The 57,671-nt window shown below is 67.6% G+C and carries 49 protein-coding genes and 1 tRNA gene (2 of these 50 running past the window's edge); 15 read left to right on the forward strand and 35 right to left on the reverse strand.

Going from position 1 to position 57,671, the window contains the following annotated elements; genetic code table 11:
- The 3 genes in view from V9K99_RS18290 to V9K99_RS18300 are tightly spaced (each overlapping or abutting the next) and all read left to right on the forward strand, a layout consistent with a single transcriptional unit that may run on beyond the window.
- A protein-coding gene (locus V9K99_RS18290) for a serine hydrolase (protein ID WP_336999581.1) crosses the window boundary here: on the forward strand, window positions 1–697 show its 3' portion. It extends 107 nt beyond the left edge of the window; the window shows 697 of its 804 coding nt (coding positions 108–804); the start codon falls outside the window, past its left edge; it ends in the stop codon at window positions 695–697.
- Window positions 694–1,755, forward strand: coding sequence for a mandelate racemase/muconate lactonizing enzyme family protein (locus tag V9K99_RS18295; protein ID WP_336999579.1), 1,062 nt, complete (start codon window positions 694–696; stop codon window positions 1,753–1,755). Before V9K99_RS18290 ends, V9K99_RS18295 begins: the two co-directional genes overlap by 4 nt.
- Window positions 1,752–2,612, forward strand: coding sequence for a C40 family peptidase (locus V9K99_RS18300; protein ID WP_336999577.1), 861 nt, complete (start codon window positions 1,752–1,754; stop codon window positions 2,610–2,612). Before V9K99_RS18295 ends, V9K99_RS18300 begins: the two co-directional genes overlap by 4 nt.
- Before the next feature lie 61 nt (window positions 2,613–2,673).
- Here the strand turns inward: V9K99_RS18300 and V9K99_RS18305 are convergent, their stop codons facing one another.
- The 10 genes from V9K99_RS18305 to coaE form a co-directional block, all read right to left on the reverse strand.
- A complete protein-coding gene (locus V9K99_RS18305) occupies window positions 2,674–3,816 on the reverse strand; it encodes a TerC family protein (RefSeq protein ID WP_336999575.1) in 1,143 nt (380 codons plus the stop codon).
- A gap of 350 nt (window positions 3,817–4,166) precedes the next feature.
- Entirely contained in the window at window positions 4,167–4,514 is a 348-nt protein-coding gene (locus V9K99_RS18310) for an MmcQ/YjbR family DNA-binding protein (RefSeq protein ID WP_336999573.1), read from the reverse strand.
- 1 nt (window position 4,515) lies between these two features.
- On the reverse strand, window positions 4,516–5,331 hold the full coding sequence (locus V9K99_RS18315) for an amidohydrolase family protein (protein ID WP_336999572.1): 816 nt from the start codon (window positions 5,329–5,331) through the stop codon (window positions 4,516–4,518).
- Between the two features lie 12 nt (window positions 5,332–5,343).
- Window positions 5,344–5,712, reverse strand: a complete 369-nt coding sequence (locus tag V9K99_RS18320) for a VOC family protein (protein ID WP_336999570.1) — start codon at window positions 5,710–5,712, stop codon at window positions 5,344–5,346.
- Between the two features lie 127 nt (window positions 5,713–5,839).
- A complete protein-coding gene (uvrB, locus tag V9K99_RS18325) occupies window positions 5,840–7,945 on the reverse strand; it encodes an excinuclease ABC subunit UvrB (RefSeq protein ID WP_336999568.1) in 2,106 nt (701 codons plus the stop codon).
- A 103-nt stretch (window positions 7,946–8,048) separates the two neighbouring features.
- Window positions 8,049–8,861 carry a hypothetical protein gene (locus tag V9K99_RS18330; protein ID WP_336999566.1) on the reverse strand — a complete coding sequence of 271 codons (813 nt, stop codon included), beginning with the start codon at window positions 8,859–8,861 and terminating at the stop codon, window positions 8,049–8,051.
- Window positions 8,862–8,895: 34 nt separating this feature from the next.
- The gene (locus tag V9K99_RS18335; RefSeq protein ID WP_336999564.1) at window positions 8,896–9,780 is read right to left on the reverse strand and encodes a hypothetical protein; all 885 of its coding nucleotides are present in this window, start codon (window positions 9,778–9,780) and stop codon (window positions 8,896–8,898) included.
- Window positions 9,777–10,868 (reverse strand): hypothetical protein, encoded by a 1,092-nt coding sequence (locus tag V9K99_RS18340; RefSeq protein ID WP_336999562.1) that lies wholly within the window; start codon window positions 10,866–10,868, stop codon window positions 9,777–9,779. Before V9K99_RS18340 ends, V9K99_RS18335 begins: the two co-directional genes overlap by 4 nt.
- Window positions 10,865–12,001: a PrsW family glutamic-type intramembrane protease gene (locus V9K99_RS18345; RefSeq protein WP_336999560.1), complete on the reverse strand. Its 1,137-nt coding sequence runs from the start codon at window positions 11,999–12,001 to the stop codon at window positions 10,865–10,867. Before V9K99_RS18345 ends, V9K99_RS18340 begins: the two co-directional genes overlap by 4 nt.
- A 203-nt stretch (window positions 12,002–12,204) precedes the next feature.
- The gene (gene coaE, locus V9K99_RS18350) at window positions 12,205–12,822 is read right to left on the reverse strand and encodes a dephospho-CoA kinase (protein WP_336999559.1); all 618 of its coding nucleotides are present in this window, start codon (window positions 12,820–12,822) and stop codon (window positions 12,205–12,207) included.
- Window positions 12,823–12,908: 86 nt separating this feature from the next.
- Between coaE and V9K99_RS18355 the strand changes: the two genes are divergently transcribed.
- The gene (locus V9K99_RS18355) at window positions 12,909–13,553 is read left to right on the forward strand and encodes a hypothetical protein (protein ID WP_336999557.1); all 645 of its coding nucleotides are present in this window, start codon (window positions 12,909–12,911) and stop codon (window positions 13,551–13,553) included.
- Window positions 13,554–13,619: 66 nt separating this feature from the next.
- Here the strand turns inward: V9K99_RS18355 and rpsA are convergent, their stop codons facing one another.
- Together rpsA and V9K99_RS18365 are read right to left on the reverse strand one after the other, a co-directional pair.
- A complete protein-coding gene (rpsA, locus tag V9K99_RS18360; RefSeq protein WP_336999555.1) occupies window positions 13,620–15,098 on the reverse strand; it encodes a 30S ribosomal protein S1 in 1,479 nt (492 codons plus the stop codon).
- Between the two features lie 249 nt (window positions 15,099–15,347).
- On the reverse strand, window positions 15,348–16,238 hold the full coding sequence (locus V9K99_RS18365) for a phosphotransferase family protein (protein ID WP_336999554.1): 891 nt from the start codon (window positions 16,236–16,238) through the stop codon (window positions 15,348–15,350).
- Window positions 16,239–16,271: 33 nt separating this feature from the next.
- On the opposite strand from V9K99_RS18365, the gene V9K99_RS18370 reads away from it, so the two are divergent.
- Window positions 16,272–17,063, forward strand: a complete 792-nt coding sequence (locus V9K99_RS18370; RefSeq protein WP_336999552.1) for a class I SAM-dependent methyltransferase — start codon at window positions 16,272–16,274, stop codon at window positions 17,061–17,063.
- On the opposite strand, the gene V9K99_RS18375 is transcribed toward V9K99_RS18370, so the two are convergent.
- On the reverse strand, window positions 17,060–18,142 hold the full coding sequence (locus V9K99_RS18375; protein ID WP_337323403.1) for a DUF3068 domain-containing protein: 1,083 nt from the start codon (window positions 18,140–18,142) through the stop codon (window positions 17,060–17,062). The two genes, V9K99_RS18370 and V9K99_RS18375, sit on opposite strands and share 4 nt — an antisense overlap.
- A gap of 111 nt (window positions 18,143–18,253) precedes the next feature.
- Here V9K99_RS18375 and V9K99_RS18380 point away from each other — a divergent pair, with 111 nt between their 5' ends.
- Both V9K99_RS18380 and V9K99_RS18385 read left to right on the forward strand, forming a co-directional pair.
- Window positions 18,254–20,020 (forward strand): hypothetical protein, encoded by a 1,767-nt coding sequence (locus V9K99_RS18380; protein WP_336999548.1) that lies wholly within the window; start codon window positions 18,254–18,256, stop codon window positions 20,018–20,020.
- Window positions 20,017–21,240: an acyltransferase family protein gene (locus V9K99_RS18385; protein ID WP_336999546.1), complete on the forward strand. Its 1,224-nt coding sequence runs from the start codon at window positions 20,017–20,019 to the stop codon at window positions 21,238–21,240. The genes V9K99_RS18380 and V9K99_RS18385 overlap by 4 nt, the downstream gene beginning before the upstream one ends.
- Here the strand turns inward: V9K99_RS18385 and V9K99_RS18390 are convergent.
- Window positions 21,129–25,202 (reverse strand): alpha-(1->3)-arabinofuranosyltransferase, encoded by a 4,074-nt coding sequence (locus V9K99_RS18390; protein ID WP_336999544.1) that lies wholly within the window; start codon window positions 25,200–25,202, stop codon window positions 21,129–21,131. The genes V9K99_RS18385 and V9K99_RS18390 overlap by 112 nt on opposite strands.
- On the reverse strand, window positions 25,199–25,945 hold the full coding sequence (locus V9K99_RS18395; RefSeq protein ID WP_337000290.1) for a class I SAM-dependent methyltransferase: 747 nt from the start codon (window positions 25,943–25,945) through the stop codon (window positions 25,199–25,201). Before V9K99_RS18395 ends, V9K99_RS18390 begins: the two co-directional genes overlap by 4 nt.
- A gap of 116 nt (window positions 25,946–26,061) precedes the next feature.
- Here V9K99_RS18395 and V9K99_RS18400 point away from each other — a divergent pair, with 116 nt between their 5' ends.
- Window positions 26,062–27,213: a glycosyltransferase family 4 protein gene (locus V9K99_RS18400; RefSeq protein WP_336999542.1), complete on the forward strand. Its 1,152-nt coding sequence runs from the start codon at window positions 26,062–26,064 to the stop codon at window positions 27,211–27,213.
- Here the strand turns inward: V9K99_RS18400 and V9K99_RS18405 are convergent.
- Window positions 27,198–27,362: a DUF2613 family protein gene (locus tag V9K99_RS18405; protein ID WP_336999540.1), complete on the reverse strand. Its 165-nt coding sequence runs from the start codon at window positions 27,360–27,362 to the stop codon at window positions 27,198–27,200. The two genes, V9K99_RS18400 and V9K99_RS18405, sit on opposite strands and share 16 nt — an antisense overlap.
- Window positions 27,363–27,408: 46 nt before the next feature.
- Window positions 27,409–29,079, reverse strand: coding sequence for a hypothetical protein (locus V9K99_RS18410; RefSeq protein ID WP_336999538.1), 1,671 nt, complete (start codon window positions 29,077–29,079; stop codon window positions 27,409–27,411).
- 43 nt (window positions 29,080–29,122) lie between these two features.
- Between V9K99_RS18410 and V9K99_RS18415 the strand changes: the two genes are divergently transcribed.
- The gene (locus V9K99_RS18415) at window positions 29,123–30,403 is read left to right on the forward strand and encodes a polysaccharide biosynthesis protein (protein ID WP_336999536.1); all 1,281 of its coding nucleotides are present in this window, start codon (window positions 29,123–29,125) and stop codon (window positions 30,401–30,403) included.
- Here the strand turns inward: V9K99_RS18415 and V9K99_RS18420 are convergent.
- From V9K99_RS18420 to V9K99_RS18430, 3 genes are all read right to left on the reverse strand, one after another.
- Window positions 30,389–31,399 (reverse strand): ABC transporter permease, encoded by a 1,011-nt coding sequence (locus tag V9K99_RS18420; protein ID WP_336999534.1) that lies wholly within the window; start codon window positions 31,397–31,399, stop codon window positions 30,389–30,391. The two genes, V9K99_RS18415 and V9K99_RS18420, sit on opposite strands and share 15 nt — an antisense overlap.
- A 4-nt stretch (window positions 31,400–31,403) precedes the next feature.
- Window positions 31,404–32,342, reverse strand: coding sequence for a carbohydrate ABC transporter permease (locus tag V9K99_RS18425; protein WP_336999532.1), 939 nt, complete (start codon window positions 32,340–32,342; stop codon window positions 31,404–31,406).
- A 76-nt stretch (window positions 32,343–32,418) separates the two neighbouring features.
- Window positions 32,419–34,179 (reverse strand): hypothetical protein, encoded by a 1,761-nt coding sequence (locus V9K99_RS18430; protein ID WP_336999530.1) that lies wholly within the window; start codon window positions 34,177–34,179, stop codon window positions 32,419–32,421.
- A gap of 238 nt (window positions 34,180–34,417) precedes the next feature.
- Here V9K99_RS18430 and V9K99_RS18435 point away from each other — a divergent pair, with 238 nt between their 5' ends.
- Window positions 34,418–34,891 (forward strand): NUDIX hydrolase, encoded by a 474-nt coding sequence (locus V9K99_RS18435; protein ID WP_336999528.1) that lies wholly within the window; start codon window positions 34,418–34,420, stop codon window positions 34,889–34,891.
- Here the strand turns inward: V9K99_RS18435 and V9K99_RS18440 are convergent.
- Both V9K99_RS18440 and polA read right to left on the reverse strand, forming a co-directional pair.
- Window positions 34,888–35,733 (reverse strand): hypothetical protein, encoded by an 846-nt coding sequence (locus V9K99_RS18440; protein ID WP_336999526.1) that lies wholly within the window; start codon window positions 35,731–35,733, stop codon window positions 34,888–34,890. The two genes, V9K99_RS18435 and V9K99_RS18440, sit on opposite strands and share 4 nt — an antisense overlap.
- 1 nt (window position 35,734) lies before the next feature.
- A complete protein-coding gene (polA, locus tag V9K99_RS18445; RefSeq protein WP_337000289.1) occupies window positions 35,735–38,437 on the reverse strand; it encodes a DNA polymerase I in 2,703 nt (900 codons plus the stop codon).
- A gap of 131 nt (window positions 38,438–38,568) precedes the next feature.
- On the opposite strand from polA, the gene V9K99_RS18450 reads away from it, so the two are divergent.
- Window positions 38,569–38,976, forward strand: coding sequence for a hotdog fold thioesterase (locus V9K99_RS18450; RefSeq protein ID WP_442914696.1), 408 nt, complete (start codon window positions 38,569–38,571; stop codon window positions 38,974–38,976).
- Here the strand turns inward: V9K99_RS18450 and V9K99_RS18455 are convergent.
- Window positions 38,939–39,571 (reverse strand): GNAT family N-acetyltransferase, encoded by a 633-nt coding sequence (locus tag V9K99_RS18455; protein WP_336999522.1) that lies wholly within the window; start codon window positions 39,569–39,571, stop codon window positions 38,939–38,941. The genes V9K99_RS18450 and V9K99_RS18455 overlap by 38 nt on opposite strands.
- Before the next feature lie 149 nt (window positions 39,572–39,720).
- Here V9K99_RS18455 and V9K99_RS18460 point away from each other — a divergent pair, with 149 nt between their 5' ends.
- The gene (locus V9K99_RS18460) at window positions 39,721–40,437 is read left to right on the forward strand and encodes a DUF554 domain-containing protein (protein ID WP_336999520.1); all 717 of its coding nucleotides are present in this window, start codon (window positions 39,721–39,723) and stop codon (window positions 40,435–40,437) included.
- A 50-nt stretch (window positions 40,438–40,487) separates the two neighbouring features.
- Here V9K99_RS18460 and V9K99_RS18465 read toward each other — a convergent pair whose 3' ends face one another.
- The 7 genes from V9K99_RS18465 to V9K99_RS18495 all read right to left on the reverse strand — a co-directional run bounded on the left by V9K99_RS18465 (window position 40,488) and on the right by V9K99_RS18495 (window position 47,732).
- Entirely contained in the window at window positions 40,488–41,204 is a 717-nt protein-coding gene (locus V9K99_RS18465; RefSeq protein ID WP_336999518.1) for an ABC transporter ATP-binding protein, read from the reverse strand.
- Between the two features lie 115 nt (window positions 41,205–41,319).
- Window positions 41,320–42,264, reverse strand: a complete 945-nt coding sequence (locus V9K99_RS18470; RefSeq protein WP_336999516.1) for an ABC transporter ATP-binding protein — start codon at window positions 42,262–42,264, stop codon at window positions 41,320–41,322.
- The gene (locus V9K99_RS18475; protein WP_336999514.1) at window positions 42,261–43,973 is read right to left on the reverse strand and encodes a branched-chain amino acid ABC transporter permease; all 1,713 of its coding nucleotides are present in this window, start codon (window positions 43,971–43,973) and stop codon (window positions 42,261–42,263) included. Before V9K99_RS18475 ends, V9K99_RS18470 begins: the two co-directional genes overlap by 4 nt.
- On the reverse strand, window positions 43,970–45,280 hold the full coding sequence (locus tag V9K99_RS18480) for a branched-chain amino acid ABC transporter permease (protein WP_336999512.1): 1,311 nt from the start codon (window positions 45,278–45,280) through the stop codon (window positions 43,970–43,972). Before V9K99_RS18480 ends, V9K99_RS18475 begins: the two co-directional genes overlap by 4 nt.
- Window positions 45,281–45,364: 84 nt before the next feature.
- Complete coding sequence (locus V9K99_RS18485; RefSeq protein ID WP_337323402.1) at window positions 45,365–46,606, reverse strand: branched-chain amino acid ABC transporter substrate-binding protein; 1,242 nt, start codon at window positions 46,604–46,606, stop codon at window positions 45,365–45,367.
- A gap of 181 nt (window positions 46,607–46,787) precedes the next feature.
- Complete coding sequence (locus V9K99_RS18490; protein WP_132320707.1) at window positions 46,788–47,378, reverse strand: ANTAR domain-containing response regulator; 591 nt, start codon at window positions 47,376–47,378, stop codon at window positions 46,788–46,790.
- Window positions 47,379–47,393: 15 nt separating this feature from the next.
- The gene (locus tag V9K99_RS18495; protein WP_336999506.1) at window positions 47,394–47,732 is read right to left on the reverse strand and encodes a hypothetical protein; all 339 of its coding nucleotides are present in this window, start codon (window positions 47,730–47,732) and stop codon (window positions 47,394–47,396) included.
- Between the two features lie 532 nt (window positions 47,733–48,264).
- Between V9K99_RS18495 and V9K99_RS18500 the strand changes: the two genes are divergently transcribed.
- Window positions 48,265–48,337 (forward strand) — tRNA-Leu (locus V9K99_RS18500).
- Window positions 48,338–48,384: 47 nt separating this feature from the next.
- The gene (locus V9K99_RS18505; protein ID WP_337336400.1) at window positions 48,385–48,735 is read left to right on the forward strand and encodes a helix-turn-helix domain-containing protein; all 351 of its coding nucleotides are present in this window, start codon (window positions 48,385–48,387) and stop codon (window positions 48,733–48,735) included.
- On the opposite strand, the gene V9K99_RS18510 is transcribed toward V9K99_RS18505, so the two are convergent.
- The gene (locus tag V9K99_RS18510) at window positions 48,680–49,489 is read right to left on the reverse strand and encodes an SGNH/GDSL hydrolase family protein (protein WP_336999502.1); all 810 of its coding nucleotides are present in this window, start codon (window positions 49,487–49,489) and stop codon (window positions 48,680–48,682) included. The genes V9K99_RS18505 and V9K99_RS18510 overlap by 56 nt on opposite strands.
- A gap of 71 nt (window positions 49,490–49,560) precedes the next feature.
- Here V9K99_RS18510 and V9K99_RS18515 point away from each other — a divergent pair, with 71 nt between their 5' ends.
- A complete protein-coding gene (locus tag V9K99_RS18515) occupies window positions 49,561–49,917 on the forward strand; it encodes a VOC family protein (protein WP_336999500.1) in 357 nt (118 codons plus the stop codon).
- 55 nt (window positions 49,918–49,972) lie between these two features.
- Here V9K99_RS18515 and pyk read toward each other — a convergent pair whose 3' ends face one another.
- From pyk to gltB, 4 genes are all read right to left on the reverse strand, one after another.
- On the reverse strand, window positions 49,973–51,424 hold the full coding sequence (pyk, locus tag V9K99_RS18520; RefSeq protein ID WP_336999498.1) for a pyruvate kinase: 1,452 nt from the start codon (window positions 51,422–51,424) through the stop codon (window positions 49,973–49,975).
- Window positions 51,425–51,523: 99 nt separating this feature from the next.
- A complete protein-coding gene (locus V9K99_RS18525; protein ID WP_336999496.1) occupies window positions 51,524–53,074 on the reverse strand; it encodes a metallophosphoesterase family protein in 1,551 nt (516 codons plus the stop codon).
- 99 nt (window positions 53,075–53,173) lie between these two features.
- Window positions 53,174–54,640, reverse strand: a complete 1,467-nt coding sequence (locus tag V9K99_RS18530) for a glutamate synthase subunit beta (protein ID WP_336999494.1) — start codon at window positions 54,638–54,640, stop codon at window positions 53,174–53,176.
- Window positions 54,640–57,671, reverse strand: the 3' portion of a protein-coding gene (gene gltB / locus V9K99_RS18535; RefSeq protein WP_336999492.1) for a glutamate synthase large subunit. The gene runs 1,492 nt beyond the window's last position; the window shows 3,032 of its 4,524 coding nt (coding positions 1,493–4,524); its start codon lies beyond the right edge, outside the window; its stop codon occupies window positions 54,640–54,642. Before gltB ends, V9K99_RS18530 begins: the two co-directional genes overlap by 1 nt.

The raw sequence follows: 57,671 nt of genomic DNA on the forward strand, positions 1-57,671 counted from the left end.
GCATTACTCGGCCAGCACGATGAAGTTGCCGGTGGCGATGGCGATGATGCGCAAGGTCGAGGCGGGTGAGCTGGCGCTCGATCAGCCGGTGACGGTGCACAACGACTTCGAGTCCGCGGCCGGTGGGCGGTTCGGTGTGAACCAGGACGAGGACGACGCGCCGGGCACGTGGACTCATCTGGGGTCGCAGCGGTCGCTCGGGTGGTTGGCGACCGAGATGATCACCCGGTCGAGCAACCTCGCCACGAACCTGGTGCTGGAGCTGGTCGGCGTCGATGCGGCCGATGCCGAGCTCGGGCCCGGACCGAGCCGGGTCCGGCGCGGGATCGACGACGTCGCGGCGAAACGGGCCGGGATCAGCAACGAGATGAGCCCGGCCGGGCTGGCCGCCGTACTGGTTGCGGTGGGCAATCAGGAAGGTGCCTCCGGCGACTACCTGCGCGACCTGCTGGCCGGCAACCAGTGGAACGGCGAGATCCCCGCGCTGTTGCCGCCCGGCACCCGGGTCGAGCACAAGAACGGCTGGGACACCCGGATCCGGCACGACGGCGGCATCGTCCGCCCGGCAGACGCGGACCCGTTCGTCCTGGTCGTGTGTACGACGTCCGAACTGCCCGACGCCGACGCGCAGAAGCTGATCGCTTCGATCGCGCTGGAAGCCTGGAACCACCGCCACGACCTGGGGGCCGTTCGATGAAGATCGCCACGCACCTGGTGTCGGCGCCGCTGCACACGCCGTTCGTGACGGCCTTGCGTACGGCGACGCACGCGGACTCGCTCCTGGTCGAGATCAGCGACGGGGAGCTGAGCGGATGGGGTGAGGCTCCGCAGGTCTGGAAGGTCACCGGGGAATCGCTCGCCGGTGCACAGGCCTGCGTCGAGGGACCGATCGCGGCCGCGCTCGACGGGCTCGGCCCGGATGACCTGACCGAAGCGCTGCGACGGGTGCAGAACGCTGCCGTCGGCAACTTCGGCGCGAAGGGTGCCGTCGACGTCGCGTTGCACGATCTCGCCGCCCGGCGTCGCGGGCAGACGCTGCACGGATTCCTCGGTTCGACGATCGACACCGTAGCGACCGATGTGACGCTGTCGGCCGGTGACGCCGACGCGTTGACCGCGGCCGCGCGTGATCGGGTCGCCGACGGGTTCGACGTACTGAAGGTGAAGGTCGGCACCGGTGACGCAGCCGCTGATGTCTTGCGGGTACGGCGGATCCGCGAGGCGATCGGGCCTGGGCCGCGACTGCGCCTCGATGCGAACCAGGGCTGGACGCGGCGCGGCGCGGTCAACGCGATCCGTGCGCTGGAGGACTGCGACCTCGAGCTGGTCGAGCAGCCCGTGCCCGCAGCCGATCTCGAAGGGATGGCGTGGGTGACCGACCGGGTCAGTACGCCGATCCTCGCCGACGAGTCCGTGTACGGCGTACGGGATCTGGTGGCCGTGATTCGCCACGGTGCCGCGGACATGGTGAACGTGAAGCTGGCCAAATGCGGCGGGCTCGGGCCGGCCCGGACATTGCTGGAGTTGGCCCGGGAGCATGGGATCCGGTCGATCGTCGGCTCGATGATGGAGGGCCCGGTCGGGGTCGGCGCGGCGGCCGCGCTGGTGTCGGCGTACCCGACGTCGGCCGTCAACGACCTGGACGCGGCGTGGTGGCTGCGATCCGCCCCGGTGGCCGGAGGGATCGTCTATGAAGGCGCGCTGATCCGCCTGCCTTCGGCTCCTGGCCTCGGCGTGACAGGCTTGACCGCATGAAGCTAGTCGCCGCCAAAGTCCCGGTCAGTACAGTGTGGACCGCACCGGATGCACCCCGGGACATCGACGCCCCCGCGATCGCCGCCCAGCCTGACGTGGCCGCATGGGCCAAGTCGATGGACACCGAGACCCGCCTCGGCCTGCACGGCCGAACCCTGACCCAACTGCTGTTCGCCGAGCCCGTGCTGGTGCGGTCGGAGCGGGACGGGTGGTCGGAGATCGTCGCGCCATGGCAGCCGTCGTCGCAGGATGAGCTCGGGTACCCGGGCTGGGTGCCGTCGAGCCATCTGGGTGAGCTGCCCGGAGCCGCGTCCGATCCGGTCGCGGTCGCCGTACCTACTGCGCCGTTGTTTGCTGAGCCGGGCGCGGGTGCGTTCGCGGAGTTGTCGTTCGCCACGGTGCTCGCGTCGGTCGAGCATGCGGACGGGTACACGCGGGTGGCCACGCCGGATGGTGGGTCGGGTTGGCTGGCGGACGCCGTACTGCGGTCTGGCTCGGGTGCTGCTGAGGACCGGCTGCGGTTGGGGTCGCAGTTCCTGGGGCTCGAGTACCTGTGGGGTGGGACATCGGCGTACGGCCTCGACTGCTCGGGTCTAGTGCACACGGTGAGCCGGGTGCTTGGGGTGCGTACTCCGCGGGACGCGCACGACCAGGCCGACGGGCTCGAGAACATCGCGATCGACGACGTGCAGCCGGGTGACCTGTACTTCTTCGCGCGGCCCGGCAAGCCGGTCCACCACGTCGGCTTCGTCTCGGCCGAAGGCATGCTGCACGCCTCCGAAACCGGCAAACGCCTGGAGAACGAACCGGTCTCCCCCGAACGCCGCGCCATCCTGGTCGCCGCCGCCCGCCTGTAGGCCCCTCAACATGCAAGTCGCCCCGGACCGTGCAGGTCCGGGGCGACTTGTCGTTCGGGTGTCAGTGCTTCTTCGCGTCCGTCTCCTCCGGCTCGCGCAGCGCGTCGAGCTCGGCCTTGGTCTTGTCGTCGAGCACCGTGTCGGTCGGGCGGCCGGTCTCGTCTTCGGTCTTGCCGTTGACGGACTCGACCGGAGTCGACTCGTCCAGCTCGCCACCGCCGGCCGACTCTGATCGCGGCTGGTTGCGGGAATGGCGCAGGCTGGCGACCGTGGTGATGCCGAGCGTGACGATGATGAAGCCCAGCGAGAACCAGATCGGGATCTCCGGAGCCCACTCGATGTGGTGACCGCCGTTGATGAAGGGCAGCTCGTTCTCGTGCATCGCGTGCAGCACCAGCTTCACGCCGATGAAGGCGAGCACGACGGACAGGCCGATCGACAGGTACACCAGCCGCTTCAGCAGGTCGCCGAGCAGGAAGTAGAGCTGCCGCAGACCCATCAGCGCGAACACGTTCGCGGTGAAGACCAGGAACGGCTCCTGGGTCAGACCGTAGATCGCCGGGATCGAGTCGAGCGCGAACAGCAGGTCGGTGGTGCCGAGCGCGACGATCACGATCGCCATCGGGGTGACCAGCCGCTTGCCGTTCTGGATCACGGTGAGCTTGACGCCGTTGTACTCGTGCGTCGCGTTGAGCCGCTTCTTGGCGAACCGGATGACCGCGTTCTCCTTGAAGTCCTCGTCGTCGTTCTCACCCTGCATCGCCAGGTGGACCGCCGTGTAGAGCAGGAACGCGCCGAACAGGTAGAAGATCCAGGAGAACTGGTTGATCGCGGCCGCGCCGACGGCGATGAAGATGCCGCGGAAGACCAGCGCCAGGATGATGCCGACCAGCAGGGCCGTCTGCTGGTACTTCCTGGGCACACCGAACCTGGACATGATGATCAGGAAGATGAACAGGTTGTCCACGCTCAGGCTGTACTCGGTCAGCCAGCCGGCGAAGAACTCTCCCGCGTACTGACCACCGGAGAACACCCAGACCCCGAGGCCGAAGACGACCGCCAGACCGACGTAGAACGCGATCGCGGTCGCGGACTCCCGGGTGGTCGGTTCGTGCGGGCGCCGGCCGATGATGAAGACATCGAACGCGAGCAGCGCGAGCAGCACGCCGACAGTGATGTACCAGACGTAGTCAGCAACGTGCACAGGAAACCTCCGGAGCGCAGACGGAACAGGACTCCGAAGGTCTCTTCCGCCTGACTCGTTGGCCGAGCCTGGCCGGCGGCACCGGGCGAGGGAAACGAACCCTTGACCGTGATGACGATACCGCCGCGAAAGGAATACTCCCCTTCTCCGCACCTATTCTGACTGGTCGATGTCCAAGTCTCCAAATCCGGAGCGCCCGGTCCGCTTGTCGGAATGATCACGGCTCGCAACGGGAATATCCCCGTTCGGTCACCGGTTGTGCACAACAGGAGTCCCGATCACACCGAGTCAGAGTGTGTACGGCGTACTGTATGCAGAGCGTTTGCAGGGTCGCTCACGCAGCGTAGTGGTCACGACGGCCGCTTGGACTTCGGAAGTTTCGCCACGATCGTCTCGTACGACGTGTCGATCAGCTCCAGGATCTCGTCGTCGGGGACGGCACCGCCGAGCCGGACTGTGTTCCAGCCCGACCGGCCGATGTACGCCATCTTGCCGACGTCGTCCGGGTAGGTGTCGACCAGCTCGTCAGCCTCCTCGCGGTTGGCTCCGCACTTGAGCCCGACCCCGTCACCACCGAGGAACGCGAAGATCTTGTCCCCCACCTTCGCCACCACGTCCCCCTCCCACGGCTCGTCCTGCCAAGCCCCGGGCTTGGCCAGACAGTGGTCCAGAACATCGGCTCCGGTCAATCTCGTCATCTCACTCCCCCGTCAGCCCGTACAACTTCGCCGCGTTGTTGTGCGCGATCGCGCGCTGCTCGTCCAGTGTGAAGCCGAGCGCCCCCAACGTCGCGAGAGCCCGCCCCGGGCTGTCGATCGGATAGTCACTGCCCAGCAACAGCCGGTCCACCCCGACCCGCCGCACGCTCCAGGCGAACTGCTCCCGGTACGGCGAATCGGCGTACAGCCCACCGGTGAACGACAGGTCCACCCAGATGTTCCGCGTCCAGAACCCGGGGAACCTCGCGAGGACGTCGTACACCAGCAACTCGGCGAACCGTGGGCCGAGCGCGTGCGCGATGACGATCCGCGCCTCGGGCAGCTCCGTACTCAGCTTGACGAACTTCCCCGGCTGGTCGGAATCGAACGGCGAGTACCCGTCGAACAGCACCGGCAGGCCGTGCCCCGCGATCCGCCGTACGACGTCCGTCACCCGCGGATCCGCGAGGTCGAAGGCCTGCGTGTTCGGGTGCAGTTTGAACCCCCTGGCCCCGGCCTCGGCGACCCGGTCGATCTCCTCGGCGGCGAAGTCCCCGTCGAACGGATGCACCGAGCACAGCGGCAACCAGCGCGCGTCGTCGGCACCGAGCGTCAGAGCGAGATCGTTCATCGCCCTGGTCCGTTCCGGATTGTCCTTCGGCGCCATCACCAGTACGGCGGACGCTTTGAGGTCAACGTCGGAGGCGGCTGCCAGGTACTCCACGACACCGTGCGATGTCATCCCCGGCATCCGCATCTCGTCGTCCAACTCGAGATGCACATGCGTGTCGATCACAGGTCCGCCGTACTGCGTCATATCTCCCCTAGGTCAGGTGTGCGTGACCGCCTCGATGTTGTTGCCGTCGGGGTCGCGGACGAAGACGGCGTAGTAGCCCGGGTGGTACTCCGGCCACTCCCGCGGCTCGTGCAGGACCTCGGCCTCCAACTCTCGGGCAGCGGCATGCACCGTGTCCACGGTCGCCCGATCCGGCGCACTGAAGGCAACGTGAATCTCCCGCTGCGCTCCCCCGGTCGTGGTCTTCCCGAGCCAGAACTTCGGTACGCCGTCCGGCCCGGACAGGCCGAGTACGTCGCCGAACTCCATCGTCACGCTGATCCCAAGCGGCGCCAGCAACCGCTCGTAGAACCGCCGGCTCGCCTCCAGGTCATCACACTGCAACGACAGATGATCAAACATGCGCTACCTCCCCCTCTGGACCTTGGGGGCACAGTAGTTGCCGCCACCGACAAAGCCCGCCCGCCGTGTCGACGCGTCTCCAAAGCAACCCGTCAACTGGCGCGAGACGATGACACGGAACCGGCGGTTACTTGGCGCCGGCGGCGGTCATTTGGCGGAGTTCTTTCTTGAGTTCGGAGATTTCGTCGCGGTAGCGGGCGGCTACCTCGAACTGGAGCTCGGCGGCGGCGTTGTGCATCTGGTCGGTGAGCTGCTGGATCAGGTCGGCCAGGTCCGACGACGGCAGGCCGCCGGCCAGTTCCTTCGCCTTCTCACCGGCCTTCGTCTTGCCGCCGCCCGGCACCGGTGCCTTGCCGCGCGACTGGTTCCGGCCGGAGCCGAGCAGCTCGGCGGTGTCGGCGTCCTCGCGGGCCAGCATGTCGGTGATGTCGGCGATCCGCTTCCGCAACGGCTGCGGGTCGACCCCGTTCGCCTCGTTGTAGGCGATCTGCTTCGCCCGGCGCCGGTTCGTCTCGTCGATCGCCTGCTCCATCGACGGGGTGATCTTGTCGGCGTACATGAACACCTGACCGGACACGTTCCGGGCCGCGCGGCCGATGGTCTGGATCAGCGACCGGCCGGAGCGCAGGAAGCCCTCTTTGTCGGCGTCCAGGATCGCGACCAGCGACACCTCGGGCAGGTCGAGGCCCTCACGCAGCAGGTTGATACCGACCAGCACGTCGTACTCGCCCATCCGCAGCTCGCGGAGCAGCTCGACCCGGCGGAGGGTGTCCACCTCGCTGTGCAGATACCTGGTCCGGATGCCCATCTCCAGCAGGTAGTCGGTCAGGTCCTCGGACATCTTCTTGGTCAGTGTGGTGACCAGGACGCGCTCGTTCCGCTCGACCCGGAGCCGGATCTCGTGGATCAGGTCGTCGATCTGGCCCTTCGTCGGCTTCACGATCACCTCGGGGTCGACCAGACCGGTCGGCCGGATGATCTGCTCGACGAACCCGTCGGACTTGTCCTGCTCGTACTGTCCCGGGGTCGCGGACAGGTAGACCGTCTGGCCGATCCGCTCCAGGAACTCCTCCCAGCGCAGCGGCCGGTTGTCCATCGCCGACGGCAGCCGGAACCCGTGCTCGACCAGCGTCCGCTTCCGGGACATGTCGCCCTCGTACATACCGCCGATCTGCGGCACGGTGACATGCGACTCGTCGATGACGAGCAGGAAGTCCTCGGGGAAGTAGTCCAGCAGGCAGTGCGGCGCCGTCCCCGGCTCGCGGCCGTCGGTGTGGCGGGAGTAGTTCTCGATGCCCGAGCAGGTGCCGATCTGGCGCATCATCTCGATGTCGTACGTCGTCCGCATCCGCAGCCGCTGCGCCTCCAGCAACTGCCCGCCACGCTCGAGCTCGGCCAGCCGCTCGGCCAGCTCGGCCTCGATCGACGTGATCGCCCGCTCCATCCGCTCCGGCGCGGTCACGTAGTGCGTGGCGGCGCCGATGTAGACCTCGTCCTCCTCGCTCAGCACCTCACCGGTCAGCGGGTGCAGCGTCATCACCCGCTCGATCTCGTCACCGAAGAACTCCACCCGGACGGCGAGCTCCTGGTAGACCGGGAACACCTCGAGCGTGTCGCCGCGGACCCGGAACGTGCCGCGGGTGCCGGCCAGGTCGTTGCGCGCGTACTGCACCCCGACCAGCTTGCGGAGCAGGCCGTCGCGGTCCATCTCGGTGCCGACCTTCACGTGGATCATGCGGTTCAGGTACTCGTCCGCGGAACCCAGGCCGTAGATGCAGGAGACGGTCGCGACCACGACCACGTCGCGGCGGGTGAGCAGCGACCAGGTCGCCGAGTGCCGCAACCGCTCGACCTCCTCGTTGATCGAGGAGTCCTTCTCGATGTAGGTGTCCGTCTGCGGGACGTACGCCTCCGGCTGGTAGTAGTCGTAGTACGAGACGAAGTACTCGACGGCGTTGGCCGGGAAGAAGTGCCGCAGCTCGTTGGCGAACTGGGCCGCGAGCGTCTTGTTCGGCTGCAGGATCAGCATCGGGCGCTGGATCTTCTCCGCCAGCCAGGCGATCGTGGCCGTCTTGCCGGTACCGGTCGCGCCGAGCAGGACCACGTCCTGCTCGCCGGCGTTGATCCGCCGCTCGAGGTCCGCGATCGCGGTCGGCTGATCACCGGCCGGCTCGAAGTCGGATACGACCTTCAACGGCGCGACCATACGCTGGAGATCCGAGACCTGTCTCATGCCCCCCACCGTACGACCCGCCCCCGACAGTTTCTAAAAACCCCAGGTCAGAACCGCAGAGAACCCCGCCTCCTCAAGCGGGAGGCGGGGCTCGGAACCCGGTTCAGAAGCTTTGGACCAGGGTGTTGTTCATGTAGATGAGTTCGTTGACCCGGCGCTTGTAGACGGTGGCCTCGAGGCCGGCGTCGGTGGCGGTGACCTTGTCGAACTGGTCCTGGTACGCCGTCACGAAGCCCTTGAACGGGATCAGCTTGCCGCTGCTGGTCTTCACGTAGGCGGAGTACGACAGCGCGTAGCAGGCCTTGATCGCCTCGTTCGCGGGCTTGCAGACCACGCCCTTGCTGATCCGCACGTTCTTCATGCTGTTCGACTCGATGTCGACCAGGTGCTCGGCGAACCCCTTGGCGTCGTACAGGTCGGTCTGGCGGACCCAGTAGTACCCGTCGATCAGGCCGCGCCGGTTGAACTGCTGCAGGATGTAGTTCTTCCCGCCCTTGGACTTGTCCCAGTCCGGCAGCCAGCCCTTGGCCGGGGTGAACCAGATCCCGCCGCCCACCTCGACACCCTTGTCGTTCGGGCCCTTGGTGACGACCGCCTTGGTCGGCGTCGGCGGGGTGTACATGCTGCCGGTCGGGTCCGGTGTCTGGTTGGCGGTCGGCTTCTCGTCGTCGCCGCCGGTGACCAGCAGGACGACGCCGACCGCGACCAGTACGACGGCCAGGGCCGCGCCGCCCATGATGATCCACTGGCTGCGCTTCGAGTTCCCCTGCCGCTGCGGCTGCCGCGGCCCGGTGCCCCAACCGCCGGGACCAGCCGGACCAGATCCACCGGGGCCGGAAGCGCCGGGTGCCGGCCCCCAGCCGCCGGACGAGGGGGCGGGTGGCGGTCCCGGGGGCGGCCCGTACTGCTGACTCATACTTGTTCCTCGCGGTGTGTCTGGGATGTCATCATCAGAGGCTGTCGAGTACCGACTTCTTCATCGTCTCGGCGTCCGCCTCGGCCTTCTGGGCGAAGTCGACCCGGGTCCGGAAGTCCAGTGCGGTGGCCACGTTGTCCTTGCGCCGGTACACCTCCACGTAGCCCTGCACCTTCACGTCCATCCCGGTCTTGTCCTTGGCGGTGGAGGTGTAGCTGATCGCGACGCACTCCTCCAAGACGTCCTTCGGGCACGGCAGGTTCCGGGTGTTGCCGAGCTGGGCGATCTCGTTCGCGGTCTCGCCCTCGACGATCGCCAGCAGGTACGCCTGCGCGGTCACGTTCTGCTTCTGCCGGACCCAGAAGAACGCCCGCGGATCGCCGTTCGGCGCGTACGTGACGAGCTCCTTGCCCTGCGTCTCCTTCGCCAGCAGGCTCCAGCCCTCGACCGGTACGACGGACACGCCGAAGCCGACCTGGATCGCGTTCGGCGGCGGCAGGTACGACGTGACCGGCGTACTCACCGTCGGCGTCGGCGACTGGGTCGGCTGCTGCTCCGCGGTGTCGTCGCCACCGGACAGCAGCACGAGCGCAACCGCGACCAGCGCGACCACGATCAGCCCGGCGCCGATCGGGATCAGCAGCGGTGGGATCCGCGGGCCCTTCTTCTCCGGCGGCGGCCGCCGGAGCGACGGCGACCCGACCTTGTCGCCCCACGCCGAACTCGTCTCCGTGGCCGGACCAGGTCCGGGCCCGGGGCCGGTCGCATCCGGCCACGGACCAGGCGGAGGCGGTACCTCCAGATCCCACGGCGACGGCGGCAGCTCCGGTTCCTTCGGAGCCGCCGCGTCGTCGTCCGGTCCGGGCTGGCTGACCCAAGGGTTGCCCGCGCCCGAACTCTTGTCGCGTTTCCCGCTCACTGGCTCCTGACCACCGACTTCAGCATCGCTGTCGAGTCCGGCTCGACCGTGGCCATCTTGTCCTTGCGCCCGTACACCCGGATGATCGTGATCACGCCGTCGTTGCGCTCGATCACGCCGACGAACCCGATCACCGGCATGCTGCCGTTCTGGGTGGTCGCCACCGCCTGGAAGCTCTGGGTGGTGAGGACCTTGACCTCGGACTTGTCGTTCTCGCCCGGCTTGCTCTCCTTCGGCGCACCGGTCTTGACCTGCGACAGGCCCTTCGTCTCGATCTTCAGCAGTTCCGGCAGCACTGTCGAGGTCGTCTCGCCGTCGGCCTTGAACGCGTTCACCATGAAGTACGCCTCGCCCTGCTTGAGCAGGTAGACGCCTTTGAAGTTGTCCAGGCTCTTGCGGACGTAGCCGGGCTGCGGCTTCACGTAGACGCCCTCGGCCACCTCGATGCCCTCGTCGGCGTTGCCGGTCGGCTCCGGTGACGGGCTCTCGGTGCTGGTGGTCGTCGGCTCCGGGTTCGGGCCGGGGCCGGCCTGCTTGTCGTCACCGCCGCCGAAGATCAGCGCCAGGACGACACCGATCACCGCGACCACGGCGAGCGCACCGCCGGCCAGGAACAGGATCTTGTTCCCGCCCTTGCCGCGCGGGGGCTGGCCGCCGTACTGACCCCACTGCTGCTGGCCGCCGCCGTACTGCTGCTGTTGCTGGCCCGGGTACCCCTGCTGCTGCGGGTAGCCCTGTTGTCCCGGGTACTGCTGTTGCTGACCCGGGTACTGCTGCTGGCCGGGGTACTGCGGCTGCCCAGGCTGCTGGCCGGGCTGTTGCCCCGGCTGGCCCTGGTACGGCGGTTGACCCGGCTGACCGTAACCCGGCGGAGCCTGCTGCGGCCGCCCGTACCCAGGCTGCGCCTGCCCAGGTTGCGCCTGCCCAGGCTGCTGCCCATAACCCGGCTGACCCGGCTGCTGCCCATACCCAGGCTGGCCCGGCTGCTGGCCATATCCGGGCTGACCCGGCTGCTGCCCGTACCCAGGCTGACCCGGCTGCTGGCCGTAGCCCGGCTGGCCGCCGTACGGCGGTTGCTGGTTGCTCATGCCTGCGTCTCCCCGGTCGTCGCCTCGTAACCACCCGCACCCGCCGGAGCCGTCACGCCCCGGGCGGACTTCGCCACCGACCGCGTGGAGTTGCCGCACGCGGAGCAGAAGTCGGAGTGCGGCAGCAGCGGCATCTCACAGCGCGAGCAGAAGGCCAGGTCGCCGGACGCGTGGTTCGAACCACCGCGTGCGGCCGACTCCAGCGCTGCCTCGAGCAGGCCCTTGTGCAGCACGGTGCGGACCCGGATGATCAGCGCGCCGAGCAGCAGCAGACCCCAGAGGACGGCCAGGATCGCGCCGATCGTGGAGCCGTGGCCGCCGACGAAGCCGAGCAGGTAGACACCGCCCTGGAACAGCGCGTTGATCAGGATCGCCTGGATCACGCCGGTCACCCAGCGCGGGGTGAATCCGTCGTACCCCTCGCCCAGGCCGGAGAACTCGGCGGCGGCGAGGCCGGTCGCCGATCCGTAGATCAGCGGCTTGATGAATCCGTGCAGGACGACGATCGAGATCCACGTGCCAGCGCTGCTGCCCGGACCGGCGAAGCCGCCGCTGATCCAGCCCCAGTGCAGTACGAGCGTCTCGAAGCAGGCGAACCCGACACCGGCCACCACGCCGAAGGTGAAGCCGTCCATCAGGTCGTCGTACCGCGGCCTGGAGGCCAGGTAGAGCGGGCCGACCTGGCGGATCAGTTCGGACACGACCGGCACCAGCAGGAGCAGGATCAGCAGATCCCGCGCGGCCGGGCCGGCGTCGTTGCCGCCGATCGTGTCGATGGACAGCACGATCTTGTCCGACCACAGCCAGGTGAAGACCGCGGCCAGTACGCCGGTCAGCACGAACGCCGCGGCGACGACCGGGACCGGCTCGTCCTCCCACAGGTTCACGTCGTACAGGTAGAGGATGTAGACGATCGGGATGGAGAAGGCGGCCACCATGATCGCCACCGGCAAGGCACCGAGCGCGGCCGTGACGACGGTCAGCAGCAGCGCGACGCCCAGGGCGACCTTGTACGTGTAGGGCTGCCGGCCGGCGCCCTGCGGCATGATCGTCGAGACCAGCTTGAACGACGCCACCGGCTCATCCGGCCTGGCGGCGTACGCCTTCTTCCGCTCGGCGTCCCCGGAGCGCACATCGTTGCCACAGTGGTGGCAGAAATGCGATACCTCGGGGACGTCTGAGTTGCAGCGCGGACAGACCACGCCATCCTCCCAACCTCGGACGTCCGGACCGGCGCGGGACCGCGCCGACGGTGGTGCCGGGACCGGTTACCCGGGCCGGACCGGGACAGATTCTCGTACAGCCCGCCCTGGAAACATCATTTACCGCGCAGGGGTCACGCTTTCGTGTCCGGACCGTGCCCTACCCGCTGCTGTAACCCGGCCCACACTTCGCCGATCCGCCGGTCCAGGTCCTCGAGGGTGCCGGAGTTGTCCACGACGAGGTCGGCCGCCGCGAGCCGGTCCTCGCGAGACGCCTGACTCGCGATCCGCTGCTTCGCTTCCGTCTCAGTCATCCCCCGCTGGGTGGTGAGCCGCTCGAGTTGTACGTCGACCGGCGTATCGACGACCAGGACGACGTCGAACCGGTCCGCCTGACCGGTCTCGACCAGCAACGGAATGTCGTGCACCACGACCGCGTCGGCCGGTGCGGCGGCCTCGATCTCGGCCGCCCGGGCCCGGACCCGCGGGTGGATGATCGCCTCCAACTTGCGCCGGGCGGCCTCGTCGCCGAACACGATCCGCCCGACCGCGGGCCGGTCCAGCTCACCGTCGGCAGTCAGTACGCCGTCCCCGAACGCCTCGACCACCTCGGCCAACCCGTCGGTCCCCTTGGCCACCACTTCCCGCGCCAGTACGTCGGAGTCGATCACCACCGCCCCGCGCTCCGCCAGCCGCGACGACACCGCACTCTTCCCGGACCCGATCCCACCGGTCAGTCCCACTCTCAGCACGCCAGCACCCTACTTTGTGCACCGTTCGCGTACGCCAAACGCCGCGAAATGGAAATCTGGTGGACAAAGTGCCCCTAGCATGGGACATGGCGTGGATTCGGTGGGCGCGGCGAGGTGCTGGTCGTGAACTGCGGCAGGTCAGGCTGGCCGCCGAGGCGGACACCATCCAGTTCGGCGAGGAACTGGCCAAGTTCGAGGCGCCGCGGGAGCTCGGCCCTGCGGCACGCCGGGACTACCAGGCCGCTCTGGATGCCTACGAGTCGGCGAAGCGAGCCGTCGATCGCCTGCAGACCACCGGATCTGCCGACGCGATCGCCCACACCCTCACCGACGGTCGGTACGCGCTGGCGTGTCTGCGGGCTCGAGTCGCAGGCCTGCCACTCCCCGAGTGGCGAACTCCGTGCTACTTCGACGCGCGGCACGGACCGGCCAGCACGGAGATCGTCTGGACACCGGCCAACGGCCCGACGCGCAAAGTCGCCGCCTGTGCCCAGGACGTGGCCCGGATCAGAGCCGGCGAGGACCCGCCGCTGCACACCGCCCGGTACGGCGAGCGACAGGTGCCGACCTGGGAAGCGAACGCCCCGGTCGAGTCCTACAAGGTCGGCTTCTTCGCCTCCAGCGGTGCCCGCGCCCAGGTCATCGAACTGCGGTCGACGTTGAAAGGTGAGGGCCGCGGTGGCTGGGGCAACGGCCTCGGCCACCCAAAACCCCGCCGCCCTTACGACTGAGGCCGGACGTGCGAGACCCCCGCACCCAGTACGGGGGTGCGGGGGTCTCGGGTCCTACTGGTCAGGTCAGCCCTGGCCGGTCAGCTTCTCGCGGAGGGCCTGCAGCGCCTCGTCGGAAGCGAGCGCACCCTCGACGGGAGCGTCGTCCTTCGGAGCCGCGGCGGAGGAGTACGTCGACGCCTCGCCGGCCTCGACGTCCGCCGTCTTGGCGTCCTCGATCTGCTTCTTGTGGGCCTCCCAGCGCGCGTGGGCCTCGGCGTACTGCCGCTCCCACTCCTCACGCTGCTTGTCGAAGCCCTCGAGCCACTCGCCGGTCTCCGGGTCGAAGCCCTCGGGGTAGACGTAGTTGCCCTGGTCGTCGTACGTCGCCGCCATGCCGTACAGGGTCGGGTCGAAGTCGTCCGAGACCGGGTCGACACCCTCGTTGGCCTGCTTCAGCGACAGCGAGATCCGGCGCCGCTCGAGGTCGATGTCGATGATCTTGACCATGACGTCGTCGTTGACCTGGACGACCTGCTCCGGGATCTCGACGTGCCGCTCGGCCAGCTCGGAGATGTGCACCAGACCCTCGATGCCCTCCTCGACCCGGACGAACGCACCGAACGGAACCAGCTTGGTGACCTTGCCGGGCACGATCTGGCCCATCTGGTGGGTCCGGGCGAACTGCTGCCACGGGTCTTCCTGGGTCGCCTTCAGCGACAGCGAGACGCGCTCGCGGTCCATGTCGACGTCCAGCACCTCGACGGTGACCTCCTGGCCGACCTCGACCACCTCGGTCGGGTGGTCGATGTGCTTCCAGGACAGCTCCGAGACGTGCACCAGACCGTCGACGCCGCCGAGGTCCACGAACGCACCGAAGTTGACGATCGAGGAGACGACACCCTTGCGGATCTGGCCCTTCTGCAGCTGGGTGAGGAAGTTCATCCGCACCTCGGACTGCGTCTGCTCCAGCCACGCCCGGCGGGACAGGACCACGTTGTTGCGGTTCTTGTCCAGCTCGATGATCTTGGCCTCGATCTCCTGGCCGACGTACGGCTGGAGGTCGCGGACCCGGCGCATCTCGACGAGCGACGCCGGCAGGAAGCCGCGCAGGCCGATGTCCAGGATGAGACCACCCTTGACGACCTCGATGACGGTACCGGTGACGACGCCGTCCTCTTCCTTGATCTTCTCGATCGTGCCCCAGGCCTTCTCGTACTGGGCGCGCTTCTTCGAGAGGATCAGGCGGCCTTCCTTGTCCTCCTTCTGGAGAACCAGGGCCTCGACGTGGTCGCCGACGTTGACGACCTCGTTCGGGTCGACGTCATGCTTGATCGACAGCTCGCGGGAGGGAATCACGCCTTCGGTCTTGTAACCGATGTCGAGCAGGACCTCGTCCCGGTCGACCTTGACGATGGTGCCCTCGACGATGTCGCCGTCGTTGAAGTACTTGATGGTCTGATCGATCGCCGCGAGGAAGTCTTCCTCCGACCCGATGTCATTGACCGCTACCTGCGGGGTGGTGCGAACTGCGGGGTCGAGAGGTGCCTCGATGCTGGCCGTCATGTGGTGGGTTGCTCCGTGGACTGGTGGTGTCGTGCGGTCGCGTCATGAACCGTTGGATCGCACCAAACCGCTGGATTGCCTGAAGAGCACAGATCACCACCGACTGCTGCGAGCACGAGCCTGCTCCGTCCGAGGTCGCGCGGGCCCATAGCGCATCTCACAGAATACGGGTATTGACGAAGGCACGGCAACCCGGGGCACCCGGCCCGCACCGGCTGCCCGCCGAGGTTTCCCGACGTGTCACTGATCTCAATGTACGACGTCCAGGGCCACCCGGCCTCCGGAGAGGGTGCCCGTGTCCGCCATTCGGGAGACCAGGTCGTGGGCGGCCGTCGCGACCTCGTGCTCACCCGACCGTCCGGCCAGCTCCAGCAACGCCCACAGGTCCGCCGCCCACCCCAGGTCCACGAGCGGCTCACCCAGGTCCAGCCCACTCCCCCGTACGACGCTCAGCACGGCGCCGGCGAGGACCGGGTCGTCGCACCCCCGGAAAAGGTTTCCCAGATCCGTGTACGGCGACCCGGCGTGGGCGAACTCCCAGTCGATCAGCCCGGTGATCCGCGCGGTCGCCGGGTCGACCAGGAGATTCTTCGGATTGAAGTCGCTGTGCACCAGGCACACCCGGTCGACCCCATCAGCGAGGACGTCCTCGGCGTACCCGATCACCTGGCGGAAGCCCTCCACCTGCTTCTCGTCGAACCCGAGCTCGCAGCCCTCGAAGTACGTCTCCAGATCACCGAAGCCGAACGGCTCGATCGCCAGCTCGCCGTCCCGGAACATCCCGAAGGTGAGGAACGGCATCCCGCTCAACCGCACCAGCAACTCCCCCAGCTGCCGCCCGACCGACCGCCGCTCGTCGTCGCCCGCCGTCTCCAGGAACACCTGCAGATTGATCCCCGGCAGCCGCTCGGTCAGCAAGTACGGCGGATCCTCCGGCGACCCGTCTCGCTTCGCGTCCAGGATCCGCGGCACCGGCAGCAGCCCGTGCACCAGCCGCAGCAGCGCCGCGTCCACCGCCGCCCGCCCGGGGTCCTTCACATACAACTTCAGTACGGCGTCCTCACCGCCCGCGCTGACCGCATACGTCTGACCGCCGTACCCACCCGTCAGTGGAACAGCACTCGCCGCGAAGTCGCTCATACCGCGATCCTGCCGCATCGCTACGCTGACCGCGTGGTTGAGCCGCGGAGGGTTGAGTTGAGCGAGGCTCAGACGTCACGTGCGAGTCGGGCGTACTGGGACTCGGCGGCCGACGAGTATCTGTCCGAGCATGGCGAGTTCCTCGGCGACGATCGATTCGTCTGGTGTCCGGAGGGCGTGGACGAGGAGTCGGCCCAGCTGCTCGGGCCGGTCCGGGGCAAACGCGTCCTCGAGGTCGGGTGCGGTGCGGCCCAGTGCTCGCGTTGGCTGGCCAAGCAGGGCGCCGACGTCGTTGCCTTCGACATCTCGGTGGAGCAACTCCGGATCGCGCGACAACTCGATGCGCGGACCGGCACCGCCGTACGCACGGTCGCGGCTGATGCCGTTGCACTGCCCTATAGAGACAGCACGTTCGACATCGTCTGCTCGGCGTTTGGGGCGTTGCCGTTCGTGGCCGATGCCGGGACCGCGTTGCGCGAGATCGCCCGCACGCTGAAGCCAGGCGGGCTGCTGGTGTTCTCCGTCACCCACCCGTTCCGCTGGACCATGCCGGACGATCCGTCACCGGCCGGTCTGCACATCACCCATTCGTACTTCGACCGGACGCCGTACGTGGAAGTCGACAATGCCGGTACGCCGATCTACGCCGAGCATCACCGGACGACGGGTGACTGGGTCCGTGCGCTCACCGGCGCCGGGTTCGTCGTGGACGACCTGCTCGAACCCGAGTGGCCGGCCGGGCATGACCTCATCTGGGGCGGTTGGGGACCAGACCGCGGCCGCCTGGTTCCAGGCACCGCGATCTGGTCCGCGCACAAGAACTAGCTCTCGCTGGAACTTGAAGATGGCCGCAGCTGCCGGAACCCGACGAAGCCGAACAGGAGCAGTCCGACGATCAGCGCGCCGAGCGGGACCCAGAAGCCGATCAGGTTCAGCTGGGCCGCCTTCGACTGGTAGCCGCCCTCGGCGACACCGTTCTCGGTCGCACCCTTCACGTTCTTCGTCACGGTCGCGTCGTCGTACGCGATGGTGACCTGGGTTGCGATCAGCTTGTCCTCGCCGTTGTAGGCGATGCTGGCGTGCTGCTTCTCCTGGCCCTTGATGATCGCGCCGGTGATCGGCTCGATCCACAGGGTCCGGGTGTTCTTGTACGTGCGCTGCACCTCGACCGAGTCCCGGCCCGGTTCGTCGACCAGGTTGCCCGGCACCATCAGCGGCTTGGCCAGCGGCACGTCCTGCTTCGGCACTTCCTGCTCGAAGACGTACACCTTGAGACCCTTGAGCTCGGCCTCTTCCTTGAACTGGATCGGGAACGCCTTGCGCAGCGTGGAGTCCCAGAACTTGTACGTCTTCTTCTCGGTGCCGAACGGGAACTTCAGCACCAGACCCTCGTGGCCCTTGAACAGCGGGCTGTTCTGGTCCGGCTTGAGCCGGTCCGCCTTCTCCAGCGTGGTGGCGATGTACTCGCCACTGTTGTCGTCACCCGACGGGTTCCAGCGCACCGCCTCACCGGTGTGCGCATCCAGGACGACGCGCTCCTGGACGAAGCTCAGCGGCAGGTCCTTGGTGTTCGACGCATCGTCGGGGAACTGGTAGTTCGGCGAGTCGTCGGTGACCACGGCGGTGTCGAAGACGACGACCTTGCGGTTCAGCGCCTTGCTGATCTTCTCGGCCGCGACCACGTCGCCGCGGACGGTACGACGTGCCTCCAACTCGACGCCGGGCTTCTCCTTCAGCTCCGCGATACTGAAGATCGTCGCGTCCGGCCCGGTCGACACCGTGTGCGCAACCTGGTCCGCGGGCGCGACCGCCAGCGTCGGATATGCATAGAACTTGGCCAGCGCCGCAACGCCGACGAAGAACACCCCGAGCCCGATCATCAGTGCTCGACTGCGATTCCCCACAACAACCCCTCCCGGTCTGTCCGCGGGACGCTACCAGCGGGTAGCCACCTTGAGAAGACGGCGGGGAGAAGAAAATTCGCCGGTGTCCGAACTGTCATATAGTCGCGCCGCATGAGGGGGATCTCCGGGCTGCCGACCGCACCCGAGTCATCGGTGCTCCGCGGTGTCGTGGTGGCGATCGCGGTCGTCCAGGCGGCCGTGCTCGGGCTGCTGGCGCGGCGCGGTTCGTGGCTGAGCGACGACCTCGAGTTCCTCGTCCAGGGCAGCCACGGGTTCGCACCCGCCGAGCTGCTCACCCCGGTGAACGATCACATCGCGCCGGGGTTGCGGCTCGTCTACGCGATCTTCGCCGAGGTGGCACCGCTGAACCACGACTTCACCGTCGCCTGGCGGGTGCTGATGCAGGCCGCCGCGATCGTTCTGATGGGCCGGCTGCTGCTGCGCGTCCTCGGCCCGACCTGGTGGGTGATCGGCGGCACGTTGTTCTACGCGCTGAGCCCGCTCAGCATGCCTTCGTTCATGTCGCTGTCGAGCGGCGTGAACAACCTGTCCGCCCACGTCTTCGGCTTGCTGTTGCTGCACGCAACGATCGACTGGTACGACGGCCATCGCCGCCGAGCCCTGGCCTACGGCCCGTTGTCGTTGCTCATCTCCCTTGCCTGCTGGGAGAAATCCGCTCTGATCCTGTTCACGGCCGTCGCCCTCGCCCTCTACCTGCGCGACGAGCCCTTCCGCGGCTGGCTCCGCCGCACCTGGCCGTACGCCGCCGCCCTCACCGTCGCCATCGTTGCCTTCGGCACCCTCTACCTGACCCAGGGCAACCCTTCGTCGGGTCGGCTGCCGTCCTTCGGCAACCTGGTCGATCTCGCCGGAAACGCCTTCGAGGTTCCGCTGAGCGCCCTGGCAGGCGGACCGTGGTCGTGGGCGGACACCGGGATTCCAATGAGCATCGCCAGCCCACCCGCGGCCGCCGTCGTGACGGGCGGACTGGTGGCCGGTGTGTTGTTGCTCACGGCGTGGAGGCGAGACCGCAGAGCGCTCCTGCTGTGGGGCAGCGTCGTCGTCTACGTGGTGGTGACCTTGCTGCTGGTGGCCTATGGGCGCTTCGCGTTGTTCGGGGTCGTGATCACCCTGCACTACCACTACTGGTCCGATCTCTCGATCCCGTTGACGTTGGCCGTCGTTCTATCAGCGAAATCGCTGCGCCTGCCGCGGTTCGTGCCTGCTCTGGCGTTGTGCGGCTTGCTGGCCGGGGTCGTGGTGTCGGATGCGGGCTTTGCCAGGACATGGGCGGACAATCCGGCCAAGGCGTACTTCGCCAACGTGAGGGCGGAGCTGGATCGTGCCGGGCCGAACGTCAATCTGTGGGACACGGCGATGCCGTCGCCGATCGTCAACGTGTTGATGACGGACACCAGGCTCTCGCCGGTACTGCGGATGACGGGGATCCCGTTCCAGTTGCAGGCACCGGGCAGTGAGCCGTTGCGGGTCGACGAGACCGGGAACCTCCGGCTCTCACCGCTGGCGGTGTGGTCGCGCGGCGAGCCGGCCTCCACGAGCAACTCCTTCTGTAACCTGCTGCTGCGCGGCACCGAGCCGTTGACCGTGCCACTGAAGTCGACACAGGCCGAGCTCGCGACCGCCGAGTGGTTCGTCAAAGCGGCGTACTTCGCCGACCGGGAGAACCAGGTGTCGATCGAGCTCGTCGACGCCGACGGCAACGTCGCCGCGATGCCGGCGGCCAAGTGGCCCGCCGGACTCGGCAGCATGTACTTCGGCCCGTCGCGGCGCATCACCGCCACCGAGGTTCGGCTACGCTCCTCCGATCCCGCGACGAACCTCTGCGTGACGAACCTCGAGATCGGACTGCCCAGATGACACGGACCAGATTCCCGGCCCTGGACGGGCTGCGTGCGATCGGGGCACTCGCGGTGCTGACCACGCATGTCGGGTTTCACAGCGGAGCCTCGCTGAATGGGCCGTTCGCCGGGTTGCTGGCGCGGCTCGACGTCGGAGTGGCGATCTTCTTCGCGATCTCCGGGTTCCTGCTCTACCGGCCGCACGTGGTCGCGTGGTTCGACGGCACCCTGCCTCCGCTGACCCTGCCGTACCTGCGCAACCGTGCCCTGCGGATCCTCCCGGCACTGTGGGTCGCCGTACTGCTGGCCGCCATCCTTGTCCCGCACAAGGACGGTGTGACCTGGGCGACGTACCTGCAACACGCGACACTCACCCAGATCTACTTCGACGGCCTGGCAGCGGACGGGCTCACGCAGATGTGGAGTCTGGCGACCGAGGTCACGTTCTACTTGCTGCTGCCGGCGCTGGCGAAGCTGCTGACCGGGTACGAGCGTCCGACCCGGCGCAGTGTGCGCTGGCGCCTCGTCGTACTGGGTGCCTTCACTCTGCTCGGTCCGGCGTGGATGGCCGGCATCAACGCCACCGACCACGCCCGTGCGGGTCTCTGGCTGCCTGGGTACGTCGGTTGGTTCGCTGTCGGCATGGGGTTCGCGCTGTGGCAGGTGGCGCGCAGCAGCGGACGGCTCGGGCCGTCTGCGCTGGACACGCTGACCAAGATCCCCGGCACGGTGTGGGGTGTCGCTGTCGCGCTGCTGGTCATCGCCGCGAGTCCGGTGGCCGGTCCGTACAACCTGACGGCCGCCTCACCGGGCCAGGCCTTCGTGAAGAGCCTTTTGTACACAGGGATCGCAGCCTGCGTGCTCTTCCCGGCGCTGAACCCGACAGCACGTGCGGCCCGAGTCCTCGGCGGCAAGGTCGGTCACGTCGCCGGTGACATCTCGTACGGCGTTTTCGCGTACCACGTGATCGTGTTGAGCGTGGTTGAGCAGGTCAGCGGATACACGCTGTTCAGTGGCCGGTTCGCGCTGCTGTTCTTCCCGACTCTGGTGGTGTCGGCTGCTGTCGCGGCCGCGAGCTATTACGGGATGGAGCGCCCGATCATGCGGTTGGGCCGGCGTGACAAGGACTACGACGTCTCACCGGTCGGCCTGGACAAGAGCACGAGCGCACAGGCGAACAAGACCGACGCCTGGACGACACCGGAGGTCAGTCCCGCTCCCTCGTCCGGCCAGGGCTGAGCCGCTGCGATCAGCGTTCCGACCACCACCACACCGGCGGCAACCGCGATCACCAGGCGACCGGACAGGAACCACGTGCACGCTGCCGCGATTGCCACGGCCGCCAAGCCGATCCAGCCGGACATGAACGCGCCTGCGCCGAGACCGACTGCCACAGCCACCCACGGACCGACGTAGCGACCTTCGCGCAGCCGGTGCCCTGAGTGCCTCGACCGGCGCCGGAAGAAGACCGCCATCGCAACGACAGCCAGTAGGGAGAGCAGACCGACCAGCAACCCGGCCCGGTAGGTGCGATCGGGCATGAACCGCGCGGTGACCACCTGCTCGATACCCTCGGGCAGCACCCACCCCTGCTGCCAGCCGCCGACCCGGATCGGGGTGAGCTTGCGCCCACTGCCGTCGTACGCCTCCCAGCCCTCGTTGAAGTTCTGCGCGATGGTCAGCACCGACTGCTCTTCCGCAGCCGGCACCTCGACGGTCAGCTCAGCCGGGTTGGGCCGCCACACCTCCGCGGTCTGCACTGGCGTCTTCGATACGTTGCCGAATCCGGCCCTGGTCCAGGTCGCCTCGATCGGCGCAAAGCCACCACCGGCTAAAACGTCGATGTTGTGGCGTCCGGCCTGCAGTGCGACCGTGCTGTCCTTCCCGCACGTGCTGAACGTCACCGGCCGCCGTTGCAGCAGGTCCGGCACCGTCGCTTTCACCTGAGTGTCCGCAGGTACGCCGTCCAGCCGCACACCAGGCCCATAGCCGCAGAACGAACCAGTCTGGCCTTCCAGGTCGAGCGCCTTGCGCAGATGGTCGGCACCCAGCACCCGGACCTCTGCCACACCGACCGGCGCGTTCCGGGCGAACCCAGTCGCGGAATCGAAGTCGACCAACGGTCTGGTGCTGGTGAAGTCCAGTTCGATCGTGTGTGCGGTCCGCGCCGCGAACCGGACATAGCCTTCCGCATCGACCTTGCTCGATGCCGGTGGGCCGCCGTTGATCCGGACCGTCACCTCGGTCGGCTGCGACGCGGTCAGGTACGGGTCGGTGAGGAACTGCAGCCCGCTGACCTTCTTTGCCACCGGCAACTTCAGCGTCAGGGACGGGCGACCGTCAGTGGGGTCGGCAACCCAGCCGGTGCCAAGATCACGATCCACCGCCGCACCCGGCCGCCCCTCCGGCGCTGTCACGGCTCGCGATGAGGCACTGGCCGTGATGGAAGCCGGAACGGTCAGCAGGCTCTCCAGCGCGGCACCGTCCTTCGGCAGCGCGGTTCCCTGCAGCTGGTACGACGCAGCCTTCGGCAACTCCACACTGCGCTGAAGCCCCGTGGGCTCCTCGGAATCCTTGGCAACGTTCTGCCGGCACAGCGGCCTGGTGTTCACGTGCAGACAGGCGGAGCGGCCGATCTGCTGATTCCTGAACACCAGTGCGCTCGGCTGACGGTCCTCCGACGGCACCACGAGCCGGCTGACCGCAAGCATCCCGGGCAGGCTCACCTCGGCGATGGACACGCCGTTCGGGTTCTTGCCGTCGGTGATGCCGACGCTGAGCCGCAGCCGTTGCGTCTTGCCAGGTGGTGTCGGGATGTTCTGCGGTTCGGTAGACCCAGACACCACAGAGGTCAGTGAGCCCGCGTCGGTCTCCACCTGCAGCGTCCGGACCGGTTCGATCGTCGGCGGTGCCAGGGAGAACTGGACCTTCAGTCCGTCGACAGTCCGAGGCGACGCGAACGTCAGCTCCAGCCACTCGCCACTGCTACGCCCGAACGTGCCGGAGACCCAGCGACTCGACGCGTCGCCGTCGACCGCCGCGAACGGCCCGTTGCCAGGTCCTGTCCGCAGTGTGGCGTTCGCATCCGCTGCCGACGACGATGCCCGTACGTCGACGATGCCGCCGCCCCACGTCCGCGTCGTACTCGGTCCAGCCGAGCTGTCGTCGTACCCGAGGGCGCGGCGGCCTTGCCGGCTTTGCTCTGTTGCGGAGAGGACAGGTGAGTAGTTCTCGGCCGAACGGCCGACGGACACCTCACGACGCTGCTGGCCGTCGGTCTGGATGAGTGGCAGGCCGGTGAGCTTTCCGGCGGCGTCTGCCGTGGTCACGGCGTCTCGGTCGCCGCCCAGTGCGGTCAAGGCGGCTGGCACGTCTTCGGCGGCTCCACGGACCTCCACGAGCTGCGACTGCGGGATCAGCCGGGCTGCACTCGTGTCACCGACGTCGAAGATCTCCACACTCGGGTACGGCAGCCGAGTGCGCCCGTCGAGTGTCGCCCCGGGCTGCTCGATGGTGCTGCCGGTGGCCGGCCCGAAATGGGCCACGCGCTCGAGACCGGACTCGGTCAGGCTCTCGTGGACTGCCAACGTCGGCGTCACCTGCGCGTCGAGCCGGAGGTCGTTGCGCACCACGACGTACCTGACTCCTGCACGGCCCAGTGCCTGCCGGAGCGTCTGGTCGCCGACTCCTGAGCCAAGTCGGCGTTCCACCTCGTCCAGCCACCGCGTCGCCCCGGCAGACCCCAGCGGTACGGCGTCCCGCACGGCCATCGGTCGTTTCAGTAGAGGCTGGAACGGCTCGTCCTTGGTGGAGCCCCAGGTGAAGTCCGCGAACGATGCAGCCGGTACGACGAGGACACTGCCACTCGTCGTCTGGCTGTCGAGCCAGGTCGCCGCTTCACGCCAGTGCGCGGGGATCGCGTCGTACCCCTCTCGTCTGGGCAGTTGGCCGAACATGGCCGGCGTTGCGACCGAGACGATCAAACAGGCCACCAGCACGGGCACCACTCGGCGGTGGAGGCCTTTGGCTGTTGCCCACACCGTGAGCCGGCTCAGTGCGTGGGCTGCCGCGAGTGTGAGTGGCAGCCGGACGACGAGCTCGAACTTGTGCGTGTTGCGGAGTGCGGCGAGCGGTCCGTCGAGCAGGTCCTGGAGCTGCGACGCCAGCGGCGAGCCGGCCGCGCCTGCATGGCCGAGCGTCACCAGCAGGAGTCCTACGACCAGTGAGAGCTGCAGGAACCCGCGGTGCTTGAGAGACCCCATCGCCAGGCCGACCAGGCCCAGCAACGCAATGACCCCGGTCGTGAGGATCAGCATCGGCTGCGTGACGTAGAGCCAGCCGGCCGGCCAGCTGGGTCCGTCGGCGCCGGTCAGGAAGTTCAGCCACTGCGAAGTACCGCGGAACGATTCGAACACGCTTGCCATGCCGGTCGTGACGGCCGCGTCCTCGATCCAGTCCAGGAACGGCGGGCTGTAGCGGCCGAGCAGCATGAGCGGGACGAGCCACCAGACCGACACAGCGACCACACAGCCCAGCCAGCCGACGGCCACCTTCAGCGTCGACCGATCCAGCCGTCGGGTGATCAACCAGAGTGCAGGGAGTACGAGCGTCGCACCTGTGGCGACTGCGTTGACTCCCCCGACCAGTGCGAACGCCACGGCCGACCAGCCCACTCGCCACCAGCCCGAGCGCGCCCGTGGTGTCACCAGCGGCAATAGCACCCACGGAGCCATCGCCATCGGCCACACCTCGATCGAGGTGATCGACACCTCGCCGAGCATGCGTGGGCTCAGCGCGTACAGCAGTGCGGCGGCAAAGCGAGTCCAGGGCACGCCGTAGTCGAAGGCGTTGCACAGCTTCCAGACACCGAGGAAGGCGACGCACAGCACGAGCGACCACCACAGCCGTTGCGTCACCCAGTCAGGCACCGACACAGCGTCCAGCAGCCAGTGGAACGGACCCATCGGCAGCAGGTAGCCGTACGCCTGGTTCTGCAGCTGCCCGAACGCTCCCTGCGGATCCCAGAGGTGCAGCGAGCGGGCCAGGAAGCCGCCTGGTCCAGCAGTGAGGTCGAGCTTGGTGTCCGGCACGATCTTGCCCGGTGCCTGGTGGAAGCACAGGGCGATCAGGACCAGGCAGCCCAGCACGAGCCTCGCTCGCCAGACCACCTGCTCCGTGCTCCCTGCCTTCAGCCTCCTCATCGCCGCCGCAGCACCAGGACGAGGTTCCAGGTCACGACTTCACGCACCCCGGGCAGCGCGAGAACGCCGTACGCCCAGCGCGGGTGGTACCTCGGTACGGCGGCCACCAGGTCCGCCTGCGTGCAGGAGCGGGCCCAGCGCAGTCCGCCGGCGACGGTGATCGGGAAGAGCGACTCACCGAACCGGTTCTTCGGCGGGTGGCCCTTCTGGCGCTCATAGCGGCGGGCGGCCCGATGTCCGCCGAGGTAGTGCCACGGTGCGGTCTCGTGGCCGCCGTGCGGGCCCCACCAGCCGGTGTACGACAGGAACACCGTGCCGCCCGGCTTGGTGACGCGGACCATCTCGTCGGCCATCAGCCATGGGTCAGGCACGTGCTCCAGCACGTTGGACGAGAAGCAGATGTCGACGGACGCGTCTGCCACAGGCAGGGCCATGCCGCTGCCGAGCACTGTGCCCGGTGCGGGCTCGCCACGGCCGCTCAGCTCACCCAGGTCGGAGTCGATCGCGTAGTACGTCGCTCCCGCCTGCCGGAACGCGTCGGCGAAGTACCCGGGACCACCGCCGACGTCGAGCATCAGCGCACCCGGCATGGCGGCGTACTGCTCGAGCTGACCGACTGAGTCCGCGGCAAGCGTTTCGTAGAAGTGATCCGGGTCCGACTGCTCGACCCCGAACGCCCGGAACAGCCGGACGGAACGACCGAGGTCGGCTCGCCACACGCTGCTCGATGTGGAGTTCGTCATCACTGGCACAGGCGGGACATTAACGGATCTTGCGAGGTCTGGCGGACATCGTTACTCCTTGGTAACGTCCGGCCCCATTACCTCGGGGGAGGTTACCGGAGGGTGGGGCTCACAAGGTGCGTGCGCAGAGCGTGCTGTTACTGAACTGGCGGGACACGACGAACCCTGAGGGCGGAGGCTCTGAGCGGTATGTGGAGGAGGTAGCGAGAGGCCTTGCCGCACTGGGCTGGCGGGTGACCGTGCTGTGCGCGGCTTATCCGGGTAGTCCGCGAGAGGCACGGCGGTACGACGTGCGGTACCTGTACCGCGGCAGCAAGGTCACCGTGTACCTGCGTGGCCTGGTGCACACCTGGCTGCGCCGACCCGACCACGTGATCGACGTGCAGAACGGTCTCCCATTCTTTACTCGTCTCGTACGTCGTACTGGCGTCGTCGTACTCGTGCATCACGTGCACCAGGAGCAGTGGCAGGTGGTGTACCCGGGCTGGCGTGGCCGGCTGGGCTGGTGGCTCGAGTCGCGAGTCGCACCACGGCTGTACGACGACTGTCGTTACGTAACCGTGTCGTCGGCCTCACGCGATGAGCTGGTGAGCCTCGGCGTGAAGAGCATCGACGTCATCCACAACGGCACCGACCCGGCACCACCGCGGCAGCGGCCACAGTCGCCTGTGCCGACCGTGGTCTGCGTCGGCCGGATCGTTCCGCACAAGCAGGTCGAGCACGCTGTCGACGCGATCGCGGAGGCCCGCAAGGTGCTGCCGGACGCGCGACTGGTCATCGTCGGCTCAGGCTGGTGGGAGGACTCGCTGAAGACGTACGTCGAGGAGCGGGGACTGCAGGACGCGGTGGAGTTCCGCGGGCACGTCAGCGAGGACGACAAGCACGCGGCGTACGACGAGGCGTGGGTGCTGGCGCTGCCGAGCCTCAAGGAGGGCTGGGGACTCGTCGTCGGTGAGGCTGCGGGTCACGGCGTACCTACTGTGGCCTACCGGAGTGCGGGTGGTCCGACCGAGTCCGTGCACGAGGGAGTGTCGGGTGTGCTGGTCGACACACCCAGCGAGTTCACCAAGGCGATCACTGAGCTGCTGCAGGACGTCGAGCTTCGGCGGCGACTGTCGGCGGGCGCGGCGGCCACTGCGGGCAACTTCACCTGGTGCGCCACCGCGCAGGCCTTCGACCGGCTACTCACCGGAGAGCCGGCCGACGAATCCGCCGACCGGCCCGATGCGGAGCGGTTGTACCCGCTCCCGTTCTACTTCGTGCCGTAGCCGACGACCGGGTCGTCGGCCAGGCCCTGGGTCTGGCCGGCCGGCGGCGCCGGGTCTTCCTTCACCGACTGCACAACGCCGACAACCGTGGTGGTGGCAACTGCCAGCCCGGCGAATACGGCGATGGCCGCACCGATCAGTGTTCCCATGAAGCGTGTCCCCTCCTCGTTAAGTGAACCGAAGAGTAACAACCGCTCAGCGACTCCGCCAGACCATGGAGCGTCGCATCACCAGACCGGCCAGTGCGGCCACCAGTGTGGCTCCGGCGACCACCCACGCGGCCAGTACGACGCCGGTCCGCCAGGGCTGATTCCGTTGCGGCACGGGCGTTCCGGGCAACCGGTAAACGCTCACCGTAGAACCGGAGTACACCTCTGTCAGTCCGGGGATCGAGTCGCGTGGTGACGGGCCACCGGCCTCGCGGTCGACGACCAGCCAGCCGACCCCCTGCTGGAGCAGCACCGGTGTCGGGTCGGTTCCGCTGCGCATCGCAGTACGGACTGCCGTGGCCACTGCGCCCGCGCGTGGGTCCTCACCGGCCAGGCGGTGGCCGGCCACGATCAGCTCATCGGGGACGACCGCTGGTTGGTCGAAGTACCGCGGCATCGGGTCCAGCACCGGACGGCGACCGTTCCAGACCGGAGCCCGGTAGGACTCGAACGGCCACGGGATGAATGGCCCGGCCAGCACCTGCTGCGCCCGCTCCCAGTCAGCCGGGTACTGCGACACCTTGAGCCCAGGCCCTCCGATCAACGAAGGCAACGCGGCAATGGGCAGCAGTACGGCGGTCGCACCGACAACCCGGTGGAGAGGTGCGTGCTGCAGCAGCACATGAACTGCCGCACCGAAGCCGATGCACTCGAGCAGCACCAGTGGAGCGAGGTACCGCTGGCCGTCCCGGAACAGACCGGCACCAGGAACATTGGCCACGACGTCGGCAAAGGCTCCCGGTGCGACCACCCCGGCCATGCCCACGAGTACGGCGAGGACGGCCGCGACGACAAGTGCGCCGGCAACGCGGTCCTGGCGCCACCACAGCACCACACCGGCCACGGACATGAGCAACATCACGAACGCGAAGATCAGCGGCAGCAGGTCGCCTCTGTTGCCGGGGACAACGTCCGCGTTCCAGACCCCGCCCAGTGTCAGCAGAGTGGGCAGCGTTCCCCCATAGCCTTCGTTGCGGGCAGCAAAGGCTGTCACCGAGGCAGGGTCGACCGTGGCCTTGCCAGCATGCATAAGGCCCGCCACCAACCAAGGAGCGTTCAGCAGCACCGCACCGCCCAGCGGCCACACCCGACCTCGTCCCGGCCACAGCAAGATGAGGCTGGCGACCAGTAGCCCGGTGATCCCACCCGAGGCAGTCAAGGCACAGCCGGCCGACGCGAGTAGGAACCCTGGCCACCCCGTGCCTTTCCGCAGTCGCAGTGCGGACCGCACTAGCCAAGGCAGAGCGGCGTACCCAAGGAGGAGCGCCCACGCGCCCAGGCGGAGGCGTTCGGCAACGAACGGGTTCCAGACGAAGAGGGTCACGGCCGCGGCACCTGGTAGCGCGGTGCCGAGTCGTAGCTCTCGCCACAGGGCGGTCATCCCGAGTCCGGACAGTAGCGGGATGGCCACCAATACAGCCTTGTTCAGGACCTGACCGCCGACGAGCTCGTCCAGTACGGCGACGATGACGTCGGACGGGACCGCTCGCGGCATGGCCGTTGTGACACCGAACAGGTCAAGCCGTACCGTGAGGTCCGGCACGAACACCATGTCGTAGCCGACCACATAGCCCGGAGCGAGCAGCGGAGCAGTGATCACCAGGGTGAGCAGGACAGGCCACAGCCACGGCAGGACGCGCACGGCACGTTCTGACATGACCACCCCAGCCTCCCGTTGCTCTGTCACAAGGCAGTAGAGCATGAGCGCAGAAGCCACACCTGAGCAAGAGCCCAAGGCACCGCGGTTGGCGTTCCTCCGTAGCGCGACCGTCGTTGCCGTCGGCATGGCCATCATGAACGTGGCCGCCTACGGTTTCACCCTCATTGCTGTTCACCGGCTGGTGCCAGAGCAGTTCGGCGCCATCACCGCACTGCTCGGACTGCTGCTGATCGGCAACGTCGCGTCACTGGGTCTCCAGGCCACCGGCGCCCGGCGGCTCGCCACTCACACAGGTGAGGGCGCCGCGGCCGTGGCCGACGCGATGCTCAAGGCAGGCCGCCGTGCCGCGCTCGGACTGACGCTTGTCTGCCTGCTGGCGACTCCACTGTTCGTCTGGCTGCTGCACATCGACTCAGTGGTCGCGATCCTGCTGCTCGCCCCCACGCTCGGCGGTCTCACCCTGATGGGCTCCCAGCTCGGCGTGCTTCAAGGCAGTCAACGCTGGACCGAGCTGGCGGCCGTCTACACGTCGGTCGGTGTCGGACGGCTCCTGCTCGGTGGTGGCGCACTACTCATCCACCCGTCACTCGACGCGGCGATGATCGGTCTAGCTCTCGGCGCCGCCGTACCGGCTCTGCTCGGCGGCTTCCTGTTGCGCGGATCCACCGGAGGTACGGCGGAACAGGTCAAGGAGGTACTGCGGGAGACGGTGCACGGAACGCATACGTTGCTCGCGTTCTTCGCGATCGCCAACGCCGACGTGCTGTTCGCGCGTGCACTGCTCGACGGCCGGCACAGCGGGTACTACGCGGCCGGTGTCATCGTGGCGAAGGCGTGCCTGTTCCTGCCGCAGTTCGTGATCGTCATCGTGTTCCCGTCACTTGCCAGCTCCCCTGGCGACACAGTCCGGCTGCGCAGAGCGATCCAGGCGGTCGCGGGCCTCGGTGTGTGCACTGTGCTCGGTGCGTTGATCCTGCCCGATCTGGTCGTGGCCGTGATCGGTGGCAAGGACGATTACGCGCCACTCGGTCCCTACACCTGGCTGTTCGCGATCGCCGGCTCGGCGTACGCCGTACTGCAACTGGTTGTCTATGCCGCGATCGCACAGCAGGAGAAGCGGGCCGCCCTGCTGATCTGGTTCGGCCTGATCGTGCTCGCGATCGGAGCCGGAGTCGTCCTCGGCACCGACATCGCCACCGGCATGGCCGGCGTCAAGGTCCTGGTCGCGATGACCAGCACCTGCGCCGTACTCCTGTCGGCCGGTCTGGCGGCAGGGCTGCACCGCCAGACCAGCGACAGCTCCGACTCACCAGAGGCTTGACTTGGCGAAACGGCGGGCGAAGGTGTTGGCCAGGACCAGCAGCACCAACCCGATCACCGATCTGAACAAGCCGATCGCGGTCGCATAGCTGAACTGCGGCACTGCTGAGGCCAGGCCGATCTTGTAGACATAGGTGTCGATCACCTCTGCCGTGTCGAGGTTCAGGTTGTTCTGCATCAGCAGCACCTTCTCGAACCCGACTGACAGGATCGAGCCGATGTTCAGGATCAGCAGGATCACCGCCACCGGCACGATCGCCGGCAGGTCGATGTGCCACATCCGCCGCAGCCGCGATGCCCCGTCGACAATCGCCGCCTCGTGCAGCTCCGGCGGCACGCTGGTCAGCGCGGCCAGGTAGATGATCGCGGCGAACCCCATCCCCTGCCACGCACCCGACCACACATAGATGTGCCGGAACATCCCGGCATCACCCATGATGTCGACCGGCCCGAGCCCGAGCAGCCCGATGAGCTTGTTCGCCACCCCGGTGCTCGGGTTCGTCAGTACGACGACCAGGCCGACCACGACCACGGTCGAGATGAAGTGCGGTGCGTAGGTGATCAGCTGGGCCGACCGGCTGAACCACTTCTTCCGGACCGTGTTCAGGCAGAGCGCGAGCAGGATCGGCAACGGGAACGTCGCGACCAGCTCGTACACGTGCAGGTAGACGGTGTTCCGGATCAGCCGCCAGAACTGGTACGACTCGATGAACCGGTCGAAGTACTTGAACCCGGCCCACGGGCTGCCCCAGATCCCGGACACCACGTTGTAGTCCTTGAAGGCGATGATCACGCCGTACATCGGCCAGTAGGCGAAAAGCGCCAGCCAGATCAGCGGCAGCGCCAGCATCGCGTACAGCTGCCAGTTCCGCCGCATCCGCAGGCCCAGCCGGACCGACGGCTTCGCCGCCTTGCCCCGGCCGCGGGACGACTGCGACTTGGCCGGTGGTTTCGCGGCCGGCTCGACCCCGGCCCGGGTTTCGGTCGAAGCGGTCATCGCGTCATCCCTTCAGCGAGCCGATCATGGCCCCCTTGACGAAGTGCTTCTGCACGAAGGGGTAGACCAGCAACGGCGGAATCATGCCGATCACGATCAGCGAGTACTTCAGCTGCTGCTGCAGCTCCTTCATCTGCATCAGCTTGCTCGTGTCGGGCATCTGGGACGGGTCGACCTTGCTCTGCAACAGGATCTGCCGCAGCACCACCTGCAACGGGAACAGGTGCTCGTTGGTCAGGTAGATCAGCGCGTTGAAGAACGAGTTCCACGAACCGACCGCGTAGAACAGCAGGTTCACCGCGATGATCGGCTTGCTCAGCGGCAGCACGATCCGCCAGAAGAAGCCGAAGTCGCTGCAGCCGTCCACCTTGCCGGCCTCGACCAGCTCCTCCGGGATCGTCACCATGAAATAGGTCCGGGTGATGATCACGTTCCAGACCGCCAGCGCGGTCGGCAGGATCATCGCCCACCGGGTGTTCAGCAGCCCCAACTGGTCCACGACCAGGTACGTCGGGATCAGCCCGCCGCTGAACATCATCGTGAACACGAACAGCGCCATGATCAGGCCCTTGCCCGGCAACCCCTTCCGGGACAGCGGGTACGCCGCCAGCAGGGTGAGGACCGTGGCGACGATTGCTCCGACCACCGCGTAGTACACGGAGTTGCCGAAGCCGCTGACGATCGACTTGTAGTCGAAGAGCGCCTTGTACGCATCCAGGGTGAAGCCGACCGGCCACAACCACACCTCACCCGCGGTCACCTTGTGGGTATTGCTGATCGAGGCGCTGACGACGTAGATCAGCGGGTACAGCACGGCCAGGCAGAAGGCCCCGAGCGCGGCGGAGATGCAGGCCAGCGCGATCTTGTCGCCCCGGGTGTCCTGAATCGGTGCTCCCACCGCCAGACGCGTCTCGTCGGGCGGCAGGGTGCCGGCTTCGCTCATCCGCGTCCTCGCTTCGCTCCGGGCGCGGATGAGGCACGAGTCGCGCTGTGCTTGATGATGAGCTCGCTCCGCTCGCTCATGAGTTATAGGTCTCGTAGGCGGCCTGTTCGAGATCCAGGTAGGTCTTCACACCGATCTTCTCGACCCGGTCCTTGTAGGAGTTCCAGGCGGCGTCGTCGTTCGGGTCGAGCTGGCCGGTGACGAACTTGGAGAAGGACAGATTCACCTCACTGGTGAGGTTCGTCTTCAGCTCCGCCTCCTGGGCCGCCTGGTCCTGGTCGAGCGTGACCGGCGGGAACTGCATCTCCTGCGGCTGCTTGTACGGGAAGTAGCTCTCCTTGGTCTGCTCGTAGAGCGGCGCCTCGAAGGTGAGGTCCTTCGGGTTCACCCGCTCACCCAACCGGAAGTCCTGCGAGCGGTACTGCGGGTTGAACTGGTACCAGTTGACGTTCTTCTCGGCGATCTCGGCCTGCGTGTACCCGTAGACCGCCTGCTTGCCGTTGATCCCGAGCTCACCCTGCTTCGCCCAGGCGAAGTTCGAGCCGCTGTAACCCCGCAGGATCGCCTCGAGTTCCATCTGCGCGTCGGCCCACTGGACCAGCAACTCGGGCTTGGCGCACTTCTTGGTGATCACCAGCTTCGCGACGTTGACACCGACACCGAGGTAGTCCCACGCGGCGTACCGGACCTTGTTCGGCCCCTCCAGCGGCGGAAGCGCGGCGTACTTGCGCCACCGGGCGTTCGGATCCTTCTGATCGATGTCGAGGAAGGCTCCCCAGTAGGTGGCGCGGGCACCGCCGATGATCGGCTTGCCCGGCGAGTTGCCGTAGCGCAGCATCTGGTCCTGGTCGGCGGTGAACACGTCCTTGTTGATCAGGCCTTCGGCGTACAGGCCGTGGATGTACTTCAGGCCCTCGCGCCACTCGTCCTTGTTGAAGCTCACGTCGACCTTGCCGTCCTTGACCACCAGCCACGGATCGCCGGGGGTGTAGAGGAAGGAGTTCATCAGGTACGTGTCGAACGGCGCGTCCTTGTAGCCGCAGAACGGGATCGTCTTGCCGTTGCCGCCGAGATCGGCCTTCTTGAACGCGCGCAGTACCTCGGCGAACTCGTCGGTGGTCTTCGGGATCGCCAGCCCGACCTGCTTGATCCACTCGGTGTTGAGCCACGCGCGGCCGTTGCTCGCTCGGCAGTGGTAGCAGTCGTTGACGTCCGGGAACGAGTAGATCTTCTTGTCCGGCGACTGCACCAGCTTGCGCGCCTCCGGGTAGTCCTTCATCACCTGCTGCAGGTTGAGGGCATAGCCGTCGATGTACTGGTTGACGTCGGCGAACAGGCCCTGCTGGCCGTACAGGAACAGCTGCGACCGGCTGAAGTCGACGCCCATGAAGGCGTCCGGGATGTCGCCGGCCGCGATCATCGCGTTGACCTTGGTCATCACGTCCTCGGCGGTGCCACCGACCTGGTTCCACTCGATGTGGATTCCGGTCTTCTGCTCCAGCCACTTGGTGAACGCGTTGGTACTCCAGTCGCCGACCGTCAGGTCCTGCGGGACCACGATCTTGAAGGTGACCTTCTCGGTCGTGATCGGCTTCAGTTCCCGGGCCACCGGGCCGACGTACCCGTCGGGATACAGCACCCCTGCCTTCTTCGGGCCGAGTGAGACGCTCGGGGCGGCCGGGGCCGCCCCTCCACCGCCCCCTCCGCTCGCGCTGCTCGAGTCACTGCATCCACTGAGCAGACCGCCGCCGGCTGTCGCGGCGGTCAGTCCAAGCGCCCCCGCGATGAGCGATCGACGGCTCAGTCCAGCCGTCGTTCCGGCATCGTTGTTCGGCATGGGGTTCCTCCAAGGCGGAAGGGTCGGAACGGCAGGAGATATCCGATAGGATCTAGGATCCTGCACGGGAGAATGACATAGAAAGCGTCATTCCGGAAGGGATTGTCGTTAACTTTGCGAACTTGTTCGCTCACTGTCCGCGTCTTGCGCGGGAATCGTTTCCAACTTGCGGCCGCGCGGCAGATTTTCTTGCGGAAACTAACTCGTCGCGGCCCCCGCGGTCTCTACAGTTCTGCGCATGGCGACCCCGAAGTTCATCCTCGAACTGCGCGAGAAGATCGGCCACGACCTGCTCTGGCTGACCGGCATTACCGGTGTAGTCCTGAACGACGCCGAGCAGGTACTGCTGGTACGACGCGCGGACAACGGGCGATGGAGTCTGGTCGCCGGCATTCTCGAGCCCGGCGAGGAGCCGGCCGTCGGCCTGGTCCGCGAGATCCAGGAAGAGACCTCGATCGTGGTCGAGGTCGAACGCCTGGTCAGCACCCAGACCCTGGCGCCGCACACCTACCCCAACGGCGACCAGGTCCAGTACCTCGACCTCTGCTTCCGCTGCCGCCCCCTCGACGGCACCCCGCGCGTCAACGACGACGAGTCCCTCGAGGTCGCCTGGCACCCCCTCGACAACCTGCCGCCCCTGTCCCCCAGGGAACACGAGGCCATCACCAACGCCCTCTCCCCCAACCCCCTACCGCTCTTCACCCGCGCCTAGCGCCGCAGCGCCAACTGCAGCTCGCGCAACCAGCGTTCGTTGATCGTGGGTTCGCGCGTGAGCCGATCGGCGAGTTGGCGTCGTACCTCGGGAGTGCGGGCGCGCTCGACCAAGGCGACCGCTTCCGCGAGCGCGGCACGAGCTTTCTCGTCCCGGCGGGGAGTTGTCACCTCCGGATCGGACCAGGCGGACCTGCGGAAAGACGCTGCCGTCTTCGGCTGGGTGTTACCGAAGTACGACCAGATCGGTCCGTCCAGCGAGACGTTCCGGAAGCCCGCGGCCGGCAACTCCCCCGCGAAGTCCGCATGCTGGTGCCAGCGCCAGGTGTTGGGGCTGGTCTTCCGCCGCACCGTGATCCCGATGAACCGCAGCTGCCGCCGGATCACGTCCCACTGGGCTCGGTCGTCGTCGATCCATCGGCGCAGTACGGCGTACAGGTTCTCGAAGGTCGAGCCCTGGTACACCAGGTCGACGAAGACCGTCGGGCGACCGCGCATCAGGTCCGCCGGGGCGAGTCCGCCCGCGGCCAGGTTGGTCCGCAGCTGACCGAGCTCCGCCACTGTCAGGTCCTGGCCGTCCGACTGAAAGAGAGACAGCGGCAGCGGGTGCAGGCGCGAGCGCCAGTCGGTGTCTGCGAGTGCGCCGCTGAGCAGGTCGAACAGGCTGTCGACAGATCGCCCGACGAAGTAGAGCTCGCCGTCACCGCACTGCGCCAGGACCCGGGCGGCGCAGTCGACCAGGTCGTCGAGGAAGAACAGGTCCGGCTGCGCGACGCCGTCCAGTAGTGAGCCGAGTTGGTCCGGCCGGACCAGATCCCACCGGAACGGCCGGTTCGGCTCCATGTCAGTGGGCGGCCTCGTGCCAGGTGCGGCCTACGCCTACGGAGACGTCGAGGGGGACCGCCATGTCGACGGCGTGGCCCATGTCGCGGCGGACCAGCTCCTCGAGTGGCTCGCGCTCGCCGGGGGCGATCTCGAAGACGAGTTCGTCGTGCACCTGGAGCAGCATTCGCGACTTCAGCCCGGACTCGCGCAGCGACGCGTCGACCTTCAGCATCGCCATCTTGATCACGTCCGCGGCCGAGCCCTGGATCGGCGCGTTCAGCGCCATCCGCTCGGCCATCTCGCGGCGCTGCCGGTTGTCGCTGGTCAGGTCCGGCAGGTAGCGCCGGCGACCCAGGATCGTCTCGGTGTAACCGCTCTTGCCGGCGTCGATGACGATGCTGCGCAGGTAGTCGCGGACGCCGCCGAAGCGCTCGAAGTACTCGTCCATCAACCCCTTCGCCTCGTCCACGCCGATCTTCAGCTGCTGACTCAGCCCGTACGCCGACAGGCCGTAGGCGAGACCGTAGTTCATCGCCTTGATCTTGGCCCGCTGCTCCTGCGTCACCTCGGCCGGCTCGACCGAGAACACCCGCGATGCCGTCACCGAGTGGAAGTCCATCCCCGAGTTGAACGCGGAGATCAGCCCCTCGTCCTCGGACACGTGCGCCATGATCCGCATCTCGATCTGGCTGTAGTCGGCCGACATCAGCGACTCGTTGCCCTCGCCGACGATGAACGCCTGCCGGATCCGGCGGCCCTCCTCGGTCCGGATCGGGATGTTCTGCAGGTTCGGGTCGGTCGAGCTGAGCCGCCCGGTCGCCGCGATGGTCTGGTTGAACGTGGTGTGGATCCGGCCGTCCTTCGGGCTGATCGTCTTCAGCAGCCCCTCGACGGTCTGCCGGAGCCGGGTCGCGTCCCGGTGCGCCAGCAGGTAGGCCAGGAACGGGTGCTCGGTCTTCTCGAACAGCGCCTGCAGCGAGTCCGCGTCGGTGGTGTACCCGGTCTTGGTCCGCTTCGTCTTCGGCATCTGCAGCTCGTCGAACAGCACCACCTGCAGCTGTTTCGGCGAACCGAGGTTGATCTCCTTGCCGATCACCTCGTACGCCGACGTGGCGGCCTCCCGTACCCCGGTGGCGAACCGCTCCTCGAGCTGCTCCAGGTACGGCCGGTCGACCGCGATACCGTCCCGCTCCATGCTCGCGATGACGTCGATCAGCGGCAGCTCCACGTCCGCCAGCAACGCCGTCCCGGCCTGCTTCTCCAACTCGGCGTCCAGGGTGTCGGCGAGGTCCGCGATCGCGCGGGCGCGCAGCATCGTCGCGTCCGCGGCCGGGCCGCCCTCGACGTCGTCGAAGCTGAGCTGGCCGTTGTCGGCCTCCTCGTTGCGCAGCTCGCGCTTGAGGTAGCGAACGGTCAGGTCGGCCAGGTCGTACGACCGCTGGTCCGGCCGGGCCAGATACGCGCTCAGCTGGGTGTCCGAGCTCAGACCGGCCAGCGTCCAGCCACGCTCCAGGAAGCCGAGCAGCGGCCCCTTCGCGTCGTGCAACGCCTTCGGCTGCTTCGGATCGGCGAGCCACGCCTGCCAGGCCGCGTCATCGTCCGGGGTCATCGTGGTCGGGTCGAACCAGGCCGCCGCGCCCGACGTGTTCGCCAGCGCCAGGCCGGTGATCTCGCCGGTACCGCGACCCCAGCTGCCCTGCACCGCGACGCCGACCCGCTCGCCGGTGCTGACGTGCTCCTTGATCCAGCCGGCGACCTCGCCCGGCTTCAGCTGGACGCCCTCGAGCTCGAACCCGTGGTCGACGGTCGCGTCGACCTCCTCGTGCTCGGCGACCAGGCGCTCCCGCAGCACCCGGAACTCCAGGCTGTCGAACAGCGTGTGCACCTTCTCCCGGTCCCACGGCGTGCGGACCAGATCGTCCACCGTGACGTCCAGGGTCAGGTCACGGACCAGTTCGTTGATCTGCCGGTTCCGGATCACGTCGGCCAGGTGCTCGCGCAGCGACTCGCCGGCCTTGCCCTTGATCTCGTTCACCCGGTCGACCACGTCGTTCAGCGAGCCGAACTGGTTCAGCCACTTGGCCGCCGTCTTCGGCCCGACCCCGGGCACACCGGGCAGATTGTCGCTCGACTCCCCGACCAGCGCGGCCAGATCCGGGTACAGCCGCGGGGTCACGCCGTACTTCTCCTCGACCGCGGCCGGGTCCATCCGGGCGATCTCGGACACGCCGCGCTTCGGGTACAGCACCGTCACGTCGTCGCTGACCAGCTGGAACGCGTCCCGGTCACCACTGCTGATCAGCACCTCGAAGCCCTGCTCGGACGCCTGGGTCGCGAGCGTGGCGATGACGTCGTCGGCCTCCCAGCCGTCGATCTCGGTGGTCGGGATCCGGAGCGCCTCCAGCACCTCCTTGACCAGTGAGACCTGCCCCTTGAACTCGTCCGGCGACTTCGACCGGCCCGCCTTGTACTCCGCGTACTGCTCGGAGCGGAACGTCTTGCGGGACACGTCGAACGCGACGCAGACATGCGTCGGCTGCTCGTCGCGGAGCATGTTGATCAGCATCGAGGTGAACCCGTACACCGCGTTGGTGTGCTGCCCGGTGGTGGTCGAGAAGTTCTCCACCGGCAGCGCGTAGAACGCCCGGTACGCCAGCGAGTGCCCGTCCAGCAGCAGGATTCGCGGCCGGCCGGTCCCGACCTGCGCGGGGTCCTTGGTCATCGTCGAGGTGTTGGTTTCTGGAGCCACGTACCGACTCTAGTGGGTCCCACGGACAGTTATGTCACAGTGCCTCGGGTCCGGCGTGAGGCTGACGTAGTCTGCCGTCTGTGACTGATCAGAGCACCGACGGTATGGACCTCGGCCCCGGGATGGGCGTCGAGGGCACCCTGCTGAACCTGATGGGCATCCAGGTCAAGGAAGCCGCCCCGGAGCGGATCGTGGCGACCATGCCGGTCAAGGGCAACACCCAGCCGTACGGGCTGCTGCACGGCGGCGCGTCCTGCGTGCTGGCCGAGAGCCTCGGCTCGATCGGCTCGGCCCTGCACGCGGCGCCCTACGGCAAGGTCGCGGTCGGCGTCGACATCAACGCCACCCACCACCGCGCGGTCCGCGACGGCGTCGTCACCGGCGTCGCCACGCCGATCTACCTCGGCCGTACGACGACGTCGTACGAGGTCGTCATCACCGACGAGCGCGACAAGCGGGTCTGCACCGCGCGGATCACGTGCCAGCTGATTCAGGCGCCGCCGGGAAGCTGACGTCGTCCGGCGTGTCCACCGGGAGCGGACGAGCCAGCAGTGCGCGGCGGGCGATCACCGACCGTCGCGACGAGAGCAGGGCCAGCAGGTTCGGCGCGTGCTCGGCGGCCAGCCGGCGACGGACCGTGTGGGTAGTGGCAAAACGCAGTACGCCGGCCTGACCCAGGCCCAGCCGCGCCAGGAACCTGTTCGCCTCGCGGGCGATCGCGGGCGCGACAGCGGCCAGGTGTGCGCAGTTCTCGTGCTCGGCCCAGGCGGCCGCCTCCGCGATCAATGCCTTACCCAGACCGTGCCGACGGGCGGCGTCGCTGACGTGCAGATACTCCACCGTGACCGTGTAGTCGTCGTGCAGCGGGCTGATCGCCGTACGACGCAGGTAGGCCATCCCGTGCACGGCGCCGTCCAGCTCGCCGACCAGCAGCCGGCCGAACGGGTCGCCGAGATGTTTGCCGACAGCAACCTCGACGGCCGCGACCGGCGGCGGCGTCGGCAGTCGCAACGGGTGACCGGATCCGGTGGTCATCTCACGCCACAACGCCACCAAGGCGTCGGCATCACCGCGTTGGGCGTCCCTCACCTCGATGGCTGCTGCCACAGCGACCTCCTGGTCTGGTCCACCCCCGAGGTGAACGGGACGGCGGATACGCTCGTCCTCGCGCAACAGTAGGCCCTCGGGGGTCACTTGCAAAGCTGCCCTCGCGGGCCGATCGGAGACCAGGTTTGTTCATCGGAATCGGTACTGTCGTGAATGTCGCGACAGTGCTCACCGGCTCGGTACTCGGCGTACTCATCGGCCATCGGCTCAGTCACCGGACCCGCGATCTCGTCACCGACGCGCTCGGCCTGGTCACGCTGCTGATCGCGATCACCTCGGCACTCACCGTCGGCGACCAGGTGCTCAGCGACGCGGTCGGCGACAGCGCGCCGATCCTGATCGTGCTCGGCGCGATGCTGGTCGGCGGGATCATCGGCTCGCTGCTGCGGATCGAGCAGCGGCTGGAGGACTTCGGGGCCTGGATGCAGCACCGGTTCAGCCGCGGCGACAGCGAGAGCACGTTCGTCGAGGGGTTCGTGACCGCGTCGATGGTGTTCTGCGTCGGGCCGCTGACGTTCCTCGGCGCTCTTTCCGACGGGCTCGGGCGGGGTGCGGACCAGTTGTTCCTCAAAGCGGTGCTGGACGGCTTCGCATCGATCGCCTTCGCCGCGTCGTTCGGCTGGGGCGTGGCCGCGTCCGCGCTCGTGGTGCTCGTCGTACAGGGGCTGATGACCGCGGTCGGTGCCGTGCTCGGCGACGTACTCCCGGACGCGCATGTGACCGCGCTGGGGGCAACCGGTGGAGTGATGCTGATCGGTGTCGCCCTGCGCCTGCTGAAACTCAAGCAGATCGCGGTGGCGGACCTGTTGCCGGCGCTGATCGTCGCGCCGCTGCTGGTGCAGTTGCTCGTTGTCATCCGGAGCTGACGAGAGCCCCGGTCCGGGTCGGACCAGGGCTCTCGGCAACTACCGGTGTGTTAGTCCTCGCCGAGGTAGGCCTTGCGGACGTCCTCGTTGACCAGCAGATCGCGTCCAGTGCCGGACAGCACGATCTTGCCGACCTCGAGCACGTAGCCGTAGTCCGCCCGCTTCAGCGCCGCCTGCGCGTTCTGCTCCACCAGCAGGATCGTCGTACCCTGCTGCTGCAGCTCGGTCACGGTCGACATGATCCGCTTCATCATGATCGGCGACAGACCCATCGACGGCTCGTCCAGCATCATCAGCTTCGGCCGGCTCATCATCGCCCGGCCCATCGCCAGCATCTGCTGCTCACCGCCGGAGAACGTCCCGGCCGGCTGCTTGCGCCGCTCCCCCAGGATCGGGAACAGGTCGTACGCGGCGTCCAGGTCGGTGCGGATGCCGCCCTGGTCCTTGCGGGCGAACGCGCCGAGCAGCAGGTTCTCCTCGACCGACAGCCGGGGGAAGATCCGCCGGCCCTCCGGTGAGTGCGCCAGCCCCATCGAGACGATGTCGTGCGCGGCCATCGTGTGGATCGGCTCACCCTGGAAGATGACCTCGCCCGACGTCGGCTTGAGCAGGCCGGAGATCGTCCGCAGCGTGGTGGTCTTGCCGGCGCCGTTGGTGCCGATCAGCGACACCACCTGCCCCTGCTCCACGCTGAAGCTGATCTTCTTCACCGCGACGATCTTGCCGTAGGCAACTTCCAGGTCGCGGACCTCGAGCATCGCGGTCATCGGGCCTCCCGGTCTGGACTGAGGAGTGGAGGGAGCGTAGCGACTGGAGCGACGAGGGAAGACCGGGAGTAAAAGCCCGATGACCCGCCGCGCCGGAGGCGTGGCATCAATACCATCACGGGGCCTCCTCTCCGTCCACGGCATCCTGCGGACGGACCTCGTCCTCGTCGTCGTCCCCCTCGCCGGTGCCGATATAGGCCTCGATCACCCGCGGATCGGACTGCACCTCCTCCGGCGTGCCCTCGATCAGGGCCTCGCCCCGGACCAGGCAGAGCACCCGGTCGCAGAGGTTGAAGATGAACCGCATGTCGTGCTCGATCACCACGACCGACAGGCCCGAGTCCCGGATCTTGAAGATCAGGTCGCTGGCCTGCCGGGTCTCCAGCGGGTTCATCCCGGCCGTCGGCTCGTCCAGCAGGATGAGCTTCGGGTCGGTGGCCAGCGCCCGGGCGATCTCGAGCCGCCGCTGGTCGCCGTACGGCATGTTCCGGGCCAGGTGCTCGGCGGACTTGCCCAGACCGACGAAGTTCAGCAGCTCCTGGGCCCGGGCCCGGGTGGCCGCCTCCTCCCTGCGGAACTTCGGCCCGCGCAGCACCGAGGTGAGCGCGCCCGAACTGGTCCGGCAGTAGCGCCCGACCATCACGTTCTCCAGCGCGGTCATGTTGGCGAACAACCGGATGTTCTGGAACGTCCGCGCCATCCCGGCCCGGACCACGGCCCGCGGCTTCGGCGGCAACGGTGTCAGGACACCCAGGGGCTGCACCGGTACCGCCTCCTCCGCCTCCTTCTTCTGACGCTTCGGCGGCTTCGGCTTGCGCGGCGAGCCGGCGAACCGGACCACACCGCTGGTCGGCTTGTAGAGGCCGGTGAGGCAGTTGAAGAACGTCGTCTTGCCGGCCCCGTTCGGGCCGATCAGGCCGACGATCTCGCCTTCCCGCACGGTCAGGCTGACGTCGTTGACCGCCAGCAGACCGCCGAACCGCATGGTCACACCGGAGACCTCCAGCACCGGCTGCCCGGTCGGCCGGCTCGTGGTCGGCTGCGTTTCGGTGACGGTCATTTCGCCTCCTCGACGATCAGCTCTTCTTCGACCGCGACGGCCAACTCCTCGTCCTCCTCGTGGAACTCCAGCTGCCGCCGCCTGTTGGCGACCAGGCCCTCCGGCCGGAACCGCATCATCAGCACCAGGAGGATGCCGAACAGCAGCAGCCGGTACTCCGAGAAGAACCGCAGCTTCTCCGGTAGCAGCTTCAGAATGGTTGCTCCGAGCAACACACCGGCGATGGTCCCCATCCCGCCCAGCACGATCGCCGCGAGCAGGAACGCCGACTCGAGGAAGATGTACTGGTCGGGGCTGACGGCAACGTCCTGGTGCGCCTTGATGGTGCCGGCCAGACCGGCCAGGAAGGCGCCGATCGCGAACGCCAGCACCTTCAGGCCGAAGACGTTCACACCCATCGCCTCGGCGGCCTTCTCGTCCTCCCGGATCGCGATCCAGCCCCGGCCGATCCGGCTGTCGTTCAGCCGGGCGAAGACCAGGATGACGAACGCGATCAGGATCAGCAGCAGGAAGTAGTAGTTCGAGAAGCGACCCAGCTCCAGCCCGGCGACCGTGTGCTCGTCGCCGAAGTTGAAGTCGCCGATCTGCAGGTCCGGGATGCCGGGGATACCGTTCGGGCCGTTGGTCAGCAGCGGGCCGTTGATGCCGTCCAGGTTGAACATCGTCAGCCGGAAGATCTCACCGAAGCCCAACGTCACGATGGCCAAATAGTCACCTGAGACACGGAGTGTCGGTGACCCGATGATGAGACCGAGAGTCGCTGCCACACCGGCGCCGATCAGCATCACGAGCACGAACGGCGGGTGCCAGTCGATCGTCGCGAACGCCGACTCGGACAGCATCGCGGCGACGTACGCACCGGAACCGAGGAAGGCGATGTAGCCGAGGTCCAGCAGGCCGGCCAGGCCGACCACGATGTTCAGGCCCATCGCGGTGGCCGCGAAGATCAGCACCTGGGTCGCGATCGACATGTTCGCGTCCGACCCCTTCTGGGTGAAGGGGAAGAAGAACGCCACCACGAACGCCGCCAGCGTCAACACTGTCTTGTGGCGCTGCGCGACGTGGCCGAACCAGGTCAACATGCCGGTCCGGAACAACGCGACGATGATCACCGCGATGAAGACCAGGCACAGAATGAAGGACCACGCATCCGTCAGGCCCAGCGCGTACGCAGCGCCGAACAGGATCGCCGCCATGATCACGGCGATGGCGAGAATCTCCACCCAGCCCGGCAGCCTCGCCTCGCTCATGTCGCGGAGCTGCCGCAGCGGGAGCATCCGCGAGCTGACCAGGATCAGGACGGCACCCGCCAGGGAGACGTAGGCCCCCGGGTTGACGTTGATCAGGCCGTCCGACTCCACCGTGATCGCCACGATGACCAGGACCATGTACAGCGTCAGGCCGAGGCCCAAGGCCCGCAGGCCGAGGGTCGCGTCCAGCCAGGTGCCCAGGGTCGTCAGCGGCCCCCGCTCGGCGAGCAGCAGAACCAGCGCGAACAGCGCCGCGATGATCGCGAGGATCTGCAGGCCGCCCGGATAGAAGTTGATCGACAGGTCGTTCAGGATCGAGCCGTCATAGCTCCAGGACAGGAAGGAGCCCACGATCACCAGCAGTACGCCGACCAGACCGGCCGGCCACGCGATCGGATTGACCGGCGGCTGAGCCGCCGCCTCCGGCTCCGCCGGAGTACTCGTTTGCACGTCACTCATGCCCGATCCACCACCCTCGCTCCGAGCAGGCCCTGCGGCCTGAACACCAGTACCAGGATCAGGATGACGAACGCCCAGACATCCTTCCAGGAACCGCCACCGAACTGACCCGGCACGTACTGGGTCGCCATCGCCTCGACGACACCGAGTACCAGGCCACCGACGACGGCGCCGTACACGTTGCCGATACCACCGAGGACCGCGGCGGTGAACGCCTTCAGACCGGCCAGGAAGCCCATCCGGAAGTCGATGTTGTTGTTCTGGAAGCCTTGCGAGATCCCGGCGATCGCGGCCAGCACGGCGCCGAGGGCGAAGGCCACCACGATGATCCGGTCGACGTTGATACCCATCAACCGGGCGGTGTCCGGGTCCTGCGACACGGCCTGCATACCGCGGCCGAGCCGGGTCCTGTTGATGAAGACCCACAGCAGCACCGCACACACCGCCAGCGCCGCGACGGTGAAGATCGCCGACCGCTGGATCGTCACCCCGCCGACGTCCCACGCCGGGCCGGTCACCACGTCGATCTGTGGGAACGGGATGCGCTGCTTGGCGCTCGGCCACTCGATGGTGCTGATGAGCGTCTTGAAGATCACCCAGCCGATTTCCGCGACCACGGCTGCCACGGCCGCCACCTCGAGGATCGTCACGATCCTTATCTGACTGCGCGCCTTGCCGCGTGCCGCGTATCCGGCCAAGGCGCCGATCGCCGTACCGGCAAGGGCGCCGACCACGATCACAGGCACCGCCAGCACCAGGCTCTGCTCGATCAGCCGCACGATCGCCCACAGGCCCACTGCTCCGACCGCCGCACCGATCAACGGCGCGCGGTCGTACCACTTGGTCACCGGGTTGTTCAGATCGGTCTTCGCCAGTTTCGCGCCGGCGAAGTAGCCGGCCCCGATGGCCAGGCCCGCGAACGCGAACACGGTCCAGGCCGGCTGCTCGTAGAACAGCCGGATGAACTCCTGCAGGAAGACGGAGATGCCGATCGCGGTGATCAGCGGTGCGAGTCGTGGCGCGTTCCGCAGGGGACGGTACGCGACACGTTCCATCAGCACCGCCGTACCGACCGACGCGATGATGGCACCGACGATCATGACCGGCAGGATCCACACGCTGGTCTCACCGTCGAAGAACAACAGGTAAGTGGTCAGTGCGCCGAACGCACCGATCATGAACACCTCGCCGTGGGCGAAGTTGATGAGCTGCACAATGCCGTAGACGACGGTGTACCCGACCGCGATCAAGGCGTACAGCGACCCCAGGGTCAGCCCGTTCACGAGCTGCTGGAAGAACTGGTCCACGTCGACCTCCCTACTGCCTCAGTTCCGACATGCCACGGGGGTGGGAGGATCAGCTCCCACCCCCGAGACATGAGGTCGACTCGATTACTTGGCTTCGAAGTCCTTGGTCTCGACGGTGGCCCACTTGCCCGCGTCGACCTTGTAGACGGTCAGCACCTTCGAGGTGGTGTCACCGTACTGGTCGAACGCGACCTTGCCGGTCACGCCGTCGAACGAAACCTTGCTCATGGCATCGACCGTGGCCTGGCGGGCCGACTCGACGTCCTTGGCGTCCTTCAGCGACGTCTTCAGCGCGTTGATGATCGCGTTGGCGGCGTCGTAGGAGTAACCGCCGTACGCCGCGTACGGGTCCTTGAACCCGGCCGCGTTGTAGTCCGCGACGAACTTCTTCGCCGACTCCAGCTGGTCGACCGGGGCGCCGACCGAGGTGGCCAGGTCGCCGGTCGCCGTCTTACCGGCCAGGGTGATGTACTTCGGGTCGTAGATACCGTCGCCACCCATCAGCGGCACGTTCAGGCCGGCGGCCTTCATCTGCTGCGACAGCGGCCCGGCCTGCGGGTACTCACCGCCGTAGTAGACGGCCTGCGGCGCGGACGGCTTGATCGCCGAGATCACGGCCTGGTAGTTCGAGTCGTCCGGGTTGATGGTCTGGGCCGCGACGACCTGACCACCCAGCTTCTTGAACTCCTCGGTGAAGGTGCCGACCAGGCCCTGGCCGTACGCCTTCTTGTCGTGGATCGTCGCGACCTTGGTGATCTTCGCGGTCTCGTACAGGTAGCGAGCGGCGAAGGGACCCTGGACCGCGTCGGTGGTGCAGGTGCGGAAGTACGTCGGGTACGGCCGCTTCGGGTCGGTCTGCCAGTTGGCACCCTGGGTCAGGCCGGGGCCGGTGTTGGCCGGCGAGACCTGGACGATGTTCTTCGGCGCGAGGACAGGCTGGACCTGCTGGCTGACGCTGGTGTTCAGCGTGCCGACCACGCCGATCACGTTGGCGTCACTGGCGAGCGCGGTGGCCGCGTTCTTGCCCGGCTCCGGCTTGGCCTCGTCGTCCTTGGCGTCGACCTCGAGCTTCCAGCCGGGGATCGCGTTGGACTCGTTGGCCTGCTTGACGGCCAACTCGACCGAGTGCTGGATACCCAGACCCAGCGCCGACAGGTCTCCAGTCAGAGGCGCGATCACGCCGATCTTGGCGGTCTTCGTCGCATCTCCGGAGCCCCCGCCAGAGTCGTCGCCACTGCGTGAACCGCACGCAGTCAGGGCCAACGACGCAACGATCAGCGACGCGCCGACCCGTACTACGGAACGCTGGTGCACTGTTCCTCCCATGTCTGGATAGTCCGAGCAGAACCCCGGACTCCCGCGAATGCCGCGAGCACCCGCAGGTTAGACCCGTGGTGGCTCTCCAGGCGATGTCACGGAGCGTGTGTTGTGAGGTCGTTACAGCCGTAAGTAGCGTGGGCCCTAGTGATTGCTGTACGCCCGCTCAGCGCCGTACGCGGAGAGTGAGTCAGTCACTACCGCCCGCCTCGTCAACAACCAACTCCGCGACCTGACGCATGGAAACTCTTTTGTCCATGGCGGTTTTCTGGATCCACCGGAACGAGTCCGGCTCGGACAATCCGAACTTCGTCTGCAGGATCGACTTGGCCCGATCCACCAGTTTGCGCGTCTCCAGCCGCTCGGCCAGGTCGGCGACCTCGCGCTCCAGTTCGGCCAGTTCGACGTACCGGGACGCGGCGATCTCGATCGCGGGCAGCAGGTCGGCCTTGGAGAACGGTTTCACCAGGTATGCCATCGCGCCGGCGTCGCGGGCCCGCTCGACCAGCTCGCGCTGCGAGAACGCGGTCAGCATCAGCACCGGCGCGATCCGCTCACCGGCGATCTTCTCCGCCGCGCTCAACCCGTCCAGCTTCGGCATCTTGACGTCGAGAATCACCAGATCGGGCCGATGCTCCGTCGCCAGCCGGATGGCCTCTTCCCCATCCCCCGCCTGCCCGACGACGTCGTACCCCTCCTCCGCCAGCATCTCGGCCAGATCCATCCGGATCAAAGCCTCATCCTCAGCGATCACCACACGCTTAGCAGTCACACCCGACACCTTATCGACCCCACCTCACCTCTTCGGACCCACGAAGGCCTCGAGCGCCACAACCGCCTCCGTCCGACTCACCGCGATCGCGTTCCGCCGCGGCTGCCGCCAAGCAATATCCAACAGATCAAGGGCGTCGGTGAGTATCTTCCGGATGTCCTCGGACTCGTTCCAGAACATGTAACGCAGGTAGTAGTACCGCCTGCCATCCGGCTTGCTCGCCCAGTTCACGAACCGGCACCCGTCGGAGTGGAACAACCCACGCAGCAACTGTTCGGGGTACTCGGCAACGATCTCCCGCTGCCACTGCGCAAGCTGGATCGTCCGAAGATGCTTCAGCCCTGGTCCATGCTGCGGGAACACACAAGGCCAGTGCTTCCACCGCGCCTCGATCCTGATCGCTGACGGCCCGCCGCGGACTCGCGGTCGGCTTCACCAACTTGATCGTCGCCGCGATCTCCTGGTTCAGCTCCGGGTACTTCTGATCGTTCGCGATCTGCAAGCAGAAGACTCCACGCCGGGCCTTGGCTATGTGCCCGTCGCCCAGATACCACCCGAGCAGCAACGCGTACGCCGCCTCGTCCAGCTCGGCCCCGTCGCACCGCGGACATGGTGTTCCTTGAAACCCGGTCCCCCGCGGCAATCCGCGCCGCTGATACAGCCGCCGCCACCGCCGGATCGTCTTGATCGCAACACCATGGAACTCGGCGTTCACTCGATCGGTGACGCCCTCATCCGACATCCGCAGCGCGGAGTCGACCGTCTCTTGCGACCTGAAGTGAGCCATGCCACATGCTCGCCGCGACCACCGACAGTCTCTGTTCGACGACTGGCGAGGCGGAGTCCCCGGGTGACAATTCGACCGGGCTCATGAGCTAGGATCTTCCAGCGGAATGCCCTGGTAATCCAATGGCAGAGATAATGGTCTCAAACACCATACAGTGTGGGTTCGAATCCCACCCAGGGCACAGATAGGCGACCGGAATCTGTCGGTCGCGGCTGGCAAGCTCGGGTCGTGTACGACGAGGAGACGCGAGCTGTTGCGGTTGCCGCAATGGTGGCTGGGGAGAGTCTCAACGCGATCAGCCTGCGGCTTGGCGTGAGTCGGGCTACGCTCCGTGACTGGCGTGACCGACCGGTCCGCGCGGAGCGCCCAACGGCTTGTCCCCGGTGCTCGATCGGGCACCTGCCTGCTGGACCATACGCGCACCTCCTCGGCTTCAACTCCGACGGGTGCCGAGTCGCAAACCCACGACGCAACGCGCGGTGGAAGCGCTCGACCGCTTCATCGGCCCGAAGTCCTAGCCGAGTCAGGACCACCAGGAGTGGGGCCAGGTGGTTTGGGCTAGGGCTGCCTGGCCGGTGAGGCTGGGGTGGAAGTAGTCGAGGCGGCTGACGTGGGTTCGGGTGAATTGGAAGTTGAAGGTGGCGTTGTTGTCGAAGCGGCACTTGGTGAGGTTCGCGCACTCGTCTTGGAGTACGGCGTTGAAGGCGATCACGCGGGCGCGGACCAGTTGGCGGTCGGCTTCGGTGCGGGTGACGGACAGGAGGGACTGGCAGATGCCGGCGGCCTGCCAGACCAGGTTCGCCAGGAAGTCGGTGTGGTAGATCTGCCACAGCCGGTACACGTCCGGGACGCTCGCCACGAAGATGCGCGCTGAGCCAGGCAGGCCGGCGTCGAGCCTCTGCAGGGTCTGGCGGAACTGGCTGCGGAAGGTCTCCACCGGAGTCATCGAGGCGGGAGTCGACGTACAGGCGTCGTTGGCACCCATCAGGATCGTCACGTAACCGACCTGCTGGTTGACCGCGAGTTGCGCCTGCGCCGGGGCGTCGGACATCCGGGCGCCGGACCGGGCGTCGTTGAAGTTGCGGCCGGAGATGGCCGGATCGAGGGCACGCAGCCGCTCGTAGTGGCTGGTGATCCCGTCCCAGCTCGCGCCGCCCGTACTCCACGAGTTCGCCGGATGGTCGCCGTACCAGCAGCAGACGTTGGCCGCCCGCGTCATCGAGTCCCCGATCGACGCCATGCTCGAGGGCGGCGCGACCGCCTGAGCAGGTGTAGTGCCGCCAAGGGCGAGCACTAAGGTCAACAGGACGGTGAACACCACTGATCGACGCATGGCCAACTCCTCGCAGGACTGCGAGCTCGGTACCCGTCCCGCGTCGTCAGGAAACGCGGAAGGGGTACGACGTGTTCGTTGGATCGCATGTGATCGTGTACAGCAACGATGCCGAGGCCGATCGGGCGTTCATCGGCGACGTACTCGGGTTCCCGGACGTCGACGCCGGTGGCGGCTGGCTGATCTTCCGGTTGCCGCCGGCGGAGATCGCGGTGCATCCGACCGACGGCGGTGAGCGGCACGAGTTCTACCTGATGTGCGAGGACATCGACGCGCTGCTCGAGAAGCTGGCCGGCGCCGGGGTGGACGTCTCCAGGGAGGTCACCGATGCGGGCTGGGGACGGCTCGCCAGCGTCCCGCTGCCCAGTGGCGCCCGGCTCCCCGTGTACGAGCCCCGTCATCCGGTCGCCTACGACCTGCCGGACTGAAGACATGGCTGAGGCGGGCAGTCCGGTGACTGCCCGCCTCAGAGAACAGGTCTTGTTACGGGTTGGGAGTGCGGTACGCCGGGGCGATGCCCTCGATGGCGTCGCCCATCCGGTGGACCCGGAGGGCGTTGGTCGAGCCCGGGATGCTGGGCGGCGAGCCGGCCACGATGACGACGATGTCGCCCTTCTTCACCTTGCCGAGTTCGAGCAGGCGCTGGTCGACCTGGCGGACCATCTCGTCGGTGTGGTCGACGGTCGGGACGATGTGCGTCTCGATCCCCCAGACGACGCTCAGCCAGGAGCTGACCGACGGGACCGGGGTGAAGGCGAGCACCGGGATCTCGGTGCGGTAGCGGGCCAGCCGCAGCGCGGTGTCACCGCTCTGGGTGAACGCGACCAGGAACTTCGCGTCCAGCCGCTCGGCTACGTCGGCCGCGGCCCGGGCGATCACGCCGCCCTTGGTGCGCGGCTCCCACTCGATCTCCTTGACCCGGCTGAGCCCGTGCTGCTCGGTGGAGGCGACGATCCGCGCCATCGTGGTGACGGTCTCGATCGGGAACCGGCCGACACTGGTCTCGCCGGACAGCATCACCGCGTCGGCACCGTCGAGTACGGCGTTCGCGACGTCGGAGGCCTCGGCCCGGGTCGGCCGCGGCGCGGAGATCATCGACTCCAGCATCTGGGTGGCGACGATGACCGGCTTCGCGTTCAGCCGGGCCTGGTCGATGATCAGCTTCTGGACCAGCGGGACCTCCTCGAGCGGGAGCTCCACGCCGAGGTCGCCGCGGGCCACCATGAACCCGTCGAAGGCCTCGATGATCTCGTCCAGGTTGGCGACCGCCTGCGGCTTCTCGATCTTGGCGATGACCGGGACCCGCAGTCCCTCCTCGTCCATGATCTTGTGCACCAACTGGATGTCGGCGGCGTCCCGGACGAACGACAGCGCGATCATGTCGGCCGGCAGGTGCAGTGCCCAGCGCAGATCCTCGGCGTCCTTCTCCGACAACGCCGGCACGCTGACCGAGACACCCGGCAGGTTGATGCCCTTGTGGTTCGACACCGGCCCGCCGACGGTGACCCGGCAGACCACGTCGGTCTCGGTCACCTCCTCGGCCACCAGCGCGATCCGGCCGTCGTCGATGAGCAGCTGGTCGCCGGGGTTCACGTCACCGGGCAGACCGTCGTACGTCGTACCGCAGATGGTCGCGTCGCCCGGAACCTCCCGGGTGGTGATGGTGAAGCGTTCGCCGTAGGTCAGCGTGACCTTGCCCTCGGCGAATTCGGCCAGCCGGATCTTCGGGCCCTGCAGGTCGACCAGGATGCCGACGTTCTTGCCGGTCTCGGCCGCTGCGGTGCGGATCCGCTGATAAATGCGCTCATGCTCGGCATGGGCACCATGGCTCAGGTTGAGCCTTGCGACGTCCATACCTGCTTGGACGAGTTCCAGGATGCGCTCGGGGGCGGCCGTAGCCGGGCCAAGCGTACAAACGATCTTTGCGCGACGCACGTCACAAAACCCTACTCCTACAAGACCACTCGCCCGCTGGTCCGCCCCCATTACTGGACAGTTAACAGCGCATGACAGTTGGGCGCGAAGCCTGAATCGTCAAGAAGGCAAGGGGGTGTAGGCGCCGACCGTGACCTCGCCGCTGAGCTCGGCCGTGACGGTCTGCAGGCCGATCGGCAGCCCGTCCGAGTAGGTGATCAGGGTGACCTCACCCGGCCGGCGCAAGGTATAGCCGAGGGCGAACGCGTACGCCGCTCCCCCGGTCGTGCCGTTCGTGTACGTCGTCACCGGACGACCGTCGACGACCTTGTGCTCCGGTCCGACCTGGCGATGCAGATGCCCGGACAGCAGCAGCGTCGCGCAGCCGCGTTCCGCGGTGTCTGCGAACGACGACGGATCGTGCACCAGGAAGGTGGAGATCCGCTTGTCGTCCGGTTGGTCGCAGGCGACCTGGGCGAGCCGCTCGGACTGCTCGGCGATCGTCTCGTCGCCGGGCGAGTCCGCACTGCCGAGCCCGGTCCGGGTCGGATCGCTGTCGCCGAGGAACCGGATCCCCTCCACCTCGACCGGCTTGCTGTCCAGCACGGTGAACCCGTTCTTGCGCATCGCGTCCTCGATGTGCCCGCCGGCGTCGTGGTTGCCGGCCACCGCGACCACCTTCAGATCCTTGAAGTGCTGGCGCAGCGAGTTGATGCTGAACACTTCCCACGACTGCCCGGACGAGGAGTCGTCACCGGCGTCGATGAGCACCTTCGCCCCGGCGACCTTGGCCACCTCGGAGGCGAACCGGTCGATCCCGATGTTGTCGTGCCGGTCCGAGACCATCAAGGCGACCGTCTCGCCCTCGCCGGCCTGGTGGATCCGGCCGCCGACCCGATTGACCCGCTCCTGCAGGCGGCCGTAGAACTCGGTGGATCGCTCGTACGTCTCGACCGCCGTCCGGATCACGCCGACGCCGCCGGTGGTGGAGAACCCGGACGCGACCTCGACCTCCTTGAGCCGTTCGTCGAAGGAGAGTTCGGGCAGCAGCTCGTGCAACGGGCGCCACGCGGTCGGCGGGATCTCGGCCGTGCGCATCTGCCCCGGGCCGAACAGCGACGCGATCGTGATGAGCATGGCGACCAGTACGACGATCGCCCGGTGCTCGACCCGGCGTTCGTGTTTGTGCACCAGGTCCCACAGCTCACGTCGCCGGCGCGGACCGAGAGCGGTCCAGACCGTTGCGGCCACGACCGCCACGAGCAGGCCGGTCCCGGCGCCGGCGACCGCGTTGTCGACGGCCATCTCCTCGATCACCTGCCGGATCCGCGCGATCTCACCGTCCGGCTGGGAGGCGATCAGGGCGTCACGGTTGAGCAGTTCGGTGAGGTTGTCGGCGTCGGTCTCCTGGACGTCGATGTTGGCGCCGATGCCGATCGGGGCGTGGGTGGGGATCCGCAGCCGCGGCAGTACGGCGCCCAGATCGAGCGTCGCGTGACCGTCGAACGTCGGTGAGACGGTGGCGGCGTGGGCACCGATGGTGACCCGCTCGGAGTCGTTGGCGAACCCGAGCATGCCGACCGCGGCCGAGGTCACCAGCCAGAGCAGGCTCAACGCGGCCCAGGGCGCGATCGCACGGAGCCGTTGTCTGGTCACCAGGCGGCTAGCCATGGGTCAACCGTATTGGTCCGGGCAAGCCGATGCACCTTGAACCGCTGCGGGCCGCAGGCAACAGTTCGTTGCCTACGGCCCGGACCATCGCGTTCGGGATCAGACCGCCAGGGGGCGGGCTGTCGGCGGGATGGGGGTCGGCAGCGTGGACGATCCGGTCAGGAGGGTGTCCACACCGTTGGCGCAGGAGCGGCCTTCGGCGATCGCCCAGACGATCAGGGACTGACCGCGGCCGGCGTCGCCGCAGGCGAAGACACCTTCGACCGAGGTCTGGTAGCTCTTGTCCCGCTTCACGTTGCCGCGCTCGTCCAGCTCGACGCCCAACTGCTCGAGGAATCCCTCGCGCTCCGGGCCGAGGAAGCCCATCGCGAGCAGCACGAGCTGCGCCGGAATGGTCCGCTCGGTGCCCTCGATCGGGCTGAACTTCCCGTCCTTGAACTCCACCTCGACCAGGTTCAGCCCGGACACGTTGCCGTTGCCGTCGGCTTCGAAATTGACGGTCGAGACGGAGTAGACCCGCTCGCCGCCCTCCTCGTGCGCCGAGGCGACCCGGTAGATCATCGGGTATGTCGGCCAGGGCTGCCCAGCCGGCCGGTCGTCGCCCGGTCGCGGCATGATCTCCAGCTGGGTGACCGAACGGGCACCCTGCCGGTGCGCCGTGCCGAGGCAGTCCGCGCCGGTGTCACCGCCGCCGATGATCACCACGTCCTTGCCAGTGGCAACGATCTGGTCCGGGACGCTCTCGCCGAGGGCGACCCGGTTGGCCTGCGGCAGGAACTCCATCGCCTGGTGGATGCCGCCGTACTCGCGTCCCGGCACCGGCAGGTCGCGGGCCGCGGTCGCACCGGTCGCGATGACGACCGCGTCGTACCGCTGCTTGAGCTGGGTCCCGGTGACGTCCACGCCGACGTTGACGCCGGAGCGGAAGACCGTGCCCTCCTCCTTCATCTGCTGGATCCGGCGGTCGACCTGTTCCTTTTCCATCTTGAACTCGGGGATGCCGTAGCGCAGCAGCCCGCCCGGGGCGTCGGCCCGCTCGTAGACCGCGACGGTGTGACCGGCGCGGGTCAGCTGCTGGGCGGCGGCCAGGCCGGCCGGGCCGGAGCCGACGACGGCGATCGTCTTGCCGGTCAGCCACTCCGGCGGCTGCGGCTTGACGTCACCGGCCTCCCAGGCCTTGTCGATGATCGCGACCTCGACGTTCTTGATCGTCACCGGCTCCTGGTTGATGCCGAGCACGCAGGCCGGCTCACACGGCGCCGGGCAGAGCCGGCCGGTGAACTCCGGGAAGTTGTTGGTCGCGTGCAACCGCTCGATCGCACCGGACCAGTCGTCCCGCCAGACCAGGTCGTTCCACTCCGGGATCAGGTTGCCCAGCGGGCAGCCGTTGTGGCAGAACGGGATACCGCAGTCCATACAGCGTCCGGCCTGCTTGGTGATGATCGGCAGCAGTGCCTTGCCGGGCCCACCGGGGTAGACCTCTTTCCAGTCCTTCACCCGCTCGTCGACCGGGCGCCGCTCGGCGACCTCCCGCGGGGTGGTCAGGAATCCCTTCGGGTCAGCCATCAGATGGCCTCCATCATCGCTCGCGTGGTGGCGTCCTCGTCCAGCCCGTCCCGCTCGGCGGCCGCCTTGGCCGCCAGCACCCGGGCGTAGTCGCGGGGCATCACCGTGGTGAACCTGGCCGCCGCCTCGGGCCAGTCGGCGAGCAGCTTGGCCGCCCGTTCCGACCCGGTCTCCTCGTGGTGCGTACGGACCAGATCGTGCAGCAGTTCGGACTCGTCCTCGGTGACCGGGTGGAGATCCACCAACTCCGGGTTCACCAGGGTGTGGTCCAGGTCGAGCACGTGGGCCACGCCGCCCGACATGCCCGCCGCGAAGTTCCGGCCGACGGCGCCCAGTACGACGACGCGCCCACCGGTCATGTACTCGCAGGCGTGGTCGCCGACCGACTCGACGACCGCGGTGGCCCCGGAGTTCCGGACACAGAACCGTTGCCCGGCCCCACCGCTGATGAACAGTTCGCCCGACGTCGCGCCGTACGCGATGACGTTGCCGGCGATGATCTGGTCGGCCGCGTCGAACCGCGCATGCCGGTCCGGCCGGATCACCACGCGACCACCGGACAGACCCTTGCCGACGTAGTCGTTGGCATCGCCCTCGAGGCGCAGCGTCACACCCCGCGGGACGAAGGCCGCGAACGAGTTGCCGGCCGAACCGGTGAAGGTCAGGTCGATCGTGCCGTCGGCCAGGCCGGCAGCCTTGTACCGCTTGGTGATCTCGTGACCGAGCATGGTGCCGACGGTCCGGTTGACGTTGCGGATCGGCAGCTGCGCCCGGACCGGCTCACCGGTCTCCAGCGCCGGCTGACAGATCCGGATCAGCTCGTTGTCGAGCGCCTTGTCCAGACCGTGGTCCTGGAGCACCGTCTGGTGCCGCGCCGCACCTTCCGGCAGGGACGGCACGTGCAGGATCGGCGACAGGTCGAGACCGTCGGCCTTCCAGTGGTCGACCGCGCGCCGGATGTCCAGCACCTCGGCGTGCCCGATCGCCTCGTCCAGCGACCGGAAGCCGAGCTCGGCCAGGTACTCCCGGACCTCCTCGGCGATGAACTCGAAGAAGTTCACCACGAACTCGGGCTTGCCGGAGAACCGCTCCCGCAGCACCGGGTTCTGCGTCGCGACGCCGACCGGGCAGGTGTCCAGGTGGCAGACCCGCATCATGATGCAGCCCGAGACCACCAGCGGCGCGGTGGCGAAACCGTACTCCTCCGCACCGAGCAGCGCCGCGACGATCACGTCCCGGCCGGTCTTCAACTGACCATCGGTCTGTACGACGATCCGGTCGCGCAACCCGTTGAGCAGCAAGGTCTGCTGGGTCTCGGCCAGACCGAGCTCCCACGGACCACCGGCATGCTTCAGCGACGTCAGCGGAGCCGCACCGGTACCACCGTCGTGTCCGGAGATCAGTACGACGTCCGCGTGCGCCTTGCTGACACCTGCGGCGATCGTGCCGACACCGACCTCGGAGACGAGCTTCACGTGGATGCGCGCCTGCGGGTTGGCGTTCTTGAGGTCGTGGATCAGCTGAGCCAGATCCTCGATCGAGTAGATGTCGTGGTGCGGCGGCGGCGAGATCAGGCCGACGCCCGGGGTCGAGTGCCGGGTGCTGGCCACCCACGGGTAGACCTTGTTCCCCGGCAGCTGACCGCCCTCGCCAGGCTTCGCGCCCTGCGCCATCTTGATCTGGATGTCGTCGGAGTTGGTCAGGTACTCCGCGGTGACACCGAACCGTCCGGACGCGACCTGCTTGATCGAGCTCCGCCGTACCGGGTCGTGCAGGCGGTCGGAGTCCTCGCCGCCCTCACCGGTGTTCGACTTGCCGCCGAGGCGGTTCATCGCGATCGCCAGCGTGGTGTGCGCCTCGGCGCTGATCGAGCCGTAGCTCATCGCACCGGTGGAGAACCGCTTGACGATCTCGCTGACCGGCTCGACCTCGTCGACGGAGATCGGCTCCCGGTCCGAGCTGAAGCCGAAGAGGCCCCGCAGCGTCATCAGCCGCTCGGACTGCTCGTCGACGCGGGACGTGTACTGCTTGAAGATGTCGTAGCGCCCGGTCCGGGTGCTGTGCTGCAGCCGGAACACCGTGTCCGGGTCGAACAGGTGCGGCTCACCCTCACGCCGCCACTGGTACTCGCCACCGATCTCGAGCTTCCGGTGCGCGGCCACGATGCCGTCGGCCGGGTACGCCCGCAGGTGCCGGCGGCGTACCTCCTCGGCGATCGTGTCCAGGCCGACGCCGCCGATCCTCGACGACGTACCGGTGAAGTAGATGTCGACCAGGAACGGGGACAGCCCGTTCGCCTCGAAGATCTGGGCGCCGGTGTACGACGCGACCGTCGAGACACCCATCTTCGACATGACCTTGAGCACGCCCTTGCCGAGCGACTTCACCACGTTGCGCACGGCCTGCTCGGGCTCGATGCCCGGCAGGTAGGTGCCCTGGCGGCAGAGGTCCTCGACGGACTCCAGCGCGAGGTACGGGTTGATCGCGGCCGCGCCGTACCCCATCAGTAGGGCGACGTGGTGGACCTCGCGGACGTCACCGGCCTCGACCACCAGACCGACCTGCGTACGGGTCTTCTCCCTCACCAGATGGTGATGAACCGCGGAGGTCAGCAGCAACGACGGGATCGGCGCGCTGTCGGCGTTCGAGTGCCGGTCGGACAGCACCAGGATCCGGGCGCCGTCCTGGATCGCGGCGTCGGCCTCGGCGCAGATCTCGTCGAGCCGTGTCCGGAGCGCCTCGCCACCGCCTTCGACGTCGTACACACCGCGCAGGACCGTGGTGGCCAGGCCGGGCATGTCGCCGTCGAGGTTGATGTGGCGCAGCTTGGCGAGCTCGTCGTTGGTGATCACCGGGAACGGCAGCACCACCTGGCGGCAGGACGCCGGGCTCGGGTTGAGCAGGTTCGACTCCGGGCCGAGAGACGACGACAGCGAGGTGACGAGCTCCTCGCGGATCGCGTCCAGCGGCGGGTTGGTGACCTGCGCGAACAACTGGGCGAAGTAGTCGAACAGCAGTCGCGGCCGGTCGC

Source organism: Kribbella sp. CCNWLW201 (genome assembly GCF_037203805.1).
Taxonomy (GTDB): domain Bacteria; phylum Actinomycetota; class Actinomycetes; order Propionibacteriales; family Kribbellaceae; genus Kribbella.

Bases quoted from the DNA above. Each gene is read 5' to 3' on its own strand.
- V9K99_RS18330 (WP_336999566.1), bottom strand. From the start codon at position 8,861: ATGAGTCAGCAGTACGGGCCGCCCCCGGGACCGCCACCCGCCCCCTCG.
- V9K99_RS18525 (WP_336999496.1), bottom strand. From the start codon at position 53,074: ATGGCTAGCCGCCTGGTGACCAGACAACGGCTCCGTGCGATCGCGCCC.
- V9K99_RS18310 (WP_336999573.1), bottom strand. From the start codon at position 4,514: ATGACGAGATTGACCGGAGCCGATGTTCTGGACCACTGTCTGGCCAAG.
- V9K99_RS18315 (WP_336999572.1), bottom strand. From the start codon at position 5,331: ATGACGCAGTACGGCGGACCTGTGATCGACACGCATGTGCATCTCGAG.
- V9K99_RS18355 (WP_336999557.1), top strand. From the start codon at position 12,909: ATGGCGTGGATTCGGTGGGCGCGGCGAGGTGCTGGTCGTGAACTGCGG.
- V9K99_RS18300 (WP_336999577.1), top strand. From the start codon at position 1,752: ATGAAGCTAGTCGCCGCCAAAGTCCCGGTCAGTACAGTGTGGACCGCA.
- V9K99_RS18485 (WP_337323402.1), bottom strand. From the start codon at position 46,606: ATGGGAGGAACAGTGCACCAGCGTTCCGTAGTACGGGTCGGCGCGTCG.
- V9K99_RS18365 (WP_336999554.1), bottom strand. From the start codon at position 16,238: ATGAGCGACTTCGCGGCGAGTGCTGTTCCACTGACGGGTGGGTACGGC.
- V9K99_RS18470 (WP_336999516.1), bottom strand. From the start codon at position 42,264: ATGACCGTCACCGAAACGCAGCCGACCACGAGCCGGCCGACCGGGCAG.
- V9K99_RS18475 (WP_336999514.1), bottom strand. From the start codon at position 43,973: ATGAGTGACGTGCAAACGAGTACTCCGGCGGAGCCGGAGGCGGCGGCT.
- rpsA (WP_336999555.1), bottom strand. From the start codon at position 15,098: ATGACGGCCAGCATCGAGGCACCTCTCGACCCCGCAGTTCGCACCACC.
- V9K99_RS18510 (WP_336999502.1), bottom strand. From the start codon at position 49,489: ATGCGTCGATCAGTGGTGTTCACCGTCCTGTTGACCTTAGTGCTCGCC.
- uvrB (WP_336999568.1), bottom strand. From the start codon at position 7,945: ATGAGACAGGTCTCGGATCTCCAGCGTATGGTCGCGCCGTTGAAGGTC.
- V9K99_RS18425 (WP_336999532.1), bottom strand. From the start codon at position 32,342: ATGAGCGAAGCCGGCACCCTGCCGCCCGACGAGACGCGTCTGGCGGTG.
- V9K99_RS18380 (WP_336999548.1), top strand. From the start codon at position 18,254: ATGAGGGGGATCTCCGGGCTGCCGACCGCACCCGAGTCATCGGTGCTC.
- V9K99_RS18450 (WP_442914696.1), top strand. From the start codon at position 38,569: ATGGACCTCGGCCCCGGGATGGGCGTCGAGGGCACCCTGCTGAACCTG.
- V9K99_RS18415 (WP_336999536.1), top strand. From the start codon at position 29,123: ATGAGCGCAGAAGCCACACCTGAGCAAGAGCCCAAGGCACCGCGGTTG.
- V9K99_RS18435 (WP_336999528.1), top strand. From the start codon at position 34,418: ATGGCGACCCCGAAGTTCATCCTCGAACTGCGCGAGAAGATCGGCCAC.
- V9K99_RS18320 (WP_336999570.1), bottom strand. From the start codon at position 5,712: ATGTTTGATCATCTGTCGTTGCAGTGTGATGACCTGGAGGCGAGCCGG.
- V9K99_RS18465 (WP_336999518.1), bottom strand. From the start codon at position 41,204: ATGACCGCGATGCTCGAGGTCCGCGACCTGGAAGTTGCCTACGGCAAG.
- V9K99_RS18410 (WP_336999538.1), bottom strand. From the start codon at position 29,079: ATGTCAGAACGTGCCGTGCGCGTCCTGCCGTGGCTGTGGCCTGTCCTG.
- V9K99_RS18395 (WP_337000290.1), bottom strand. From the start codon at position 25,945: ATGACGAACTCCACATCGAGCAGCGTGTGGCGAGCCGACCTCGGTCGT.
- polA (WP_337000289.1), bottom strand. From the start codon at position 38,437: ATGACCAAGGACCCCGCGCAGGTCGGGACCGGCCGGCCGCGAATCCTG.
- V9K99_RS18430 (WP_336999530.1), bottom strand. From the start codon at position 34,179: ATGCCGAACAACGATGCCGGAACGACGGCTGGACTGAGCCGTCGATCG.
- V9K99_RS18420 (WP_336999534.1), bottom strand. From the start codon at position 31,399: ATGACCGCTTCGACCGAAACCCGGGCCGGGGTCGAGCCGGCCGCGAAA.
- V9K99_RS18405 (WP_336999540.1), bottom strand. From the start codon at position 27,362: ATGGGAACACTGATCGGTGCGGCCATCGCCGTATTCGCCGGGCTGGCA.
- V9K99_RS18340 (WP_336999562.1), bottom strand. From the start codon at position 10,868: ATGAGCAACCAGCAACCGCCGTACGGCGGCCAGCCGGGCTACGGCCAG.
- V9K99_RS18295 (WP_336999579.1), top strand. From the start codon at position 694: ATGAAGATCGCCACGCACCTGGTGTCGGCGCCGCTGCACACGCCGTTC.
- V9K99_RS18530 (WP_336999494.1), bottom strand. From the start codon at position 54,640: ATGGCTGACCCGAAGGGATTCCTGACCACCCCGCGGGAGGTCGCCGAG.
- V9K99_RS18385 (WP_336999546.1), top strand. From the start codon at position 20,017: ATGACACGGACCAGATTCCCGGCCCTGGACGGGCTGCGTGCGATCGGG.
- V9K99_RS18440 (WP_336999526.1), bottom strand. From the start codon at position 35,733: ATGGAGCCGAACCGGCCGTTCCGGTGGGATCTGGTCCGGCCGGACCAA.
- V9K99_RS18390 (WP_336999544.1), bottom strand. From the start codon at position 25,202: ATGAGGAGGCTGAAGGCAGGGAGCACGGAGCAGGTGGTCTGGCGAGCG.